General features: G+C 71.5%; 49 protein-coding genes and 1 tRNA gene. 21 read left to right on the forward strand and 29 right to left on the reverse strand.

All coding sequences use genetic code 11. The annotated features are described in order from the left end of the window. Positions 1-123: 123 nt before the first annotated feature. Positions 124-483, forward strand: a complete 360-nt coding sequence (locus ABZ725_RS25975) for a hypothetical protein (protein WP_358804986.1) — start codon at positions 124-126, stop codon at positions 481-483. Between the two features lie 7 nt (positions 484-490). On the opposite strand, the gene ABZ725_RS25980 is transcribed toward ABZ725_RS25975, so the two are convergent. Both ABZ725_RS25980 and ABZ725_RS25985 read right to left on the reverse strand, forming a co-directional pair. After that, positions 491-1687, reverse strand: a complete 1197-nt coding sequence (locus ABZ725_RS25980; protein ID WP_358805295.1) for a glycosyltransferase — start codon at positions 1685-1687, stop codon at positions 491-493. 145 nt (positions 1688-1832) lie between these two features. Then, positions 1833-2282, reverse strand: coding sequence for an NUDIX hydrolase (locus tag ABZ725_RS25985; protein WP_351906290.1), 450 nt, complete (start codon positions 2280-2282; stop codon positions 1833-1835). A 329-nt stretch (positions 2283-2611) separates the two neighbouring features. On the opposite strand from ABZ725_RS25985, the gene ABZ725_RS25990 reads away from it, so the two are divergent. Continuing rightward, positions 2612-5923 (forward strand): S8 family serine peptidase, encoded by a 3312-nt coding sequence (locus ABZ725_RS25990; protein ID WP_358804987.1) that lies wholly within the window; start codon positions 2612-2614, stop codon positions 5921-5923. A gap of 71 nt (positions 5924-5994) precedes the next feature. Here ABZ725_RS25990 and ABZ725_RS25995 read toward each other — a convergent pair whose 3' ends face one another. Then, a complete protein-coding gene (locus ABZ725_RS25995; RefSeq protein WP_358804988.1) occupies positions 5995-6738 on the reverse strand; it encodes a hypothetical protein in 744 nt (247 codons plus the stop codon). A gap of 1 nt (position 6739) precedes the next feature. Continuing rightward, positions 6740-7273, reverse strand: coding sequence for a sigma-70 family RNA polymerase sigma factor (locus ABZ725_RS26000; RefSeq protein WP_351906299.1), 534 nt, complete (start codon positions 7271-7273; stop codon positions 6740-6742). Between the two features lie 313 nt (positions 7274-7586). Here ABZ725_RS26000 and ABZ725_RS26005 point away from each other — a divergent pair, with 313 nt between their 5' ends. Next, positions 7587-8621, forward strand: a complete 1035-nt coding sequence (locus tag ABZ725_RS26005; protein WP_358804989.1) for an aspartate-semialdehyde dehydrogenase — start codon at positions 7587-7589, stop codon at positions 8619-8621. Positions 8622-8634: 13 nt separating this feature from the next. Here the strand turns inward: ABZ725_RS26005 and ABZ725_RS26010 are convergent, their stop codons facing one another. Continuing rightward, on the reverse strand, positions 8635-9153 hold the full coding sequence (locus ABZ725_RS26010) for a DUF1203 domain-containing protein (protein ID WP_358804990.1): 519 nt from the start codon (positions 9151-9153) through the stop codon (positions 8635-8637). 77 nt (positions 9154-9230) lie between these two features. Beyond that, positions 9231-10424, reverse strand: a complete 1194-nt coding sequence (locus ABZ725_RS26015) for an MFS transporter (protein WP_358804991.1) — start codon at positions 10422-10424, stop codon at positions 9231-9233. 150 nt (positions 10425-10574) lie between these two features. Here ABZ725_RS26015 and pepN point away from each other — a divergent pair, with 150 nt between their 5' ends. Next, positions 10575-13142, forward strand: a complete 2568-nt coding sequence (gene pepN / locus ABZ725_RS26020; RefSeq protein ID WP_358804992.1) for an aminopeptidase N — start codon at positions 10575-10577, stop codon at positions 13140-13142. 56 nt (positions 13143-13198) lie between these two features. On the opposite strand, the gene ABZ725_RS26025 is transcribed toward pepN, so the two are convergent. Beyond that, entirely contained in the window at positions 13199-14113 is a 915-nt protein-coding gene (locus tag ABZ725_RS26025) for an EamA family transporter (protein WP_358804993.1), read from the reverse strand. Between the two features lie 110 nt (positions 14114-14223). Between ABZ725_RS26025 and ABZ725_RS26030 the strand changes: the two genes are divergently transcribed. Beyond that, on the forward strand, positions 14224-14745 hold the full coding sequence (locus ABZ725_RS26030) for a MarR family transcriptional regulator (RefSeq protein WP_351906317.1): 522 nt from the start codon (positions 14224-14226) through the stop codon (positions 14743-14745). Positions 14746-14819: 74 nt separating this feature from the next. Here ABZ725_RS26030 and ABZ725_RS26035 read toward each other — a convergent pair whose 3' ends face one another. From ABZ725_RS26035 to ABZ725_RS26055, 5 genes are all read right to left on the reverse strand, one after another. After that, positions 14820-16661 (reverse strand): hypothetical protein, encoded by a 1842-nt coding sequence (locus ABZ725_RS26035; protein ID WP_358804994.1) that lies wholly within the window; start codon positions 16659-16661, stop codon positions 14820-14822. 119 nt (positions 16662-16780) lie between these two features. Beyond that, on the reverse strand, positions 16781-17041 hold the full coding sequence (locus tag ABZ725_RS26040; RefSeq protein ID WP_351906320.1) for a hypothetical protein: 261 nt from the start codon (positions 17039-17041) through the stop codon (positions 16781-16783). A 90-nt stretch (positions 17042-17131) separates the two neighbouring features. Then, positions 17132-19204: a 4-alpha-glucanotransferase gene (gene malQ, locus ABZ725_RS26045; RefSeq protein WP_358804995.1), complete on the reverse strand. Its 2073-nt coding sequence runs from the start codon at positions 19202-19204 to the stop codon at positions 17132-17134. Further along, positions 19205-19390 carry a hypothetical protein gene (locus ABZ725_RS26050; protein ID WP_351906819.1) on the reverse strand — a complete coding sequence of 62 codons (186 nt, stop codon included), beginning with the start codon at positions 19388-19390 and terminating at the stop codon, positions 19205-19207. 190 nt (positions 19391-19580) lie between these two features. Next, the gene (locus tag ABZ725_RS26055; protein ID WP_351906326.1) at positions 19581-20117 is read right to left on the reverse strand and encodes an HNH endonuclease; all 537 of its coding nucleotides are present in this window, start codon (positions 20115-20117) and stop codon (positions 19581-19583) included. A 324-nt stretch (positions 20118-20441) separates the two neighbouring features. Between ABZ725_RS26055 and ABZ725_RS26060 the strand changes: the two genes are divergently transcribed. From ABZ725_RS26060 to ABZ725_RS26125, 14 genes are all read left to right on the forward strand, one after another. Next, on the forward strand, positions 20442-21551 hold the full coding sequence (locus ABZ725_RS26060; RefSeq protein ID WP_358804996.1) for a mechanosensitive ion channel family protein: 1110 nt from the start codon (positions 20442-20444) through the stop codon (positions 21549-21551). Positions 21552-21795: 244 nt separating this feature from the next. Then, the gene (locus tag ABZ725_RS26065) at positions 21796-23007 is read left to right on the forward strand and encodes an ROK family transcriptional regulator (protein ID WP_358804997.1); all 1212 of its coding nucleotides are present in this window, start codon (positions 21796-21798) and stop codon (positions 23005-23007) included. A gap of 89 nt (positions 23008-23096) precedes the next feature. Next, positions 23097-24446 carry an ABC transporter substrate-binding protein gene (locus ABZ725_RS26070; RefSeq protein ID WP_351906335.1) on the forward strand — a complete coding sequence of 450 codons (1350 nt, stop codon included), beginning with the start codon at positions 23097-23099 and terminating at the stop codon, positions 24444-24446. A 2-nt stretch (positions 24447-24448) separates the two neighbouring features. Next, the gene (locus ABZ725_RS26075) at positions 24449-25393 is read left to right on the forward strand and encodes a sugar ABC transporter permease (protein ID WP_358804998.1); all 945 of its coding nucleotides are present in this window, start codon (positions 24449-24451) and stop codon (positions 25391-25393) included. A 25-nt stretch (positions 25394-25418) separates the two neighbouring features. Next, the gene (locus tag ABZ725_RS26080) at positions 25419-26312 is read left to right on the forward strand and encodes a carbohydrate ABC transporter permease (RefSeq protein WP_358805296.1); all 894 of its coding nucleotides are present in this window, start codon (positions 25419-25421) and stop codon (positions 26310-26312) included. Positions 26313-26319: 7 nt separating this feature from the next. Beyond that, positions 26320-27585, forward strand: coding sequence for a 6-phospho-beta-glucosidase (locus tag ABZ725_RS26085; protein ID WP_358804999.1), 1266 nt, complete (start codon positions 26320-26322; stop codon positions 27583-27585). Continuing rightward, positions 27576-28565, forward strand: a complete 990-nt coding sequence (locus ABZ725_RS26090) for a BadF/BadG/BcrA/BcrD ATPase family protein (protein WP_358805000.1) — start codon at positions 27576-27578, stop codon at positions 28563-28565. The genes ABZ725_RS26085 and ABZ725_RS26090 overlap by 10 nt, the downstream gene beginning before the upstream one ends. 210 nt (positions 28566-28775) lie before the next feature. Further along, positions 28776-30137 (forward strand): hypothetical protein, encoded by a 1362-nt coding sequence (locus ABZ725_RS26095; protein ID WP_358805001.1) that lies wholly within the window; start codon positions 28776-28778, stop codon positions 30135-30137. Between the two features lie 44 nt (positions 30138-30181). Next, positions 30182-31213: a glutamate ABC transporter substrate-binding protein gene (locus ABZ725_RS26100; RefSeq protein WP_358805002.1), complete on the forward strand. Its 1032-nt coding sequence runs from the start codon at positions 30182-30184 to the stop codon at positions 31211-31213. 83 nt (positions 31214-31296) lie between these two features. Further along, complete coding sequence (locus tag ABZ725_RS26105) at positions 31297-32646, forward strand: hypothetical protein (RefSeq protein ID WP_358805003.1); 1350 nt, start codon at positions 31297-31299, stop codon at positions 32644-32646. A gap of 2 nt (positions 32647-32648) precedes the next feature. Further along, complete coding sequence (locus ABZ725_RS26110) at positions 32649-35354, forward strand: tetratricopeptide repeat protein (RefSeq protein ID WP_358805004.1); 2706 nt, start codon at positions 32649-32651, stop codon at positions 35352-35354. Beyond that, a complete protein-coding gene (locus ABZ725_RS26115; RefSeq protein ID WP_358805005.1) occupies positions 35355-36728 on the forward strand; it encodes a PP2C family serine/threonine-protein phosphatase in 1374 nt (457 codons plus the stop codon). A 160-nt stretch (positions 36729-36888) separates the two neighbouring features. Then, entirely contained in the window at positions 36889-38235 is a 1347-nt protein-coding gene (locus ABZ725_RS26120; protein ID WP_351906362.1) for a VWA domain-containing protein, read from the forward strand. A gap of 48 nt (positions 38236-38283) precedes the next feature. Next, a complete protein-coding gene (locus ABZ725_RS26125) occupies positions 38284-39954 on the forward strand; it encodes an FHA domain-containing protein (RefSeq protein ID WP_358805006.1) in 1671 nt (556 codons plus the stop codon). A gap of 33 nt (positions 39955-39987) precedes the next feature. Here the strand turns inward: ABZ725_RS26125 and ABZ725_RS26130 are convergent, their stop codons facing one another. Next, a complete protein-coding gene (locus tag ABZ725_RS26130) occupies positions 39988-41040 on the reverse strand; it encodes a methyltransferase domain-containing protein (protein WP_358805007.1) in 1053 nt (350 codons plus the stop codon). 147 nt (positions 41041-41187) lie between these two features. On the opposite strand from ABZ725_RS26130, the gene ABZ725_RS26135 reads away from it, so the two are divergent. Next, positions 41188-41601, forward strand: coding sequence for a globin (locus ABZ725_RS26135; protein ID WP_358805008.1), 414 nt, complete (start codon positions 41188-41190; stop codon positions 41599-41601). A gap of 42 nt (positions 41602-41643) precedes the next feature. Here the strand turns inward: ABZ725_RS26135 and ABZ725_RS26140 are convergent, their stop codons facing one another. The 8 genes from ABZ725_RS26140 to ABZ725_RS26175 form a co-directional block, all read right to left on the reverse strand. Further along, a complete protein-coding gene (locus tag ABZ725_RS26140; protein WP_358805009.1) occupies positions 41644-42339 on the reverse strand; it encodes a hypothetical protein in 696 nt (231 codons plus the stop codon). Continuing rightward, positions 42336-42758, reverse strand: coding sequence for a thioesterase family protein (locus ABZ725_RS26145; protein ID WP_351906377.1), 423 nt, complete (start codon positions 42756-42758; stop codon positions 42336-42338). The genes ABZ725_RS26140 and ABZ725_RS26145 overlap by 4 nt, the downstream gene beginning before the upstream one ends. Before the next feature lie 6 nt (positions 42759-42764). Beyond that, the gene (gene ettA / locus ABZ725_RS26150; protein WP_351906380.1) at positions 42765-44429 is read right to left on the reverse strand and encodes an energy-dependent translational throttle protein EttA; all 1665 of its coding nucleotides are present in this window, start codon (positions 44427-44429) and stop codon (positions 42765-42767) included. Between the two features lie 309 nt (positions 44430-44738). After that, a complete protein-coding gene (locus tag ABZ725_RS26155; protein ID WP_358805010.1) occupies positions 44739-45617 on the reverse strand; it encodes a hypothetical protein in 879 nt (292 codons plus the stop codon). A 481-nt stretch (positions 45618-46098) separates the two neighbouring features. Next, positions 46099-47523 (reverse strand): TQXA domain-containing protein, encoded by a 1425-nt coding sequence (locus ABZ725_RS26160; RefSeq protein WP_358805011.1) that lies wholly within the window; start codon positions 47521-47523, stop codon positions 46099-46101. Positions 47524-47875: 352 nt separating this feature from the next. Next, positions 47876-48394, reverse strand: a complete 519-nt coding sequence (locus tag ABZ725_RS26165; protein ID WP_358805012.1) for a single-stranded DNA-binding protein — start codon at positions 48392-48394, stop codon at positions 47876-47878. Between the two features lie 383 nt (positions 48395-48777). Then, the gene (locus tag ABZ725_RS26170; RefSeq protein ID WP_358805013.1) at positions 48778-50772 is read right to left on the reverse strand and encodes a YfjP family GTPase; all 1995 of its coding nucleotides are present in this window, start codon (positions 50770-50772) and stop codon (positions 48778-48780) included. A gap of 3 nt (positions 50773-50775) precedes the next feature. Next, positions 50776-52383 (reverse strand): dynamin family protein, encoded by a 1608-nt coding sequence (locus ABZ725_RS26175; RefSeq protein WP_358805014.1) that lies wholly within the window; start codon positions 52381-52383, stop codon positions 50776-50778. A 321-nt stretch (positions 52384-52704) separates the two neighbouring features. Here ABZ725_RS26175 and ABZ725_RS26180 point away from each other — a divergent pair. Further along, a tRNA-Arg gene (locus ABZ725_RS26180) sits at positions 52705-52777 on the forward strand. A 179-nt stretch (positions 52778-52956) separates the two neighbouring features. On the opposite strand, the gene ABZ725_RS26185 is transcribed toward ABZ725_RS26180, so the two are convergent. The 8 genes from ABZ725_RS26185 to ABZ725_RS26220 all read right to left on the reverse strand — a co-directional run bounded on the left by ABZ725_RS26185 (position 52957) and on the right by ABZ725_RS26220 (position 57648). Continuing rightward, a complete protein-coding gene (locus ABZ725_RS26185; protein ID WP_358805015.1) occupies positions 52957-54351 on the reverse strand; it encodes a site-specific integrase in 1395 nt (464 codons plus the stop codon). Further along, positions 54351-54548, reverse strand: coding sequence for a helix-turn-helix domain-containing protein (locus ABZ725_RS26190; protein ID WP_358805016.1), 198 nt, complete (start codon positions 54546-54548; stop codon positions 54351-54353). Before ABZ725_RS26190 ends, ABZ725_RS26185 begins: the two co-directional genes overlap by 1 nt. Then, entirely contained in the window at positions 54545-55951 is a 1407-nt protein-coding gene (repSA, locus tag ABZ725_RS26195) for a replication initiator protein RepSA (protein ID WP_358805017.1), read from the reverse strand. Before repSA ends, ABZ725_RS26190 begins: the two co-directional genes overlap by 4 nt. Before the next feature lie 91 nt (positions 55952-56042). Further along, on the reverse strand, positions 56043-56360 hold the full coding sequence (locus ABZ725_RS26200) for a SpdD-like protein (RefSeq protein WP_358805018.1): 318 nt from the start codon (positions 56358-56360) through the stop codon (positions 56043-56045). An 11-nt stretch (positions 56361-56371) separates the two neighbouring features. Further along, positions 56372-56527, reverse strand: coding sequence for a hypothetical protein (locus ABZ725_RS26205; protein ID WP_189264482.1), 156 nt, complete (start codon positions 56525-56527; stop codon positions 56372-56374). 11 nt (positions 56528-56538) lie between these two features. Continuing rightward, the gene (locus tag ABZ725_RS26210) at positions 56539-56730 is read right to left on the reverse strand and encodes a mobile element transfer protein (protein WP_235460015.1); all 192 of its coding nucleotides are present in this window, start codon (positions 56728-56730) and stop codon (positions 56539-56541) included. 19 nt (positions 56731-56749) lie between these two features. After that, positions 56750-57442 (reverse strand): DUF2637 domain-containing protein, encoded by a 693-nt coding sequence (locus tag ABZ725_RS26215; RefSeq protein WP_358805019.1) that lies wholly within the window; start codon positions 57440-57442, stop codon positions 56750-56752. Further along, positions 57442-57648 (reverse strand): hypothetical protein, encoded by a 207-nt coding sequence (locus tag ABZ725_RS26220; protein ID WP_358805020.1) that lies wholly within the window; start codon positions 57646-57648, stop codon positions 57442-57444. The genes ABZ725_RS26215 and ABZ725_RS26220 overlap by 1 nt, the downstream gene beginning before the upstream one ends. Positions 57649-57671 lie beyond the last annotated feature (23 nt).

Here is a 57671-nt window from a genome sequence, read left to right on the forward strand (position 1 = left end):
AGGCTCTTGGGCTCTTGGGCTCTTGGGCTCTTGGGCTCTTGGGCTCTTGGGCTCTTGGGCTCTTGGGCTCTTGGGCTCTTGGGCTCTTGGGCTCTTGGGCTCTTGGGCTCTTAGGGTGAACCGATGAGATTACGCCCGGTGTTGGTCGTGCTGTTCCTGCTGCCGCTGCTGTGGGGGGCGGTGTCGCTGCTGCGAGCCGGTTCGGCCTACGGCGTCCCGGACTGCCCGGGGATCCAGCTGGGTCCGGACGGCGAGGAGCACGCCGGCCGTATGCGACGCGACTACACCTGCTCGCTCTACTACAACCACACCGAGGACTCGGCCGGCACGGCCACGTACGACCAGCTGAAGGTCGCCCGGGACCACGAACGCGGCGGCCTGTACCGCCAGGGAATCCTGCTCACCCTGTACGGACTGGCGGGCATCGGCATCGCGACAGCCGCCACCCGGAAGCGCGCACCCGCCCGCCAGGGCCTGTCCTAGCGAAGTCCTAGCCGTCCTCCCGCTGGGGGATCCGCTGGACGGAGCCCGCGTAGACCCGGTCGATGAGAGCCGCGTACGACGCGATCATGCGGGTTCTGCTGAAACGTTCCCGGGCGGCGGCCGACGCCGGGGCGAACTCGTCGCGCCGGGTGACCGCCTCCGTCCAGGCAGCCGCGATCGCCTGCGGGTCGGGCGGGGTGACGATGCCGCGGCCCGCCACGATGGCCGCGCTGTCGCCGACGTCCGTGGTCACCGGGACCGCGCCGCACATCATGCCCTCGACCAGGCACAGGGGGGCCGCCTCGCCCCAGGCGGAGGTCAGCGCGACGACGTCGGAGGCGGCGTAGACCGTCTCCATGTCGTGCCGCACGCCGAGCAGGTGGAGACGGGCCGGCAGGTCCGGCGCGCCGGCGAAGGCGTCCGCGATGTCGCCCGCGAGGCCGGGGTTGGCCGTCGTCATGCCCGCCCCGCACATCAGGACGTGCCCGTCCGGCACCGCGTCCAGCCATGCGGCGGCGGCCGCCAGGAAGAGCGGGACGTTCTTCATGCCGTCGTAGCGGGCGGCGAAGACGACGACCGGGGCCGCGGGGTCCACGCCCAGGGCCGTGCGCGCCGCCAGGCGTCGTGCGGCGTCCGGGCGGAAGCGGATCAGATCGACGCCGTTGGGGATCACATGCAGCAGGCCCGCCGGGACGCCGGCCGCCTCGTACGCGGCCCGGGTCGACTCGGCGCAGCACACGGCCGCCGCCACCGTGCCGTCGGCGATCGCGGCCTTGAGGTCGCCCAGGGCGCGGCCCTGGTTCTCGGGGTCGGAGCGGTGCAGACAGACCACGACCGGGCGGCGCGGCAGGCCCGCCCGGGCGAGGAGGGCGAGGGGCTGTTCCTTGAGGGAGAGGACCACGTCCGCGTCGGCCGTCGCCCGAGCGGTATCGGCCAGCTCGGGGCCGGTGAAGACGGCCGGATCCAGGCCCCCGGCGCCCCCGGCACCGAACGTGCGGCCGAGCGAGGTGACGCCCACGTCGGCCGCCGTCAGCTTCCGGTAGCAGGCGTCGTCCTCCATCCGCTGGCGGGTGGCCTCGCGGTGCACCTCGCCGTGGATGCTCAGTACCCGGTGGTGCTGGCCGCCTTCCCGCAGTCCCAGCACCACGTCGCTGTGCACGATCCGGGCTCCCCCGGAGAAGAAGCCCTCGTAGACCGAGAGCACCCGCAGTCCGTTTCCCCTGCGCACACGATCACCCGCCTCACACACCGATATCCAGCCATCCCCGTGAAGTGCGGGTTAGCCGATATGAGGCGGTACGGACGTTACGTACGAATGAACTGGACGCTTCGGATCCGGGTCTGCTGCATTACCGCGAACGCCCGTCCGCCGACCGCTCGCGCCAGAGCTCGAGCCCGATGTCCACCAGGCCCACCCGGACCAGGGCGGGCACCGCGTCCAGGTCGTGCCAGGCGGCCAGGTCGGTGGAGCCGTTCACCTCGTAGCGCAGCTCGCCGCCGACGACCCTGCCCTCGTAGACGATGCGGACGCCGTGGTGGTCCACGGGCCCGCGCAGGCCGTCGCGGCGGGAGACATGGCGGGAGGAGTCGATGCCGAGGAGGCCCGTCACCTCGACCCGGTAGCCGGTCTCCTCGTCCAGTTCGCGCACGACGGTGTCGAGGGGGTCCTCGCCGTGCTCCATGCCGCCACCGGGGAGCACCCACTCCGGTGTGCCGTCGGGGGCCGGCGAGCGGGCGAGCAGGACCGAGCCGTCACGGACGCAGACGGCGTAGGCCGCCACCCTCAACCTCTTGCGCATGCGAGGACGTTAGCCGGTGAGGTTCCTGCCGACACGGGATTTTCCGGGCAGCGGAGCAAGGGTCGGAGCAGGGGTCGGAGCACGGGACCGGGCCTGCGGCGGGGCGCGCGGCGGCGCACAGCGGGCGAACAGTCCTCGCACAGAGGGTTCGTAGAGGGTTTTCCCCATTCATCCATATCGATTCGGTCAACTCTCCCCAAACAGCAGTCCCTTGAGTAAAGCTTTGCGGTCATCCGGGACCATGCTCCGGACGACCGTGATCAGGACAGGAACGGCCCGATCACGTGCCGCTCGCTCCTTTACCTACAAGGTGCCTACAAGGGATGCCGATGACCCTCACCCCCCAGCGCGAACCGATATCGGGTACCAGACGCGTGGCCCGGATAGCCGTGGCCGCCGGCCTGGTGGCCGCGCTGTCCGCAGCCGGGCCGATACCCCTGGCCTTCTCCGCCGACAGCGGACAGAGCCCGGCCGCGGCCGACCCGGGCGTGAAGTCCGCCCACGACAAGCTCGGCTCCGACGACGCCGACCTCCTCGCCGAGGCCAAGGCCGCCGGCGACAAGAACGTCACGCTGATGGTCGCGACCGCCCCCGGCCAGACCGAGCAGGTCGCCAAGGAGCTGGACGCGGTCAAGGGCGGCTCCGTGGGCGAGTCCTACGACAAGGTCGGCTACGTCCGCGCCACCCTCCCGACCGGCAAGGCCGACTCGGCGATCGCCGCCGCCGCCGAGCTGACCTCGGTGCACGCCATCGACCTGCGCCAGGACATCGTCCTCGACGACCCGACGCCGGACGCGGACACCGCCAAGGACGCCAAGTCCACGGCGACGAAGACCTACCCCGCGCCGAACGCGAAGACCCCCGCCGAGAACCCGTACAACCCGTCCTTCGAGACGGGCGCCGTCGACTTCGTGAAGAAGAACCCGAAGGCGGACGGCCGCGGCGTCACCATCGGCATCCTCGACTCCGGTGTGGACCTGGCGCACCCGGCGCTGCAGAAGACCACCACCGGCGAGCGCAAGATCGTCGACTGGGTCACCTCGACCGACCCGATCCTCGACGGCGACGCCTCCTGGCGCCCGATGGTGACTGCCGTCTCCGGGCCCAGCTTCACCTTCGGCGGCCGCACCTGGACCGCGAAGCCCGGCTCGTACCAGATCAACCTCTTCCGGGAGTCCGCCACCGCGGGCGGCGACGCCAAGGGCGACGTCAACCGCGACGGCGACACCACCGACGCATGGGGCGTCCTGTACGACGCGGCCGCCGGCACGGTCACCGTCGATGTGAACAACAACGGCGACTTCACCGACGACACCGCGATGAAGCCGTACAAGGACGGCTACCAGATCGGGTACTTCGGCACCGACAACCCGGCGACCGACGTCGCCGAGCGGCAGCCGTTCGTCGTGGAGGTCCGCAAGGACGTGCCGATGGACCCGTTCGGCGGCGACTGGGTCGGCAAGACCGCCGACTTCGCCAACATCGGTCTCATCGCCAGCGAGCACGGCACGCACGTCGCCGGCATCACCGCCGCGAACAGCCTGTTCGGCGGCAAGATGAACGGCGCCGCGCCCGGCGCGAAGCTCGTCTCCTCCCGCGCCTGCGTCTTCGGCCCGGGCTGCTCCAACGTCGCGCTCACCGAGGGCATGATCGACCTGGTCGTCAACCGCGGCGTCGACATCGTCAACATGTCGATCGGCGGTCTGCCGACGCTGAACGACGGCAACAACGCGCGCGCCGAGCTGTACACGCGCCTCATCGACACCTACGGCGTGCAGCTGGTGCTCGCCGGCGGCAACGAGGGCCCCGGCGCCAACACCATCGGCGACCCCGGTCTGGCCGACAAGGTGATCTCGGTCGGCGCGGCCATCTCCAAGGAGACCTGGGCGTCCAACTACGGCTCCCAGGTGACGAAGAAGTACGGGCTGCTGAACTTCTCCTCGCGCGGCCCGCGTGAGGACGGCGGCTTCACGCCGACGCTCGTCGCGCCCGGCGCCTCGATCAACACCACGCAGACCTGGCTGGAGGGCGCCCCGGTCGCCGAGTCGGGCTACTCGCTGCCGGCCGGCTACTCCATGCTCCAGGGCACCTCGATGGCCTCCCCGCAGGCCGCGGGCGCCTCGGCGCTGCTGATCTCGGCGGCGAAGCAGCAGAAGGTCGCGCTCACCCCGGCGACCCTGCGCACGGCGCTGACCTCGACCGCCCACCACATCAAGGGCCTCCAGGCCTACGAGGAGGGCGCGGGCGCCATCGACATCGTGGACGCCTGGAAGTCCATCAAGAAGGGCGCCACCGCCCACGACTACACGGTGAAGGCCCCGGTCGACACCGCGCTCGACCAGGCGCTGAAGACGCCGGGCTTCGGCACCGGCATCTACGACCGTGAGAGCGGCCTCAAGGTCGGCCAGAAGAAGACGTACGACGTCACCATCACCCGTACGTCCGGCGCCGACAAGGCGATCCGCCACGAGCTGCACCTCGAGAACAACGCGGCCGGAACCTTCAAGATCCTCGGCTCGGACGAGGTCAAGCTGTCGCTGAACAAGCCGGTGACGGTCAGGATCCAGGCCAAGCCGAAGGCCGCGGGCATCGCCAGCGCGATCCTGGAGGTCGACGACCCGAAGACCGAGGGCCTCGACAAGCAGATCCTCAACACGGTCGTCGTCTCGACCCCGGTGAAGCACACGTTCCACGTGTCGAACACCGTGCAGCGCAACAGCTTCCAGTCCTACTTCCTGACCGTGCCCGAGGGCGCCAAGTCCTTCGAGGTCGCGATCGGCGGGCTGAAGGACAAGAGCCAGACCCGGTTCATCTCGATCCACCCGTACGGCGTCGGGGTCGAGGACAGCTCCACGATCTACTGCTACAGCAACTACCCCAACACCAACGGCTGCCGGCCCGACGCCCGCTCGTACCAGAACCCGCAGGCCGGGGTCTGGGAGATCGAGGTCGAGTCGCGCCGCACCTCGCCGCTGCTCGACAACCCGTACACGCTGGACGCCACCGTCTACGGCGCGGCCTTCGACCCGGAGACCGTGACCGTGCCCGAGGCGAAGGTCGGCACCCCGGCCGCAGCCTCCTGGAAGGTCACGAACAACTTCGCGGCCATCGACGGCAAGCTGGCCGGCGGCCCGCTCGGCTCGTCCAAGACGACCCGCCCGACCATCGCGGACCACGAGAACCAGACCACCACGGTCGAGGTCCCGGCCGGCGCCAAGTCGCTCGACGTCTCCATCGGCAACGTCTCCGACGCCTCCGCCGACCTGGACCTGACGGTCTACGACGCGGACGGCAACCAGGTCGCACAGCAGGCCGACGGCGACTCGGAGGAGGCGGTCTCCATCCCGTCGCCCGCCGCCGGCACCTACACCATCGAGGTCGCGGGCTACTCCGTCCCGGCCGGCACGACGGCGTACGACTACGTGGACGTGTTCTTCTCGTCCTCGCTCGGCACCGTCGACGTCGACGAGTCGACGCCGGTGAAGCTCGCCACGGGCGCCTCGGCGTCGGTCTCCGCGACCGTCACCGCCCTGGCCGCCGCACCCGAGGGCCGGGCCTTCTTCGGCCAGGTCCAGCTGGTGAACGCGCGGGGCACCGTCGCGGGCAGCGGCAACGTGGTGATCGAGAAGGTCACTCCGTAGCGGCTCTACGCATGACAGGGGCGGGCGTCCGTACGGGCGCCCGCCCTTCGTCTGTCACGCCATTTGTCACGTCATTCGCAGGCGACGCCCTCCGTGTCGGGCAGCGCGCGGGCGAGCGCCTCCCGCTCGACGGCGATGTCGGATTCGCCGACCGCCCACATGTCGGCGGTGGCGGACGCCTTCCCCAGGGCGACCAGGACGTGGTCGCCCTCGCCCAGCAGCGGGTCCATGTCGTCCTCGACCAGGAACTGAACCTCGGGCTGCGCCTGCTTCTCCGGTTTGTAGGAGCGGGTGACGTGCAGGGTGACCCGCTCCCGGGTGGTGCCGGGCACCCGGACGACGTCCGTGACGTCGCCCTCGACGACGAACCGGGCGCAGGCCAGGTAGCCGGGATCGTCGAGGAGAGCCCCCTTCCCGCCCGCGGACGCCTCGGCCCGTTCGTCCGACGCCGCCCCGCTGTCGTCGGCGCTCTTGCTCGACGCGATGTCGGCCGCCCCCCGGCCGATCTCGACGACGACCCACCCGCCCCCGAGCACCAGGGCGCCGGCGGCTGCGACGCCCACGACGCGCAGCGCGAGGGGACGGAGCCGGCGTACCGGGGCGGGCGCCGGTGCCTCGGCGGGCTCCGGGACCGGCTCCGTGAGGACGTCGGCGATGAGGCCGAGCTGCTCGCGCAGGAGAGCGACGTCGGCACGGGCGGAGCGGTGGTCGGGATCGGCGCGGACCTCTTCGGAGAGGTCGCCGGGGGGAACGTCCAGGATGGCGGCCATCAGCGCGTCCATGCCGTCGTGACCGTCGTCGTGTGGCTCTTCCACGTCACACCACCTCGTCCTCGTGCAGGCGGGCGCGCAGGGCCCGGACCGCCGTGTGCAGGCGGCTCTTGACCGTGCCCTCCGGGACGCCCAGCTCCCGGGCGATCGAGCGCACCGGAAGGTCGGCGTAGAAGCGCAGGACGACGACCTGGCGCTGGGCGTCGGGCAGATCGTCCAGCCCTTGCGCGACGGCCAGGGAGAGCACGCTGGTGTCCTCGCCGGAGGGGTGCTCGTGCTGGCGCAGAGAGGCCAGCCGCTCCCCCAGCCGCTCCTGACGGCGCTTGGCCCGGTGCCAGTCCATGGCGAGGTTGGACGCGACGACCGCCGCCCAGGCGGAGACGTCGCGCGGCGCCTCGTACCCCTTCGCCGCCCGCTCCAGCAGCCGCAGGCGGACCTGCTGTACCCCGTCCAGCAGGTCCGCCTGTGGTACCCCGCCCAGGGCGAGCACCGCCCGCACCCGGCGTTCCTGCGCCGCGTCCAGGGGGTCACCGTGTTCGTCCCCCTGGACGCGGCGGGCGATTCTGCGCAGCACAGACACCCCTCCCCTCGCCGCGTTGCCTCTACGACGCCGTGGCGCGCCGAAACGTTCGGCGAAACCGTGGGAATTTCTTCAGAGGCGTACGTCACACCGCGCGACGGGGCAGCACAGCTTGCGGCGAGCACTGGTCGCGGGGCGAATTTCTCCAGCTCAAGGGGTGTACGGGCGGGAGTTCCGCAACCGGGCGCCACGGCGGGGCGTCCCAGCCCTCGGGCATGCTGGCGAAAGAATTGGACAGGTGGGCCGGGGTCGGCCGCATGATGGAAAAGCCACGGCCAGGCAATACGTACGTAACGAGACAGAGGGAGTCGTCGTGAGGGTCGGAATCGTCGGAGCCACCGGTCAGGTCGGCACGGTCATGCGCAGGATCCTCGTCGAGCGGAACTTCCCGGTCACGGAGCTGCGTCTGTTCGCGTCGGCCCGCTCCGCCGGGTCCGTGCTGGACGGCGTGACGGTGGAGGACGCGGCGACAGCCGACTACTCGGGCCTGGACATCGTGCTGTTCTCGGCGGGCGGCGCGACGTCGAAGGCGCTGGCCGAGAAGGTCGCCGCGCAGGGCCCGGTCGTGATCGACAACTCGTCGGCCTGGCGCAAGGACCCCGAGGTCCCCCTCGTCGTCTCCGAGGTGAACCCGCACGCGATCGCGAACCGCCCCAAGGGCATCATCGCCAACCCGAACTGCACGACGATGGCCGCGATGCCGGTCCTGAAGCCGCTGCACGCGGAGGCGGGCCTGGAGGCGCTGGTCGTGGCGACGTACCAGGCGGTGTCCGGCTCGGGCGTCGCGGGCGTGGCCGAGCTGCACGGTCAGGCGCAGAAGGTCGTCGCCGACGCGGACAAGCTCACCCACGACGGCGAGTCGGTCGACTACCCCGAGCCGCAGGTCTACAAGCGCCCGATCGCCTTCAACGTCATCCCGCTCGCGGGCTCGATCGTCGACGACGGGCTGAACGAGACCGACGAGGAGCAGAAGCTCCGCAACGAGTCCCGCAAGATCCTGGAGATCCCGGGCCTGAAGGTCTCCGGCACCTGCGTCCGCGTCCCGGTCTTCTCCGGCCACTCGCTCCAGGTCAACGCCCGCTTCGCGCGCCCCCTGTCGGCGGAGCGCGCGACGGAGCTTCTGTCCGCCGCGGAGGGCGTCGTCCTCACCGACATCCCGACCCCCCTCCAGGCGGCCGGCAAGGACCCGTCGTTCGTGGGCCGCATCCGCGAGGACGAGACGGTCGAGCACGGCATCGCCCTCTTCATCTCCAACGACAACCTCCGCAAGGGCGCGGCGCTGAACGCGGTCCAGATCGCGGAGCTGGTGGCGGCCGAGCTGAACGGCCAGGCCAGGCCCAGGGCCTGACCCAGCGCCTGACCTAACGCCTGACCTCGTAGAGGAAGCAGCCGTACTCGACGGCCCGGACGTGCACGAACACGACGTCCGGGCCGTCGAACGCTTCCCGGAAGGCCGCGTCGAGCTCCCCGGCGTCGACGAGCGCGCCCCCGAGGATGCGCCCGTCGCCCGAGTACCGCCGAACGGTCCGATGGGCATCGCCGAACGGATACCCGCCCCCGGCCGCACCGGGACCCGGCCCCGTACAACCCTCGCCCTCGGCATGGACGAACACGGGCCCCTGCTCGTCGTAGGCCCCGGGCTCGACCCCCGTCTCGGCCGCCCATCGCCGCAGGGGCGCGTAGGAGACGAGCGCGATCCTCTCCCCCACGGCGCTGCGCCGCAGACAGCAGCGCAGCGGCGCACCGCCCTCGTGATCGACGAAGGGCGTCACCGGACATCCGGCGTCATCGCGGACCCGCAACCCGTCGAGAACGGCGGCGGGGATGGCCCGCACGGTGTGGTCCCGGGACGTTGTCGTAGTGGTCGCAGCAGTAGCCATACCCCCACCCTCCGGCCGACCGCCCACCGGCACCGGCGGATTCCGGACGTCGAGCTCCGGTGGAAGGGGTGGTGGGGTCAGTCCGGGCCGGCCTCCGCCGATATCAGCAGCGGTACCGCCGATACGCCCAGCGCCGCCGCAACGTACAGCGCCGCTGTCAGTCCGAAGGCGTCCGAGACGCGGCCGCCGGTGAACGCGCCCAGTGCTATCGCCGTGTTGAAGACTCCGGCGAACATCGCGGACACCGCCTCGCGGGCGTGCGGCGCAGCCGTCGACAGCCAGGTCTGGGCGGAGACGGACACACCGCCGTAGACCAGGCCCCAGAGGATGAGCAGCGTCGTGGAGAGGGTCGGTGAGGCGGCGGCGGGGACCAGGAGGGCGATCACCGTACCCAGGGCCGCCGCGATGACGCAGAGCAGTCTTCGGGGGCTGCGGGCGGCGAACACGCCCGCCGCGAAGGTGCCCACGACGCCGGCCAGGCCGTAGCAGAGGAGCAGTGTGCCGATCTGGCCGGTGTCCCAGCCGCGTACGCGCTCCAGGACCGGGCGGACATAGGTGTACGCGGCGAAGTGACCGACGATCAGCAGTGCCACCGCCGACATCCCGCGCCGTATGCGGGGAACTCCGGCGAGACGTGCCAACTGCCGCAGTCTCACCGGCTGCTCGGCGGGGAGCGGCGGCAACACGAGGGCCAGGGTCAGCGAGGCTCCCGCCGCGAGGGCGGCCAGGGCGGCGAAGGACCAGCGCCAGCCGACGGCCGTGGCGAGGAGGGTGCCGGCCGGGACGCCCAGCACCGACGCCACGGCCACTCCGCTGAAGACGACCGACGTGGCCCGGCCGACCGACGGCGCCGGGACCAGTCGTACCGCGAGGCCCGCCGCGAGCGCCCACACCCCGCCGATGCAGACCCCTACCAGTGCGCGGGCGGCGAGCAGGATCCGCACGTCGGGCGCCAGGGCGGAGAGGAGGTCGGCCGCGGCGAGAACGAGAAGCAACGCGCACAGGACCTGGCGGCGGTCGGCACGGCGTACCGCGACCGGGAGGAGGGGCGCGGCGACCGCGGCGACCAGCCCGGGCAGGGTGAGGGTGAGGCCGGCCGTGCCTGCCGAGACATGCAGTCCGTCGCGCAGGGGGGTCAGCAGACCGACGGGCAGCATCTCGGTGGTGACGACGCAGAAGGTGGCGGCGCCGAGGGCGAGCACGGCGGCCCAGGGGCGGGCGGCGGCCGCAGGGGCGTCCGAGGACACGCTGGTGGGGGAGGTGGAAGCCATGCCTCCACCATTCAGCGCCGACCCCACGCTTCCCAGCCCGTCCCGCAGGCCGGACACCCCACGGCCGCCGCCTCGCCAGGAACGTCGTCGCCCCACGCACCCCTCCCGTGGAAGGATGGCGCAACCCACACATATCGAGGAGATGACCGCGTGCCTGGCACAAACCTGACTCGCGAAGAGGCGCAGCAGCGGGCGAAGCTGCTCACCGTTGACTCGTACGAGATCGATCTCGACCTCTCCGGCGCGCAGGAGGGCGGCACCTACCGGTCCGTGACCACGGTGCGCTTCGACGTCACCGAAGGGGGCGCGGAGTCCTTCATCGACCTCGTCGCCCCGACCGTCCACGAGGTGACCCTCAACGGTGACCCGCTGGACGCCGCCGCGGTGTTCAAGGACTCCCGGATCGCGCTGCCGGGGCTGCTGGAGGGCCGTAACGTCCTGCGCGTCGTCGCCGACTGCGCGTACACCAACACCGGTGAGGGGCTGCACCGGTTCGTCGACCCGGTCGACGAACAGGCCTATCTGTACACGCAGTTCGAGGTGCCGGACGCGCGTCGCGTCTTCGCCAGCTTCGAACAGCCGGATCTGAAGGCGACCTTCCGGTTCACCGTGAAGGCCCCGAGCGGCTGGACCGTCGTCTCCAACTCGCCGACCCCCGAACCCAAGGACGACGTCTGGGAGTTCGAGCCGACGCCGCGGATCTCGTCGTACATCACCGCGCTCGTCGTCGGACCGTACACGTCCGTCCACAGCGTGTACGAGAAGGACGGGCAGAGCGTCCCGCTCGGCATCTACTGCCGGCCCTCCCTCGCCGAGTTCCTCGACTCGGACGCGATCTTCGAGGTCACGCGGCAGGGCTTCGCCTGGTTCCAGGAGAAGTTCGACTACGACTACCCGTTCAAGAAGTACGACCAGCTGTTCGTGCCGGAGTTCAACGCGGGCGCGATGGAGAACGCGGGCGCGGTCACCATCCGCGACCAGTACGTCTTCCGGTCGAAGGTGACGGACGCGGCGTACGAGATGCGCGCCGAGACCATCCTGCACGAGCTGGCCCACATGTGGTTCGGCGACCTGGTCACCATGGAGTGGTGGAACGACCTGTGGCTGAACGAGTCGTTCGCCACGTACACGTCGATCGCCTGCCAGGCGTACGCCCCCGACTCGCGCTGGCCGCACTCGTGGACGACGTTCGCCAACTCGATGAAGACCTGGGCGTACCGGCAGGACCAGCTGCCCTCGACCCACCCGATCATGGCCGAGATCCGGGATCTCGACGACGTGCTCGTCAACTTCGACGGGATCACCTACGCCAAGGGCGCCAGCGTCCTGAAGCAGCTCGTGGCGTACGTCGGCATGGACGAGTTCTTCGCGGGCGTGCAGGCCTACTTCAAGCGGCACGCGTTCGGCAACACCCAGCTGTCCGACCTGCTCGGCGCGCTGGAGGAGACCTCCGGCCGTGACCTGGGCACCTGGTCGCAGAAGTGGCTGCAGACCGCCGGCATCAACGTCCTGCGTCCGGACATCGAGACGGACGCCGACGGTGTCGTCACCGCCTTCGCCATCCGTCAGGAGGCCCCGGCGCTCCCGGCGGGCGCGAAGGGCGAGCCGACGCTGCGTCCGCACCGCATCGCGGTCGGCCTGTACGACCTCGACGGCGACAGCGGCAAGCTGGTGCGCCACGAGCGCCTGGAGCTGGACGTCGACGGCGAGCTGACGGTCGTCCCGCAGCTGGTCGGCAAGCGCCGTCCGGACGTCGTGCTGCTCAACGACGACGACCTGTCGTACGCCAAGGTCCGTCTGGACGAGCAGTCGCTGGCGTTCGTCACCGAGCACCTGGGCGACTTCGACGCCTCGCTCCCGCGCGCCCTGTGCTGGGCGTCGGCCTGGGACATGACCCGGGACGGCGAACTGCCCACCCACGACTACCTGTCCCTGGTGCTGTCCGGCATCGGCAAGGAGTCGGACATCGGTGTGGTGCAGTCGCTGCACCGCCAGGTCAAGCTCGCCATCGACCTGTACGGCGCCCCGGCCACCCGCGAGGCCCTGCTGACCCGCTGGACGGACGCCACGCTGGCCCATCTGCGGGCGGCCGACGCGAGCAGCGACCACCAGCTGGCGTGGGCGCGGGCGTTCGCCGCGACGGCCCGTACGCCGGAGCAGCTGGACCTCCTGGAGGCCCTGCTGGACGGTACGCAGACGATCGAGGGCCTGGCCGTCGACACCGAGCTGCGCTGGGCGTTCGTGCTGCGCCTCGCGGCGGTCGGCCGGTTCGACGAGGCGGAGATCGCCGGGGAGTACGAGCGCGACAAGACGGCGGCCGGCGAGCGTCACGCGGCGAGCGCGCGGGCCGCGCGTCCGACGCCGGAGGCCAAGGCGGAGGCGTGGGCGTCGGTCGTGGAGTCCGACAAGCTGCCCAACGCGCTCCAGGAGGCGGTCATCGGCGGCTTCGTCCAGACCGACCAGCGTGAGCTGCTCGCGTCGTACACGGAGCGGTACTTCGAGGCCGTCAAGGGCGTCTGGGACTCCCGTTCGCACGAGATCGCCCAGCAGATCGCGGTCGGTCTCTACCCGACGATCCAGGTCTCCCGGGAGACCCTGGACCGGACGGACGCCTGGCTGGCCTCGGCCGAGCCGAACGCGGCCCTGCGCCGCCTCGTCTCCGAGGCCCGCTCGGGCGTGGAGCGCGCGCTGCGGGCCCAGGCGGCCGACGCGCAGTAGTCTCCGCGCAGGTGACGGCAGAGGGCGCCCGGTGTCGCATCGGGCGCCCTCTGCTGTCACCCGGACGCCGTCTCGCGCAGCGGCTTGCGGACGGTGTGCGGTGGGCGTGGTGCGGCCGGTCGTCCCGCCCACAGTTGCCCCGCCACCGTCGCGCCGAACGCCAGCACCATGCCCGTCAGCTGGAGCGGCGTCAGGGACTGCCCGAGGGCGGCCCAGCCGACGACGGCCGCGGTCAGCGGGGAGAGCGGGCCGAGGAAGGTGACCCGGGTCGCGCCGAGACGGCCGATGCCGCGGAACCAGAGCCAGTACGAGACGGCCGTGTTCCCCAGGGCGAGGTAGAGATAGCCGCCGATCGCGCGGCCGTCCAGGGCGGGCGGGGCGCCCTCGACCAGGAAGGCGAGCGGGGCGATGAGCAGGCCGCCCGCGGTGAGCTGCCAGCCGGTGAGCGCGAGCGGGCCGACGCCTTCGGGGCTGCCCCACTTCCTGGTGAGCACCGTGCCGGCCGACATCGAGGCGGTGGAGGCGATCGCGGCGAGCACGCCGAGCCCGTCCAGCGCCCCGGCCGCCTTCAGCACGACCAGGCTGACGCCGAACACGGCCACGATCCCGGCGAGGAGGGTCCGTGCGGTCGGCCGCTGCCCGAGCAGCAGCGCCGAGAGGCCCACGACGAACAGCGGGCCGGCCGAGCTGACGACCGCGGCCGTGCCGCCGGGCAGCCGGTAGGCGGCGAGGAAGAGGAGCGGGAAGAAGGCGCCGATGTTCAGCGCGCCGAGTATCGCGGCCTTCCCCCACCAGACGCCCCGGGGCAGCACCCGGCCGAGCGCGAGCAGCAGCAGCCCGGCGGGCAGGGCCCGCAGCAGGCCGGTGAACAGGGGGCGGTCGGCGGGGAGGAACTCGGTGGTGACGGCGTAGGTGGTGCCCCAGGAGATCGGGGCGAGGGCGGTGAGCAGGACGGTCGCTGACCTCTTCATGAGTGGATAGCTTAGCGCTAAGCAACTTAGCGTCAACCCGCTTAACGTCGATCCACTTAGCGCAGAGCCACTTTCTTGCGGGCGACCGAACCCGGCGGGATACTCACCGCATGAGCAGTCAGCACCCCCCGCGCGAGGACCCCGTCGACGCGATCATCGGGCAGTGGGCGACGGTCCGGCCCGACCTCGACACCGCCGCCATGGAGGTCTTCGGCCGGATCTCCCGGCTCGCGCGCGCGATGACCGACCGCATGGAGAAGGCGTACGGCGCCCTCGGCATCGGACGCGGCGAGTTCGACGTCCTCGCCACCCTGCGCCGCTCCGGCGAGCCCTACACCCTCTCGCCCCGCCAGCTCTCGGCCACGCTGATGCTCACCACCGGCGGGATGACCGGCCGCCTCGACAAGCTGGAACGGGCCGCCCTGCTGCGCCGCTCCCCGGACCCGCACGACCGCCGCGGCCTCCAGGTCACGCTGACGGAGAAGGGGCTGGACCTGGTGGACCGCGCGGTCGGCGCGGGCCTCGCCGTCCAGACGGAGGCCCTGAACGCCGCCCTGAACGCCGAACAGGCCGGCCAACTGGCCGACCTGTTGCGAGAGTTGCTGGTGGTCACGGAGACCCCGGGCCGCTGAGCGGGGACGGACGCGGGGAGTTGACGGACCCGCGCGGAATTGACGGACCCGGGGGATGGACCCGGGGGGGGTGATCAGCCGTCCTCGGGCGGCCAGGGGAATCCGAGCTCCGCGGCGCGCTCGCGGCTGCCGCCGCAGAGCTGTGCGTAGGTCTTCGGGTCCTCCCCGGCCAGTCGGCGCAGGGCGGCGGCGGCCTGCGCCTCGGGTGGGGCGCCGTCGTCCGGGACGGTCCAGCGGAACTGGAGCGGATCGCCGTCCGCCGCCCCGGCCCCGAGTCCCGGCGCGTACAAGAACGTCACCACGATCGTGTCCTGGTCCTCGTGGCCGGTGCTGATCCAGCCCCGCCGCGCGTCCCACCGGGTGAGCAGCTCCGGCCGTTCGACCAGCCCCGCCTTGATCAGACGGGCCGTCGTACGGGCCCGCCAGGACCAGGAGTCGTCGGCCTCCGCCCGGGCGATCTCCGCGTCGTAGGCGGCGGCGTCGAACCGGAGGGCGGGGAGTTCGGGCGCGGACTCCTGGGAGCCGGTGAAGTCCGGCCGCTGCCACTCCTCCCACACGACCTCCGCGCCGTCGCGGCGGATCGTGACGTAGAGCGCGCCGCAGCATCCCTCGGTGCACCAGGCCTCGGCGAGCTGCACCCGGCGGGGCTCGGGACCGGCCCGCAGCAGCCGGTCGTCCAGCAGGCGTTCGGGGCTGTGCACGGGACCGGGCGGGAAGACGTCCGGGACGAGCGGACGCCCGTCGACGAGGATGCGGGCCTCGACGGGCTCCCGGTCCACGGGGTCGCCGGCCACGACCTCGATGCGCAGCCGGCCGGCGCCGGTCGTGAACGGACGCCGTCCGGTGCGGCGGATCCACCGGGCGCGGGCGTCGTCCGGATCCGTCTCGGCCAGGGCTGCCCAGGACGGCTCCGCGAGGAGTCGGTCGAGAGCGTCGAGGAGCGCCTCGCGGCAGCCGGAGGGCCAGTCCAGCAGCGCTCCGGCGCCACTGCTCAGATCCTGGGCGAGCGAGAGAAGGGTCGCGTGGTGTTCGAGGGTCGGGGGCAGCAGGCCCGCCCGGTCGACGACCGTCTCGTACACGCTGCGCGCGTCGTGGTAGGCGAGGAGCTTGGTCGGGTCGTCGGACGAGCACGCCATCCGGACGAGGAGGCGGCCCGCCCGGGAGAGCAGGGCCGGGTCGGCGGGCTGCTCGGCGAGCAGGTCGGGCAGTCGGACGGCTTCCGCGATCCGGCGGGCGGTCGCGGTGCCGATGAAGCGGGCGTCGGCGGGGAAGGCCACCAGCTCGCCGGGGACGGCCCGGCCGTCCCCCGTCCCCAGCGCGCGGACGAGCGGCAGCAGTTCGGCTCGGCGGATCGAGGAGACGAGCCAGACGACGGCGGCGGCCTGCCGGTCGAGGGCGTCGAGCGCCTGGACGGCCGGGCCGGTGAGCGATCGCAGCAGACCGAGGGCGGCCAGACACGGGACGTCCTCGGGTTCGCCGACGCGGGCGAGAAGTGCGAGACCCGCGATGACGGCGGGCACGGCGGTGCCGGTGCGGGTCAGTCCCCTGGCCAGGGCGCGGGCCGCGGCGTGCTGCTCGGCCGGGAGCGGCAGCGCGGCGACGGCGGACAGGATCAGGTGGCGATGGCGGCCCCGGACGCCGAGTTCGGCGAAGCGGCGATGCAGGGCGGCCGGATCCTCCGGCAACGGCTGCAGCGCTTCCGGGATGACGGCCGCGGCGGTCCGGTAGGGCAGCCGGGTCTCGCTGTCGTCGGATTCGGCCGCTGAGGCCGCTGAGGCCGACGGGCCGGGGAGGTCGAAGCCGCGGCCGGGCGGGAGCCCGTCGGGGGACTCCCGCAGCAGGCGCTGCACATGGTCGTACAGGGCAAGGTCGTGCGGGGCGGGAGGGAGCGCGGTGCGCTCTTCCGGGGCGCTCACCGAGCGCAGGGGAACTCGATTCCGTGGGTCATGCGCGGAAGCGTGTCAGCCCGGCCGCGGCCTGTCGACGGAATTACCGGCCGACAGGCGATGCGGCTGCGGTGCGGCTCAGTCGGTGATCAGGCCTTCGCCTTGGCGGGCTTCGCGACGCGGTGCTCGGTCTTGGACTTGTCGAGGACCATCACCAGCCCGGTGATCACCCCGAACAGCGCGAGCGGCGCCAGGACATAGAGGCCCAGCGTGTCGATGACACTCAGGCCCTGGCCGGGGTCGTCGCCGTCGTCGCGGGTCAGCGCGAGCGCGGGGGACGACATGAGCAGCATCATCAGCGTCGTACCGGCAGCCAGGGCGCCGGCGCGCAGGGCGTTCTTCTTGTCCACGGTGCAAAGTTAGCGAACGACGTCGGGGAGCGCGCGCCCGGGGGTGCGTAAGGGGCGCCCCAGGTGCCTTGCTCGCCCGAGGGGCGCTCGCTATCGCTCTCTGAACGCCTCCGCGAACACCTCCGCCAACGCATGCAGCCGGGGCGAGCTCGCCAGCTGTTCCAGGGTCACCGGAAGGCCCTGCGCGTCCGCGACGGGAAGGCGCCAGTTCGGATACTGGTCCCAGGTGCCGGGCAGGTTCTGCGGGCGGCGGTCGCCGACGCCGTCCGGCAGCCAGACGCCGATCATGCGGGCCGGGGTGCGCAGCAGGAAGCGGTGGACGGCCTGGATCTCGGCCTCCTCCGAGGAGCGGTCGCTGCCGCCGCCGGTGCCGGCCAGCAGCCCGAGGCGGGTGAGCTGGGCCAGCCACTCCCCGATGTCGCCTGCCGCCTCCGCCCGTTCCTCCTCCAGCGGGCGGGTCAACAGGCCCAGCCGGTCGCGGAGTTCGACGTGTTCGCCGGTGAGCCGGGCGGCGGTGGAGGGCAGGTCGTGGGTGGTGGCGGTGGCCAGGCAGTCGGCGCGCCAGCGTTCGGGGGGCAGGGGGCGTCCGTCGCCGTCCCAGTCCCGTTCGAACCACAGGACGGACGTGCCGAGCACGCCCCGTTCGCGCAGCGCCTCCCGGACGCCCGGCTCGACGGTGCCGAGGTCCTCGCCGATCACCACCGAGCCCGCCCGGGAGGCCTCCAGGACCAGCACGGCGAGCATGGCCTCGGCGTCGTACCGGACGTACGCGCCCTGCGTCGGCGGTTCGCCCTGTGGGACCCACCAGAGGCGGAACAGGCCCATGACGTGGTCGATGCGCAGGGCGCCGGCGTAGCGGAAGAGGGCCCGCAGCAGGCGTCGGTAGGGCTCGTAGCCGGACGCGGCCAGCCGGTCCGGACGCCAGGGCGGCAGGCCCCAGTCCTGGCCGCGGGCGTTGAAGGCGTCCGGCGGGGCGCCGACCGACATCCCGGCGGCGAAGTACTCCTGCTGGGCCCAGGCGTCGGCGCCCTCGGGGTGCACGCCGACCGCGAGGTCGTGCACGATCCCGACCGGCATGCCCGCCTCGCGCGCGGCGCGCTGGGCGTCGGTGAGCTGGGTGTCGGTGAGCCAGGCGAGACGGGAGTGGAAGTCGACGCGGTCCATCAACTCGCCGCGGGCGCGGGCGGTTTCGGCGGACCGCGGGTCGCGCAGCGCCTCGGGCCACCGCTGCCACTGCGACCCGTGCACCTCGGCGAGCGCGCACCAGGTGGCGTGGTCCTCCAGCGCCTGGCCCTGCTCGGCGAGGAAGTCGCAGTAGGCGGCGCGCCGGCCGGGCCCGAGCGGCACCTCGGCGACCAGCTCCAGCGCCTGTCGCTTGAGCTCCCAGACGGCGTCCCGGTCGATCAACTCCCCTTTTTCCAGGACGGCTTCGCGCAGCCGTCCGGCGCGCTCGAACACCGAACGCGGAGCGTCCGGCCGGACGTACGCGAACTCGGGGACGTTCTCGACCCGCAGATGCACCGGATCGGGGAAGCGGCGCGAGGAGGGCCGGTACGGGGACGGATCCGTCGGCGCCCCCGGTACGGCCGCGTGCAACGGGTTGACCTGCACGAACCCGGCCCCGAGCACCCGCCCCGCCCAGCCGGCCAGCTCGCCGAGGTCCCCGAGGTCGCCCATGCCCCAGGAGCGCTGGGAGAGCAGGGAGTAGAGCTGGACGAGGAATCCGTACGAGCGCCCCTCGGGCGTGGGCAGGCGGGGCGGGGCGACGACGAGATGGGCGCGACCGGTGCGCCCGTCGGGTGCGACGACCGTCAACCGGTGCACCCCGGCCGGAAGTCGCTCGACGGAGTCCCGGCTCTCGCCCTGCTCGGTCCCGATGTGCAGCCGGGTGCCCTCGGGGAGGCCGGCGAGCGCCTCGCACGGGCTGCCGCTCCAGCACACGACCGTCGGCGGCAGCAGCCGCTCGCGCAGTTCCCGTTCCCGGACGGCGAGGGCGGCGCGCACGGCCTGCGGGGTGTCCGCGTCGACGTCGAGGGCGGCCAGGGCGCGGGTGACGGCGGCGGCCGAGGCCGTGACCGTACGGTCCGGGGAGGGCTGGTAGGAGGTGGCGACGCCGTACAGCGCGGCGAGTCGGGCGAGCTCCTCTCCGGGGGGCGCCGTCATCTACGGCCTCGTGGAGTCTGGGTCCGCGGCGAACGGCGGCTCGCTGGTCAGGGGCTCGGCGTCGGGCAGCGGCGGCTCGCTGGTCAGCGGGGGCTCGGCGGCGGGGCTCTCCGCGATCAGGGCACGGGTCTCTTCGAGCCGGGTGGAATGGTCCACCGGGCGTTTGCAGCGGGCCGGCGCGATCACGGTGGCCTCCTCGTGGGGTACGGATCGGATACCGCAGCCCTACCCAGTGGACGCGAGGACAGACGTCCTCACCACATCACATCCCCACGCGGCACACCGACGACCCGGCCCTGCCGTGCGCCCCGAAGGGCCCCGTGGCCTTGCCCTGCCGACTGCGCGGCGCCACGGGGCATGAAGAAGCCCGGATCCGTCAGGCGGAGATGCCGTCGATCCGGGCCAGGGCGTCGTCCGCGCCGTACGGCTGCAAGTACGGCAGCCAGCGCGGGTCCCTATGGCCCGTGCCGATGATGCGCCAGGCGAGGCCGGAGGGAGGAGCGGGTTTATGGCGCAGCCGCCAGCCGATCTCGACGAGGTGCCGGTCGGCCTTGACATGGTTGCAGCGACGGCAGGACGCCACGACGTTGTCCCACACGTGCTTGCCCCCACGGCTGCGTGGGATGACGTGGTCGACGCTGGTTGCGACGCCACCGCAGTACATGCACCGGCCCCCGTCTCGCGCGAAGAGCGCCCTGCGGGTAAGAGGAACGGGCCCCCGATAGGGAACCCGGACGAATCGCTTGAGCCGGACCACGCTGGGTGCGGGGACTGTGACGGTCGAGCTGTGCATAAAGGCGCCGGATTCCTCCAGGGAGATTGCCTTGTTCTCCAGGACGAGGACGAGCGCGCGGCGGAGCGGTACGACGCCGAGCGGCTCGTACGACGCGTTGAGGACCAGGACATGCGGCACGGATGCCTCCTTGGGCGTCGGCGGCGCGTGGCTCGCGCCGGGACGATCTGCAGCCAGTCTCTCCTCTTGCCTGGTGGACGCGCCACCATGTCCCGGTAACGGGCTGGGAGTGTTTTCGACCACAACCTGTCTTCTCCCCAGGATCATGGCTGGTTCATGCGCAGGTGAGGACCGTCTCTCCTTCACGCATCTGGCCGAACCACGCACAATGCCCCGTTAGTGTGGTGGTTCTGTCCGTCCGGTGACCTTTCCGTGACCTTGCAGCGCGTGTCGCCCTTGACCGCCGCACCGGACGGAGCAGTGCAGCACCTGGAGGTACCTGCCGTGTCCTTGCCCGCCGTCCTACTGGCCGCCGACGCGTCGCCCACGCCGACTCCCTCGGAGTCGCCGACCGCGGTGACCGTCCCGTCCCTCCAGGACGCCCAGGAGAGCGCGACGAACGCTGCCAGCTGGGTCGAGGAGAACTGGTCGACCTGGCTGGCGATCGGGCTGCGGGTGCTGCTGATCCTGGTGATCGCGGTGGTGCTGAGAGTGGTGGTGAAGCGGTCGATCACCAAGCTGATCGACCGGATGAACCGGACCGTGGAGTCGGTGGACGGCACGGCACTGGGCGGGCTGCTGGTCAACAACGAGCGACGCCGTCAGCGCTCGCAGGCGATCGGCTCGGTGCTGCGCTCGGTGGCCAGCTTCCTGATCCTCGGCACGGCCGCCCTGATGGTGCTGGCCACCTTCGAGATCAACCTGGCCCCGCTGCTGGCCTCCGCCGGTGTCGCGGGCGTCGCGATCGGTTTCGGCGCGCGCAACCTGGTCACGGACTTCCTCTCCGGCGTGTTCATGATCCTGGAGGACCAGTACGGCGTCGGCGACCAGATCGACGCGGGCGTGGCCTCCGGCGAGGTCATCGAGGTGGGACTGCGGGTGACCAAGCTGCGCGGCGACAACGGTGAGATCTGGTACGTCCGCAACGGCGAGGTCAAGCGGATCGGCAACCTCTCGCAGGGCTGGGCGACGGCCGGCGTCGACGTGACCGTCAAGTCGTCCGAGGATCTGGACCGGGTCAAGGCCACGCTGGACGAGGTCGCCGAGAAGATGAGCAAGGAAGAGCCCTGGAACGAGCTCCTGTGGAGCCCGATCGAGGTCCTCGGCCTGGACAGCGTCCTGCTCGACTCGATGGTGGTCCGCGTCTCCGCGAAGACGATGCCGGGCAAGGCGCTGTCGGTCGAGCGCGAGCTGCGCTGGCGCGTCAAGCGCGCCTTCGACGCGGCCGACATCCGCATCGTCGGCGGCGAGACCGCCACCGCCACCCAGGACCTGGTCGACCCGACGGCCTCGGTCGCAGCTCCGTCCGTCTTCTCCAACGCGGACTCCCCGCAGGCGGCGGCCGCCGCCCCGATCACTCCGCAGCGCGCGGCGGCCACGCCTCCCGCGAAGTAGGCCCGCGAAGGCCCGCGAAGGCCTGCCGAGCCCCCTGTGTAACGCCCGCCGCCCCCGTACCGCCCCCGAGGTAACGACTCTGTTGCCTCGGGGGCGGTTTCCGTTTTCGTGTCTTGACGCCCTCTTCGTGGCGGGTTTACCTTCCCTTCCACCGATAGGAAACTTTCCTAACAGTAGCCCGATGTGGACTTGCACACGGCGTCACTGAAAAGCTGGGCAGTTCAGAAAGGCAGGTGTCGATCCCATGGCAGGAACCGCCGGTACGCCGGGCACCCCGCGCGTCCTGCGCGCCATGAACGACCGCGCCGCGCTCGACCTCCTGCTGGCGCACGGCCCCCTGTCCCGCACCCGCATCGGCAAGCTCACCGGCCTGTCGAAGCCCACCGCCTCCCAGCTCCTGGCCCGCCTCGAAGCAGCCGGGCTGGTCCTGGCCACCGGCACCACCGAGGGGCGACCCGGCCCCAACGCCCAGCTCTACGAGGTCAACCCGGCCGCCGCCTACGCCGCCGGACTCGACGTCACCCCCGAACGCGTCCTCGCCGCCGTCGCCGACGTCACCGGCCGGACCCTGGGCACGTACGAGGTGCCCACCCCCGGCAGAAAGACCGCCGAGGCCGTCGTACGGCAGGTCACCGGCGCCCTCGACGGCGCGGTGAAGGCCGCCGGCCTCACCCGGGACGACGTGCGGCGGCTCGTCGTCGCCACCCCCGGCGCCTTCGACCCCACCACCGGCCGACTGCGCTACGCCTCCCACCTGCCCGGCTGGCACTCCCCCGCGCTGCTCGACGAACTCGCCGCAGCCCTGCCGATGCCGGTGGAGTACGAGAACGACGTCAACCTCGCCGCCGTCGCCGAACAACGGCTGGGCGCGGCCCGCGACCACGAGGACTTCGTCCTGCTGTGGAACGAAGGCGGCCTCGGCGCCGCCCTCGTCCTCGGCGGCCGGCTGCACCGCGGCTGGACCGGCGGCGCGGGAGAGGTAGGTTTCCTGCCGGTTCCGGGCGCGCCCCTGGTCCGACAGGTGACGAAGGCCAACAGTGGCGGCTACCAGGAGCTCGCGGGCTCCCAGGCCGTCCCCCGGCTCGCCCGGGAACTCGGCATCAGCCAGATCCCCTCGGGACCGTACGCCGAGGTCGCCGCCGCGCTCGTGGCGCGGGCCGCCGCCGAGGACACCGTCCTGAACCGGCTGCTGCTCCAGACGTACGCGACCCGGCTCGCGACCGGTCTCGCCTCGCTCGTCTCCGTGCTCGACCCCGAACTCGTCGTCCTCAGCGGCGCCTCCCTGACGGCCGGCGGCGAGGTGCTGCGCACCCTCGTCCAGGCCGAACTGGAGGAGCTGGCCGCGTCCCGGCCGAAGCTGGTCATGGGCGACGTCACCGAACGGCCCGTGCTGCGCGGCGCGCTGGAGAGCGCGCTGGCGGCCACCCGCGACGAGGTCTTCGACACCTCGCGCTAGCCCGCGCCCCTCCGCAGACCTCTTCTCCTGCTCATAGACCCCTTCACCTCACCTCACCTCTCCCTGCCCTGTTCATGGAAGGCTCCGCCATGCCCACACGCATTCCCGAAGTCGTCCGAAAGGCGGCTTTCGCCCTCACCGCCTCCACCGCTCTCCTGCTCAGCACCACCGCCTGTACCGGCCAGTCCGCGACCGGGACGGACGACGACGCGTCGAAGGAGCAGACGATCACCTTCTGGCACGCCTGGAGCGCGCCGAACGAGGTGAAGGCCGTCAAGGCCCTGGTCGCCGGCTTCGAGAAGGCGCACCCCAACATCCATGTGAACGTCGTCGGCAACATGACCGACGACAAGATGAACCAGGCGCTGCGCGCGGGCGGCAGCAAGGCGCCCGACGTGATCTCGTCGTTCACCACCAACGGCGTCGGGAAGTTCTGCTCGTCGGGCGCGCTGGTCGACCTGGGCCCGCTCTTCGAGAAGTCGGGCATCGACCCGGCGACCACCTTCCCGAAGGCGATGAGCGAGTACACCCAGTACGACGGCACCCGCTGCGCCGCCCCGCTCCTCGGCGACGCCTACGGCCTCTACTACAACAAGACCGCCTTCGAGAAGGCCGGCATCACCAGTCCGCCCAAGACCTGGTCCGAGTTCGCGGCCGATGCCAAGAAGCTGACCGTCGCCAAGGGCGACACCTACTCCCAGCTCGGCTTCATGCCGAACTACCACGGCTGGGAGACGACCACCGAGCACTACATGGGCCAGTTCGGGCCGACGTACTTCGACAAGAGCGGCAAGTCGACGATCGCCACCGACCCGGCCGTCGCCGACGCCATGACCCTGCAGAAGAAGCTTGTCGACGACCTCGGCGGCTTCCAGAAGCTGGAGAAGTTCCGCTCCGGCCTCGGTGACGAGTGGGGCCCCAAGCACCCCTTCCAGACCGGCCAGGTGGCCATGCAGCTGGACGGCGAGTGGCGCCTGGGCATGGCCGAGGAGGCGAAGCCCGACTTCGAGATCGGCGTCGCCCCGCTGCCCGTCCCCGACGACCAGGCCGACCAGTACGGCAAGGGCTACATCACCGGCACCATCACGGGCATCGCCGCCACCAGCCAGAAGCAGAACGCGGCCTGGGAACTGGTCAAGTACATCACCACGGACACGGACGCGGTGGTCGGCTTCTCCAACGCGATCCACAACGTGCCCTCGACGCTCGCGGCGCTGAAGTCCCCGAAGCTGAAGTACGACCCGCGCTTCAAGACGTTCCTCGACATCGCCGCGGACCCCAACTCGACCACCTCGCCGGCCTCGGTCAACGGCGGCGTCTACCTCACCACCATCCAGGAGCTCGGCTACGACTACGAGAGCGGCAAGGTCACCGACCTGCAGGCGGGCCTGAAGAAGGCGGCGGCGCAGATCGACACGGACATCGCGCAGGCGAAGTAGCCATGGCCGCCACCCACACACTGCGGGCGAAGCACCGGCGTTCGAGGCTGCGCACCCTCGCCTTCCTCTCGCCCTGGCTGATCGGTTTCTCGGTCTTCTTCGCGTACCCGATGATCTCGACGGTCTACTTCTCGTTCATGCACTACGACGGCTTCAAGCCGCCGACCTGGGTCGGGACGAAGAACTGGACGTACGTCTTCGAGTCCTACCCCTTCTTCTGGCCCGCGCTGCGCAACACGCTCTGGCTGGTCGTGATCATGGTGACCCTGCGTGTCCTGTTCGGACTCGGGATCGGCATGCTCATCACGAAGATCAAGACGGGTACGGGTGTCTTCCGCACCCTCTTCTACCTGCCCTACCTCGCCCCGCCGGTGGCCGCGACGATGGCGTTCGCGTTCCTCCTCAACCCCGGTACGGGACCGGTCAACTCGATCCTGGAGAAGATCGGCATCCCGGCCCCGGGCTGGTTCAACGACCCGAACTGGTCCAAGCCGGCCCTCACCCTGATGTTCCTGTGGGGCGTCGGCGACCTGATGGTCATCTTCATGGCCGCGCTGCTCGACGTACCGAGGGAGCAGTACGAGGCGGCGGAGCTGGACGGCGCGTCGGCGTGGCAGCGGTTCCGGTTCGTCACCCTGCCCAACATCTCGCCGATCATCATGTTCGCCGTCGTCACCGGCGTGATCGCGGCCATGCAGTGCTACACACAGCCCCTGGTCGCCGGAAAGGTCGCCTCGGGCGTGATCCAGGGCGCGGGCACCATGTTCCAGCCCGGCTACCCCGAGCACTCCACGCTCACCCTCCCCCAACTCGTCTACAACCTCGGCTTCCAGCGCTTCGACTACGGCTCCGCCTGTGTCGTCGCCCTGGTCCTGTTCGCCCTGTCGATGGCGTTCACCGCGCTGTTGATGCGGCGCCGGGGCGGTCTCATCCAGGCAGGTGACTGACATGGCTCAGGACGTGGCCCAAGACATGGCCCAAGTACTGGAACGGCCGGTGGAGTCGAAGGTCCCCGCCTCGCCCGCCGAGCGCACGGCCCGCCGCAAGGCGCTCCTGGAATGGATCGCGGTCCACTCCCTCGGTGTGGCGGCGGCCCTGTTCTTCACGCTCCCGTTCGTCTTCGTGTTCCTCACCTCGCTGATGAGCGACTCCCAGGCCCTCAGCCGGGATCTGATCCCGCACACCTGGGAATGGGCCAACTACAAGAAGGTCTTCGACACCCCGGGCTTCCTCACCTGGTGGAAGAACACGCTCGTCTACGCCGGCCTCGGCACCGTCCTGGTGGTCGTGTCGTCGATGCCCGTGGCGTACGCCCTCGCCAAGTTCCGCTTCCGGGGCCGCAACCTCACCCTGATGCTGGTGATCTCGATGATGATGCTGCCCCCCCAGGTGGTCGTCATCCCGATGTACCTGTTCTGGGCGAAGCAGCTGGACCTCTCGGGCACCCTGTGGCCAATGATCATCCCGCTGGCGTTCGGCGATGCGTTCTCGATCTTCCTCCTGCGCCAGTTCCTGATGACGATCCCGAACGAATACCTGGACGCGGCGAAGGTGGACGGTTGCGGCGACCTGCGCACCCTCCTGAAGGTCGTACTCCCGATGGCGAAGCCGGGCATCGCCGCAGTGGCCCTCTTCCAGTTCTTCAACGCCTGGAACGACTACTTCGGCCCCCAGATCTACACCTCGGAGAACCCGGCCGCCTGGACGCTGTCCTACGGCCTGGAGTCCTTCAAGGGCGCGCACCACACCGACTGGAATCTCACCATGGCGGCCACCGTTCTCGTCATGGCCCCGGTGATCCTCGTGTTCTTCTTCGCTCAGAAGGCGTTCGTCGAGGGCGTCACCCTGACCGGAGTGAAGGGTTGAACCTCGTATGAAACTCACCGTGGTAGGCGGAGGCTCGACCTACACCCCCGAACTCGTCGACGGCTTCGCACGTCTGAGGGACACCCTCCCCGTGGAGGAGCTGGTCCTCGTCGACCCGGCGGCCGAACGCCTGGAGCTGGTCGGCGGTCTGGCCCGCCGCATCCTCGCCCGGCAGGGCCACCCCGGCCGGGTCGTCACCACCTCCGACCTGGACGCGGGGGTGGAGGGCGCCGACGCCGTCCTGCTCCAGCTGCGGGTCGGCGGCCAGGCGGCGCGCGAGCAGGACGAGACCTGGCCGCTGGAGTGCGGCTGCGTCGGACAGGAGACAACCGGCGCGGGCGGCCTGGCGAAGGCGCTGCGCACGGTCCCGCTGGTCCTGGACATCGCCGAACGCGTGCGCCGCACCAACCCGCACGCCTGGATCATCGACTTCACCAACCCGGTCGGCATCGTCACCCGCGCCCTGCTGAAGGAGGGCCACAAGGCGGTCGGCCTGTGCAACGTGGCGATCGGGCTGCAACGCAAGTTCGCCGCGCTGCTCGACGTCGACCCGGCCGACCTGCACCTGGACCACGTGGGCCTCAACCACCTCACCTGGGAGACAGGGGTGCGGCTGGGCGGCCCCGAGGGCGACGACGTCCTGCCGGGCCTCCTGACCGACCACGCCGACGCGATCGCCGCCGACCTGCGCCTGCCCCGCCCGCTCCTGGAGCGCCTGGGCGTGGTCCCGTCCTACTACCTGCGCTACTACTACGCGCACGACGAGGTCGTACGGGAACTGCGCGCCAAGCCGTCCAGGGCGGCCGAAGTGGCGGCGATGGAACGCGAGTTGCTGGCGCTCTACGCCGACCCGGCGCTCGACGAGAAGCCGGAGCTGCTCGCCAAGCGCGGCGGCGCGTTCTACTCGGAGGCCGCGGTGGACCTGGCGGCGGCGCTGCTGACCGGCTCGGGCAGCCCGTACCAGGTGGTGAACACCCTCAACAACGGCACGCTCCCCTTCCTCCCGGACGACGCGGTGATCGAGGTCCAGGCGGCGGTGGGCCAGAAGGGCCCGTCCCCGCTGCCCGTACCGTCCCTCGACCCCCTCTACCAGGGCCTGATGGCGAACGTGACGGCCTACGAGGACCTGGCCCTCTCGGCTGCCCTGCACGGCGGCCGCGACCGGGTGTTCAAGGCCCTCCTCGCGCACCCCCTGATCGGCCAGTACGAGTACGCCGAACAGCTGACCGACCGACTGATCGCACACAACCGGGAGCATCTCGCGTGGGCCTGACGGCAAGCGTTCTCGCCATCGACGCGGGCAACAGCAAGACGGACGTCGCCGTCGTGGCGGCCGACGGAGAGGTCCTCGGCACGGCCCGCGGCGGCGGCTTCCGCCCGCCCGTGGTGGGCGTGGAGACGGCGGTGGACGCGCTGGCGGACACCGTCACGCGCGCGTACCGGGCAGCCGGGGTCACCGCCGCGACCCATGTCTCGGCGTGCCTGGCCAACGCGGACCTGCCGGTGGAGGAGGAACAGCTGGCGGCCGCCCTGCACGCACGCGCGTGGGGCACGTCCGTGGACGTCCGCAACGACACCTTCGCGATCCTGCGGGCCGGCGTGGCCGAACCCCGGGGCGTGGCCGTCGTCTGCGGCGCCGGCATCAACTGCGTGGGCATGCGCCCCGACGGCCGCACCGCCCGCTTCCCGGCCCTCGGCCGCCTCTCCGGTGACTGGGGAGGCGGCTGGGGCCTGGCCGAGGAGGCGATCTGGCACGCGGCACGCGCGGAGGACGGCAGGGGCGACGCCACGACCCTGGCCCACACGCTCCCGGCCCACTTCGGCCTCCCGACCATGTACTCCCTGATCGAGTCACTGCACCTGGAGGACATCGAGCCGGGCCGCCGCCACGAACTGGCCCCGGTCCTCTTCAGAACGGCGGCCGACGGCGACCGCATCGCGCGCGGGATCGTCGACCGCCTGGCGCAGGAGGTGGTCACGATGGCGGTGGTCGCCCTGACCCGCCTGGAACTCCTGGAGGAGGAGACACCGGTCCTCCTGGGCGGAGGCGTCCTGGCAGCGGGCCACGACCAACTGGACGACGGCGTACGAGAGCTGCTCGCCGCACGAGCGCCGAAGGCGGTGCCTCAGGTGGTACGGGCGCGCCCCGTGCTGGGAGCGGCGTTGCTGGGCCTGGACAGACTGGGGGCGCGAGCGGGGGTGCACGACCGAGTGCGGGCTCACTTCGAGAGCCCCGGTCCGTCCGGCGATTGAGGACGAGGCCCGTCCGGGGCCGAAGCGGGGGGCTGGGGCCGAAGCAGGGGTCCGGGGGTGGCCGCCCCCAGGGAACCGAACACCCCCTCACGGCGTATTCATGAACAGGGGTGACTGCGATCTGATCAAGATCCAGTGAAGGCCGGTGCGCATTGTCACTCCCGCCAGCGATACTTGCGGCGAGAGATGACCATGGGGGAGGTCAACAACGTGGCAAACCCGGCAACAACGACACGACCGCCGACGCGCCGTACGGCATTCGCCGAGGGCGTGGATCTGGCGCGTGCCGCGGCGAACACCGAGCCCGGACGGCTGCGCATCATCGGCGCCGTCCTCGCCCTCCTCGTGGTCGCCTTCGGCGCCGTGACGGCCTGGCAGACGAGCGACCGCGCGGCCGCCGCGGACGACGTGCTGCACAAGAGCCAGCCGCTCAGCTCGGCCGCGGCCGAGATCTACCGCTCGCTGGCCGACGCCAACACGGCCGCCTCCAGCGGCTTCCTCGCGGGGGGCGAGGAGACGGCGGAGTCCCGGCAGCGGTACGAGGAGGACATCGACACGGCCGCCGCCAAGCTCGTCACCGCGGCCAACAACGCCGACCCCGGCTCGTCCTCCACGGCGTCCATCACCAAGCTGAACAAGCTGCTGCCCGAGTACCAGGGCCTGGTGGAGCGCGCGCGGACGTACAACCGGCAGGGTTTCCCGGTCGGCGGCGCCTACCTGCGGTACGCGAACGAGAAGATGCAGGGCGAGATGCTCCCGGCGGCCGTGGATCTCTACAAGATGGAGAACAAGCGCCTTCAGGCGGACTACGGCGACGCCACGCCCTACCCGTGGGCGGCGATCGCGCTGGGCGTCCTCGCGCTGGCCTCGCTGGCCTGGGCGCAGGCCCGCAACTACCGCCGTACGAACCGCGTCCTGAACCACGGTCTGGTCGCGGCGACGGCGGCCTCCACCGTCGTCCTGCTCTGGCTGGTCGTCGGCCACACCGTGGCCCGCGCGGGTCTCGAGGACTCCTACGAGCACGGCGTCCGCTCGCTGAACGTCCTGCACGACGCCCGGATCGCCTCCCTCAAGGCGCGCGGCAACGAGAACCTCACGCTGGTGGCGCGCGGCGCCGAGACGGTGAAGGTGACGGCCGACGGCGACGAGGTCACGCTCGACAAGTACGACCACGAGTTCGACACCGAGATGACCACCCTCGGCAAGGGCCTCGCGCAGGCGGCGAAGCTGGCCGACGACCAGTCGGGCGAGAAGCCGGTCGCGTCGGCCGAGAGCAACATGGCGGAGTGGGAGAAGCGCCACACCACCGCTCGCGCGCAGGACGACAACGGCAACTACGAGCAGGCGCTGGCCCTGGTGATCGGCGGCAAGGACGCGACCGGCGCGTGCTTCGACAACGTCGACAAGAACCTCGCGGACGCGCTGGCGCATGAGCAGACCGAGTTCAAGCAGGCGGCCGGGGACGGTCTGGACGCGATGACCGGCCTGTCGATCGGCGCCGCCGTGCTCGCCGTGCTGGGCGCCGCCGGAGCGGTCCTCGGCATCGGCCGCAGGCTGTCGGAGTACCGGTGAACGGGCGGGCACCGGGTAACGGACCGGTGGGAGGAGGCGTGACGATGCGTGTGCGACGGGTGCGGGCCGGCCTGAAGGGCTGGGGCGGAGTGGGCGCGATGGCGGCCGTGTGCGCCCTCGCGCTGGCGTTCGTGCTGCTGCTGCCGTGGACGCAGTCCCACGGCGAGGGGAGCACGGGCCAGGGCGGCCAGGGCGCCGCCGAGGGCAGCCCGGCGGCCGACGCCACCTGCACGGCCCCGGAGAAGCAGACGCTGGCGCCGTCGACCGCGGACGGCACGACGATCGCCGCGATCAAGGCCCGGCAGGGCGAGAAGCGCAAGCTGATCGTCGGCGTCGACCAGAACAGCTACCGCTGGGGCTACCGCGACCCCAACAACACCGGCGCGGAGCTGGAGGGCTTCGACATCGACCTGGTCCACCGGATCGCCCAGGACATCCTCGGCGACCCGAACGCGGTCCAGTTCAAGGCCATCCCGACCAACCAGCGCATCCCGGCCGTCCAGGAGGGCCGGGTCGACATGATCGTGCGCACGATGACGATCTCGTGCACCCGTCTGAACGAAGTCGCGTTCTCCGCGCCGTACTTCAAGACGGGCCAGCAGGTCCTCGCCCCCAAGTCCTCGACGATCACGGGCTACAACGACACGCTGGCGAAGAAGAAGGTCTGCACGGCGACCGGTTCGACGGCCAACACCCAGCTGGCCGACGACAAGAAGGCGAACAAGCTCGCCTCCACCGTCGACATCTCCACCACCGTCCCCAACCAGCTCGACTGTCTGGTCCGGTTGCAGCTCGGCGAGGTCGACGCGGTGGTCACCGACGGCGCGCTCGCGGCCAGCCAGGCCGCCCAGGACCCCACGGTCGAGCTCAAGGGCGCCCCGTTCACGACCGAGTACTACGGCGTGGCGATGAAGAAGGACGCAAGCGATCTGGTACGCCGGGTCAACCAGATCCTGGTGGAGTACCGCGCGAGCGGCTGGCAGGCGTCGTACAACAAGTGGCTGTCCGCGACACTGGGCACGGACGCGGCGAAGTCGCAGCCGCCCACGCCGCCGCAGTACCTGCGCACGAGCTGACGGACAGCACACCGGGCGGACCGCCGGGCCGGGCAGGGCAGCAGACAACCGACACAGGACGACACGGCAGCGAGAGGTGATCGATGGGCGTCACGGGACCTCCCGGGCCGGTGATGGACCGGGACGAGGTCGACCGTGCGCTGGCGCGGCTCGGCGCGGAGCACGAGGCGATCGAGACCTCGCTCCTCGCCCTGCAGGACCACGCGGGCCGCAGGCTCCTCGAAGGCGCCGAGCTCACCGGCGTCACCAAGGAGCGCTGGGCGTCCGCAGAGGCGTCGATCACGCTGCTGTGGGCGTACTTCGACGCGTACGCCGACGCGCTGCGCGGCGCCCGCGAGATCCGCTCGCGCCGCCGCTGGTCCAGTCGCGAGGACCTGGTGGAGCTGACGGAACTGCTGCGCGGCGAGTCCGTCACGGTCGCGGGATCGGTCACGGGATCGATCGCCGGCTCGGCCGCGGCGACCGCCCACGCGCCGACGCTGCACGGCACGGGCAAGCTCAGCCACAGCTTCTCCCTCAGCACCCTCGTCGACCGCATGAACGAGCTGTACGCGTCGTCGCTGGACATGGTCGTCGCCGCCGACGCGGTGTGGTCGGCGCTGCCCGCGCGGATAGATTTACTGGCCGCGGAGCTCCAGCGCACGCGCCGGCTCGCGCACTCGGTCGGCGTCCGCCCTGGCGAGCATCCGGCGGGCGACGACCTGGAGCGCATCACCCACACCCTGACCGCCCTGCGCGAGCAGGTCGTGTCGGACCCGCTCGCCTACTGGTCGCCCACGCAGGGCAGTTCGGCTCCGGGCGGCGGCCGTCCGGACACCACGGTGTACGACCGTGAGGCGCGCGCCCTGGAGGACGTACGCCGGGAGATCGACGCCGTCCTGACGGTCCGCCAGGACGCCGAGCAGCGGCTGGTGAAGCTGCGGGACATCCTCAGCCGCGCCGACCGCACCCTGGCCGAGGCGCGCACCGCGCGCGGCGAGGTGCTCGCGAAGATCGCCGCGACCGAGGTGCCGGTGGTCAGCGGCCCGCCGACCGTGCTGCAGGAGCAGCTCGCGACGGCCGCCGAGTACCGCAGACACGCCCAGTGGCACCGGCTGTCGCCGCTCCTGGAGTCCCTGGAGGAGAAGGCGGAGGACGAACTGCTGCGGGCCCGCGAGTCGTTGACCGAGGTCACCCAGCCGCTGGCGGTCCGCGCGGAGCTGCGCGGCCGCCTCGACGCGTACAAGGCGAAGGTCGCCCGGCACGGGCTCGCCGAGGACCCGTTCCTCATCGAGCGCTACGACGCGGCACGCCGCATGCTGTGGAGCGCGCCGTGCGATCTGCGCGTCGCCGAACAGGCCGTCCTGCGCTACCAGCAGGCGGCCGCCGAACTGCTCACGGCGCCGCGCGTGCCGGACCAGGGCGGACCTCAGGACCGTAGGGGGGAGCAGTAACCATGAGTCAGGCGGGACAGTCGTGTCAGCGGCCGGGCTGCGAGGGTTCGTACGAGGACGTGGGCGGCGGCGAGCTGTACTGCGACACCTGCGGTCTGGCCCCGGTCGTGTCGTCGAAAGGCATGGTCGGCTCCCCGCCGACCGGGGTGACCCGCGGCGGCAAGGGCTCGTCGGGCAGCGCGAGTTCACGCTCCAGCGGACAGAGCGCGCGCAGCTCCCGGACGTCGTCGCAGTCGTCGAAGTCGCGCCGCTCGGTGTCCGGGCGGCTGTCGCGCTCCCTCTCGGGCAGGTCGACGGGCCGCTCGGTGTCGGTGCGCAGCTCCGGCTCGACGGCCGGCTCCTCCGGACGCGCCCGGCTCGGCGTCGGTCTGGTCTCGGTGCCGCAGGTGCCGCGTCCCGACCCGCGCGCGATGGTGCTGGAGAACCCCGAGGTGCCCGAGCGCAAGCGGTTCTGCTCGCGCTCCGACTGCGGTGCGCCGGTGGGCCGTTCGCGCGGCGAGCGCGAGGGCCGTACGGAGGGCTTCTGCACCAAGTGCGGCAACCCGTACTCCTTCGTCCCGAAGCTGAAGTCCGGCGATGTCGTGCACGGCCAGTACGAGGTCGCGGGCTGCCTGGCGCACGGCGGCCTGGGCTGGGTCTACCTTGCGGTGGACCGCGCGGTCTCCGACCGGTGGGTGGTCCTCAAGGGCCTCCTCGACACCGGCGACCAGGACGCGATGGCCGCCGCGATCTCCGAGCGGCGCTTCCTCGCGGAGATCGAGCACTCCAACATCGTGCGGATCTATAACTTCGTCGAGCACCTCGACCAGCGCACCGGCTCGCTCGACGGCTACATCGTCATGGAGTACGTCGGCGGCAAGTCCCTCAAGGAGATCGCCAACGACCGCCGCACCACCGCGGGCAAGCGGGATCCGCTGCCGGTGGAGCAGGCGTGCGCGTACGGCATCGAGGCCCTGGAGGCGCTCGGCCATCTGCACAGCCGCAACCTGCTGTACTGCGACTTCAAGGTCGACAACGCGATCCAGACCGAGGACCAGCTCAAGCTGATCGACATGGGCGCGGTCCGCAGAATGGACGACGACGAGTCGGCCATCTACGGCACGGTCGGCTACCAGGGGCCGGAGGTCGCCGAGGTCGGCCCCTCGGTCGCCTCCGACCTCTACACGGTGGGCCGTACGCTCGCCGTCCTGACGTTCGACTTCCAGGGCTACACGACCGTCTTCGTCGACTCCCTGCCCGACCCCGACAACATCGAGGTCTTCCGCCAGTACGAGTCCTTCTACCGGCTCCTCGTCCGTGCCACCGACCCCGATCCGGCCCGCAGATTCGCCTCCGCGCAGGAGATGGCGGAGCAGCTGACGGGCGTGCTGCGCGAGGTCGTCTCGCTGCAGAGCGGCCGGGCGCGGCCCGCGCTGTCGACCCTGTTCGGGCCTGAGGTCAAGGTCACCGACAGCGAGCTGTTCCCGAAGCTGGACGGCGAGGTGTCGCGGCTGGGCTCCCGGGTCGCCGCGGTCAAGTCCCGGCGACTGTTCGGGAGTTCGGGGACGGCGCCGGCCCTCGCCGGTACGGGCGGCGGCAGCGGTACGGGCGTATCGGCCACGCCGTCGCTCGGCGCCGCTCCCCTCCCTGCCGTGGCCACCGCGTTCGCGGGCGGCGCCTCGCTGCCGAGCACGGGCGCCGGTGCGGCCACCGTCCCGTCACTGCCGAGTGCCGGTGGCGGCGTCGCGTCGGCCGGCTCCTCGCCGACCGTCGTGCCCGGCGCCACCCCCGGCATCGTCAAGACCGTGCCCGCGCCCGCCGCGGCCCTCGCGCTGCCCGTGCCGCACGTCGACCCCGCCGACCCCAACGCGGGTTTCCTCGCGGGCCTGTTGACGTCCGGTCCCGGCGAGCTGATCACGGCCCTCACGGCCGCGCCGGCGCCGTCCGTCGAGACCCGGCTGCGGCAGATCCGCGCCTGGCTGGAGAACGGCGACCACCAGGCCGCTCTCACCTCCCTCCAGACCCTGGAGGACGAACGCCCCGACGACTGGCGGGTGGTCTGGTACCGGGGCGTGGCCTCGCTGGTCACCGGCGACCACGAGGGCGCCGCGCTCTCCTTCGACGCGATCTACGACGCCTTCCCGGGCGAACCCGCGCCCAAGCTGGCGCTCGGCCTGTGCGCGGAGGTGCTGGGGCAGCTCGACAACGCCGCCGAGTACTACCGCCTGGTGTGGTCGACCGACCCGAGCTATGTGAGCTCCGCGTTCGGCCTCGCGCGCGTGCAGCTCGCCGCGGGGGACCGCCGGAGCGCCGTCCGGACCCTGGAGTCGGTGCCGGAGTCCTCCATCCACTACACGGCGGCCCGGGTGGCGGCCGTGCGCGCCCGGCTCCGGCAGCGGACCGCCCTCGCCACCGACGTACCCTTCCTGGAGGACCTCACCGCCGCCGCGGCCCAGGTCGAGGCGTTGGACGCCTACGGTCTGGATCCGACGCGGCGCGAGCAGTTGTCCGCGGAAGTCCTCGGCAGCGCCCTCGACTGGATACTCTCCGGTGGCCAGGGCGTCGGCCCGGCCGCCCGGGTGCTGCTCGGCAGCGAACTGGACGAGCGGGGGCTGCGCTTCGGCCTGGAGCGCTCGTACCGCACGCTGGCCCGGCTGGCGACCGGCGGCGAGGAGAGGATCGACCTGGTGGAACGTGCCAATCGTTACCGCCCCCGGACGTGGGTGTAGTTGATGTCGCAGATGCCCCGGCAGGCCGCCCTGCCGACGTGTCCGAGCTGCGCGGAGCCGCTCGACGCGGGTGACCGTTTCTGCGGCGCCTGCGGATACGACCTGTCCGCCGTGCCACCGCGCCCGGACGACCACCCGACCCTCACGATGAACGGCTCGACGCAGCCGGCTCCTCCGGAGGGGCTGGGAATGAACACGGGGGTGGGCGTGGGGATGACCGGTACGCCCGTACCGGGCGCCGGCCCGGGCCTGCCGGGCGCCACCGGCGCGGCCCTGCCGCCGCCGGACGGCCCCGGTGCGCCGCCCCCGCCGCCCCCCGGAGCCCCGGTGCCGTCCGCCGTCTCCCCCGCCGCCCCCGCCACCGGTGTCCGGTTCGATCGCCCCCCGGAGCCCGACGAGTACGCGCTGCAGGCGCCGGACCCGCGCGTGGCCGCCGAGGCCGCCGCGGGGGCCGAGCCCGCCAAGATGTGCGTGGCCTGCCGTGCGGGCCGGGTGGACGACGACGGGTACTGCGAGAACTGCGGGCACGCCCAGCCGCGCGAACGGGACCATATGGAACTGGAGTCGGGCCCGCTGGCCGCCGTCAGCGACCGCGGCCTGCGCCACCACCGCAACGAGGACGCCTTCGGCCTCGGCTGCACCGCCCTGCCCGACGGCTCGCCGGCCCTCGTGGCGATCGTCTGCGACGGCGTGTCCTCCGCGACCCGCCCCGACGACGCCTCGCTCGCCGCGTCGAGGGCGGCGAGCGCGGCGCTGCTGGCGGCCCTGCCGCAGGGCACGCATCCACAGGCGGCCATGCACGAGGCGATCGTCGCCGCGTCGCACGCGGTCAACGCGCTGGCCGCCGAGCCCGCCACGGCCCGTGAGCACGCCCCGCACCAGAACGCTCCCGCCTGCACCCTGGTGGGGGCGGTCGTCACAGCGGGGCTGCTGGTCGTCGGCTGGGTGGGCGACAGCCGTGCCTACTGGGTCCCGACGGACCGCAGCTCGCCCGCGGCCCGGCTCACCGAGGACGACTCGTGGGCCGCGCAGATGGTCGCCGCGGGACTGATGAACGAGGCGGAGGCCTACGCCGACGAGCGCGCCCACGCGATCACCGGCTGGCTCGGCGCCGACGCCTACGAACTGGAGCCGCACACCGCGTCCTTCAAACCCGACCGGCCGGGTGTGGTGGTGGTGTGCACGGACGGCCTGTGGAACTACGCGGAGGCGGCCGAGGAGATGGCCGAGGTCGTCCCGCCGGACGCCGCCGTCCGGCCCCTGCACAGCGCACGCGTCCTGGTCGGTCACGCCCTGGACGGCGGGGGCCACGACAACGTAACAGTGGCCGTCGTGCCGTTCCCCGCCCCCGTACAGGGGGCAGGATCGGCCTGAGGCCGCAAAACGGGGAAACACGGGTAACGCGGGGTAACGCGGAGCAACACGGCGTAACACGCGGAAGCACGGGGAAGCACGCGTACGGGCCGGTGGGGACCGGCCCGTATCCAGACATCGCCCTGCGAACGTAGGGTTTTCGAGGGGGATTTGAGTAGGCATGGCCAATTTCTCGAAGTCGAACGTGCCGCAGTTCTCGGTGGACGTCTACCAGAACGAGTACCTCCCGGAGGGCGGCCGCGAGGTCAGCGCGATCGTCACGGTGACCTCCACCGGCGGCGGCACGGTGGGCAGCGCGGTCGCCGCGCCGCACCTCTACTCGCCGGGCGAGGGCCCGTCCGCCGCGGTGGCGGTCATGGTGGACTGCTCCGGCTCGATGGACTACCCGCCGACCAAGATGCGCAACGCCCGCGACGCCACCGCCGCCGCCGTCGACACCCTGCGCGACGGCGTGCACTTCGCGGTGATCGGCGGCACGCACGTCGCCAAGGAGGTGTACCCGGGCGGGGGCCGGCTCGCGGTCGCCGACGCGACCACCCGCGAGCAGGCCAAGCAGGCGCTGCGCCGGCTGAGCGCGGGCGGCGGCACGGCGATCGGCACCTGGCTGCGGCTGGCCGACCGACTGCTGTCCACGGCGGACGTCGCCATCCGGCACGGCATCCTGCTCACCGACGGCCGCAACGAGCACGAGGCCCCGGAGGACCTGAAGGCCGCCCTGGACTCCTGCGCCGGACGTTTCACCTGTGACGCCCGCGGCGTGGGCACCGACTGGGAAGTGAAAGAAGTCACAGGGATCGCCTCCGCCATGCTCGGCACCGCCGACATCGTCGCCGACCCGGCCGGCCTCGCCGCCGACTTCACGCAGATGATGGAGACGGCGATGGGCAAGGAGGTCGCGGACGTCGCCCTGCGGCTGTGGACCCCGGTCGGCACCACCGTCAAGTTCGTCAAGCAGGTCGCGCCGACGGTCGAGGAGCTGACCGGACGCCGCACCGAGGCGGGCCCGCGCGCGGGCGACTACCCCACCGGTTCCTGGGGCGACGAGTCCCGCGACTACCACGTGTGCGTCGAGGTCCCGGCCGCGAGCCTCGGCCAGGAGATGCTGGCCGCACGGGTCTCGCTGGTCATCCCGCAGCCCGAGGGCAGCGTCCAGAACCTGGGCGCGCAGGGTCTCGTCCGGGCCGTGTGGACCGACGACATGGCCGCCTCGACGTCGATCAACCCCCAGGTCGCGCACTACACGGGCCAGGCCGAACTGGCACAGGTCATCCAACAAGGGCTGGATCTGCGCAAAGCGGGCGATATGGATGGAGCAACGGCCAAACTGGGCCGGGCTGTTCAGCTCGCGAGCGTCTCGGGGAACGCGGATACTGCGAAACTGCTTGCGAAGGTGGTGGACGTGGTCGATGCCACGACAGGTACTGTGCGACTGAAGGCGAAGGTCGCGGACGCCGACGAGATGACGCTCGAGACCCGGTCCACAAAGACTGTTCGTGTAAAGAAGTGACCTGAACGAGCTTTTGGGACACCGAAGCAGAGAGGGGGACGCGCCGACATGCCGACCTGCCCGAACGGACACCAGTCGGGTTCCGACGACTGGTGCGAGGTCTGCGGTCACCGCATGGCCGGTGCCGTACCTCCGCCCCCGCCGCCGCCCACCGCCGGCTACGGCTTCCCGCCGCCCCCGCCCGGCCAGGGCCAGCCCGGTCAGCCCGGTGGAGGACGGCATCTGTCCTCCGTACCGGACCACGAGCCGGAGCTCTGCCCGCAGTGCCGTACGCCCCGTGAGGGCGGCGCGCCGTTCTGCGAGGAGTGCCGGTGGAACTTCCTGACCAACACGGCGACCTCGTACATGCCGGCCGCCCCGCGCCCCCCGGCCCCCGGCCCCGGCGGACCTGGTGGTCCCGGCGGCCCCGGTGGTCCTGGCGGTCCCGGCGGTCCCGGTGGGCAGTTCCCGCCGGCGCCTCCGTCCTACGGGGGCAGCGATTCGTTCGATTACCAGAGCTCGCGCCCGTCGCAGGTGAACCGTCCCGCCGAACCGCTCCAGCCCTTCGGCGGCGAGCCGGGAGGTCCCTCGGGACGGGCAGGCGGCCCCCCGCCGTTCGGCCGCGAGCCTTCGGGTCCGGGCGGACCCGGTGGACAGGGCGGACCCGGCAGGCCCGGCGGTCCGTCCGGTCCCGGCGGCGGCCGTCCCCCCGGCCCGCCCGGGGACCCCTTCGCAGGTCCGCCGTCGGGTCCCCCGCAGGACCCCTACCGGCGGGAGCAGACCGGACAGTCCTCCGACCCGTTCGGCCGCGAGCCTTCGGCCGACCCCTTCGGCCGTGAGCCGTCCGCGGATCCCTTCAACCGCGAGCCTTCCGCAGACCCCTTCGGACGCCTGCCCTCCGGTCCCGGCGGTCGTCCGCCCGGCCCGCCCGGCTCCGGCCAGGGTGGTCCGTCCGGCTTCGGCGGCGACCCCTCGCGGCCGGTTCCGCCGCCGCCCGGGCCCACGCCCACGGCCGGCCCCGGCATGCCGGGTCAGGGCAGCCACGGTCGCCATGGCGGCGGCCAGGGCGGTCCGGGAGGCTCCGGAGGTCCGGGGGCTCCGCAGGCCTTCCAGCCGTCCGGTCCACCGGCCCAGCCGGGCTACCCGCAGGAGACGGGCCGACCGCAGGGCGGCCAGCCCTTCGGCGGCGGTGACGACGACTGGGTGCTCTCCCCGCCGTCGAACACCGGCCCCGGCGGTCCCGGTGGGCCCCAGGGCGGCGGTGGCTACGGCTACCCGCAGCCCGGCACCACACAGGCGCCGCCCCCGCCCGGCCCGGCGTTCCCGCAGCAGCCGACGACCTGGTCCGCGACGATCGGCCCGGACCGCGCGTACTTCATGGCGATGATGCACCGCTCGGGCCCCGAGGCCGCGGGACTGAACCTGCCCGCGTACTCGCCCGAGCAGCAGCGTGCGCTCACCGGCAACCAGATCACCATCGGCCGCCGCCGTCACTCCACGGGCGAGACCCCCGACATCGACCTGTCGGTGCCGCCGGAGGACCCGGGCGTCTCGCACCAGCACGCGGTGCTGGTCCAGCAGCCGGACGGCAGCTGGGCGGTCGTCGACCAGAACTCGACGAACGGCACGACGGTCAACGGCTCGGAAGAACCGATCCAGCCGTTCGTCCCGGTACCGCTGCAGGACGGCGACCAGGTGCACGTCGGCGCCTGGACGACGATCACGGTCCGCCGCGGCTAGGGCCTGACAGGGCGGCCCTAGTGCTCTCGGGCTCTAGGGCTCTACCAGGCCGGTGTCGAACGAACCGGGCAGGGGCCATGCGTACGGTCCCTCCGGTTCGTCGAGCCAGGCCCACGCGTGCTCGGCGCCGACCGTGATGCCGAAGCGCTCCCGCCCCGGTCTGCCCTCGCGCTCCCACAGGGCGAACGCCTCCTGCGGTTCGAGGGTGTCCCGGGTCAGCGCCAGCAGGAAGTGGAACAGCTCGCTCTCCCTGGCCCGGCGCGGCACCCCGGCGAGCGCCACCGGCTCCGGCTCGGCCCGCTCCGACCCGCACGGCGGCGACCCCCGCAGCGGCACGAAGTAGGCCGCGGTGTGCAGAAAGCGCCCCTCGGCCTGTCCGGCGTCCCGGACGGTCAGCGCGATCAGCCCGGTGGCCAGCGGCGCCAGGATCAGGGCGCCGGGGACGCACTGGGTCAGCCAGACCCGGGGGATCGACGTCAGCGTGCAGGTCGCGATGATCCGGTCGAAGGGGGCGCGTTCGGGGACTCCGCGCGACCCGTCCCCGGTGACGACGGTGGGCCGGTACCCGGCGGCGGCGAGATGCCGGCGGGCGGACTCGGTGATCTCCGCATCCAGATCGACGGTGGTGACGTTCCCGTCGCCGAGCCGGTACGACAGCAGCGCCGCGTTGTAGCCCGTGCCCGCGCCGATCTCCAGGACCCGGCTCCCGTCCTCGACCCGCAGCTCGGCCAGCATCAGCGCCATCAGCGAGGGCTGGCTGCTGGAGGAGACCAGCACACCGTCGCGCAGCCGGGTGGCCAGCGGGACGTCCTCGTACGCGCCGCGCACCCAGCGTTCCCGGGTGCGCGGGTCGGGGCTCTCGCCCCAGCGCCGTTCGTAGCCGCCGGAGCCGCTTGCGCCGCCCACGCCTCCGACGTAGTAGTACGGCACGAAGAGATGCCGCGGGACGTTCGCGAAGGCCTCTCGCCACCGCGGGTCGGCGTCGAAGGCCCCGCTCGCCTCGATCACGCGTACCAGCGAGGCACGCGCGGAGACGGCGAGGCCCGCGAGCGGCTCGCCGCCCCGGTCGACTTCATGGGCGCCCATGACTCCACTGTGCGGCGCGCGGCCCCGGGAAGCGAGCCCCACGGTGACCCTTGGGACGAGCCCCAGGGCTCACCCCAGGGGTAAGCCCTGGGGTGAGCCCTGGCGGTGGTCCTAAGCCTCGGGTCCTCCGTCTCCCCGTCTGAGACCATGGGGGATGTGAAAGAGATTCGGCGCGGCACGCTTCAGGAGCAGACCTTCTACGAGCAGGTCGGTGGGGAGGAGACCTTCCGCCGACTGGTCCACCGTTTCTACCAGGGAGTCGCCGAGGACCCGATCCTGCGGCCCATGTACCCCGAGGCGGATCTGGGCCCGGCCGAGGAGCGTTTCGCGCTCTTCCTCATGCAGTACTGGGGCGGCCCGACGACCTACAGCGACAACCGCGGCCACCCGCGCCTGCGGATGCGCCACGCGCCCTTCGCCGTGGACCGAGCCGCGCACGACGCCTGGCTGAAGCACATGCGCGACGCGGTCGACGAGCTCGCCCTGCCCGAGGAGCACGAGCAGACGCTGTGGAACTACCTGACGTACGCGGCGGCGTCGATGGTGAACACCCCTCAGTGACCCTCGGGGCTGCCTCTCAGCTGTGACCCTCGGGGTCGGCTCTCAGGGGTGCTGTCGACGGACGCTGAGGGACGGCATCCCGAGCCCCGCGCCCGCGCGCCGTACGGCGATCGACCCGTACGGGGTGCGCAGCCGCAGCCACCCGCCGAGCGAGAGCAGCGCCAGGTCCCCCGAACCCGCCGAGGGGCGGAGGAAGCCGAGCGACTGGGCCGCGTGCACGGCCCGCACGGGAAGTCCGGTCTCCCCGACCGTCCGGGACCAGATCTCCCGCCCGATCCGGTCGAGCTCGGCCCGGGTCCGCAGTTCGGCCGCCAACTCCTCACTACGGGACCGGAATTCGGCGACGGCCGCACCGACCATCGCCCGCAGCGCGTCCGGCGCGGGCAGCCCCGCCTCGGGCCGCCAGCCACCGCGCGGCGGCAGCACACCGGCCCATGGCGGCCCGGTGACGGCCGCGGGAACGGCGGCGGTGGCAGCGCCCTCGTCGACGGACTCCAGCAGCTCGCCCGCCGAGACGGTCACGTCCAGCATGGCGTCGAGGCCGTTCTCGTACGGCTTGGCCAGCCGGACCGCGCGGATCGCGAGCACCTCGAAGGACGGCGGCCGGCCGAAGACGGCGAGCGCGGTGCCGGCTGCCTGCAGCCGTACCGCGGCTCCACGGTCGTAGTGGAGCAGCCTGGAGAGGAAGGCCGCGAGATCCGCCGCCTCCCCCTCGTCGGCGAGGTGGAGCACCGTCATGCGGCGACGGCCTCCTTGTCGGCGACCTGGTCGTCGTCCCGGTACTCGTTCAGGAACTCACGCTCGTCCGCGGTGATCCGGCGCGGCGCTTGAGTCTCGAAGTCGAACGGAACCACGACAGTGGAGGCCTGGACATAGACGACGTCCCCGTCCTTCACCTCGTAGGTGATGGTGAAGGACGCCGCCCTTATCTCCGTGACCCACAGCTCGATGTCCACGGGCGTGTGCCGGTGGACGAGCTGCCGCTTGTAGTCGATCTCGTGGCGCGCTACCACGGACCCCTGCTTGAAGTCCTTCTCCGGACGGAACAGGAAGTCGATACGGGCTTCCTCCAGGTAGCGGAGGAAGACCACGTTGTTGACGTGGCCGTACGCGTCCATGTCCGCCCAGCGCAGCGGGCAGCGGTAGATGTGCCGCAAGATCGATCAGCCCCGGGTCAGCTTCTTGTAGGTGGCGCGGTGCGGACGAGCCGCGTCCGCACCGAGACGCTCGATCTTGTTCTTCTCGTACGACTCGAAGTTGCCCTCGAACCAGAACCACTTGGAGTCACCCTCGTAGGCGAGGATGTGCGTGGCCACTCGGTCCAGGAACCACCGGTCGTGGGAGACGACCACGGCCGCACCGGGGAACTCCAGCAGCGCGTTCTCCAGGCTGCTGAGGGTCTCGACGTCGAGGTCGTTGGTCGGCTCGTCGAGGAGGAGCAGGTTGCCGCCCTGCTTGAGGGTGAGCGCGAGGTTGAGACGGTTGCGCTCACCGCCGGAGAGCACACCGGCGGGCTTCTGCTGGTCCGGCCCCTTGAACCCGAAGGCGGAGACGTACGCGCGGCTCGGCATCTCGACCTGACCGACGTTGATGTAGTCGAGCTCGTCGCTGACCACGGCCCACAGCGACTTCTTGGGGTCGATGTTCTCGCGGCTCTGGTCGACGTACGAGATCTTGACGGTCTCGCCGACCTTGATGCTGCCGGAGTCCGGCGTCTCGAGCCCCTGGATCATCTTGAAGAGCGTGGTCTTGCCGGCGCCGTTGGGGCCGATGACCCCGACGATCCCGTTACGCGGCAGGGTGAAGGAGAGATCGTCGATGAGCACCTTCTCCCCGAAGGCCTTGGAGAGGTTGTTGACCTCGACGACGATGGAGCCGAGCCGCGGGCCCGGCGGGATCTGGATCTCCTCGAAGTCCAGCTTCCGCATCTTGTCGGCCTCGGCCGCCATCTCCTCGTACCGGGCGAGACGGGCCTTGGACTTGGCCTGACGCCCCTTGGCGTTGGACCGCACCCAGTCGAGCTCTTCCTTCAGCCGCTTGGCGCGCTTGGCGTCCTTCTGCCCCTCGACCTTGAGGCGGGTCGCCTTGGTCTCCAGGTAGGTGGAGTAGTTGCCCTCGTAGGGGTGGGCGCGACCGCGGTCGAGCTCCAGGATCCACTCGGCGACGTTGTCCAGGAAGTACCGGTCGTGGGTGACGGCGACGACGGTGCCCGGGTACTTCGCGAGGTGCTGCTCCAGCCACTGCACGGACTCGGCGTCCAGGTGGTTGGTGGGCTCGTCGAGCAGCAGCAGGTCGGGGGCCTCGAGCAGCAGCTTGCAGAGCGCGACCCGGCGGCGCTCACCACCGGACAGGTTGGTGACGGGCCAGTCGCCGGGCGGGCAGCCCAGGGCGTCCATGGCCTGCTCGAGCTGGGTGTCCAGGTCCCACGCGTTGGCGTGGTCCAGGTCCTCCTGCAGCTTGCCCATCTCGTCGAGCAGCGCGTCCGAGTAGTCGGTCGCCATCAGCTCGGCGACCTCGTTGAAGCGCTTGAGCTTGCCCATGATCTCGGCGGCGCCGTCCTGCACGTTCTCCAGGACCGTCTTGGCCTCGTCGAGCGGCGGCTCCTGCAGCAGCATGCCGACGGAGTAGCCCGGCGACAGGAAGGCATCGCCGTTGGAGGGGTGCTCGAGCCCCGCCATGATCTTCAGAACGGTGGACTTACCGGCACCGTTCGGCCCGACCACACCGATCTTCGCGCCGGGGAGGAAGCTCAGCGTCACGTCGTCAAGGATGACCTTGTCGCCGTGCGCCTTGCGCGTCTTGCGCATGGTGTAGATGTACTCAGCCAAGAGAAACCGTCCGGCAGCTTGAAATCAGGCAGTGGGCAGATACACCCCATCTTGCCTGAGGTCCACCCCCGGGTGGTAACCCATATGGTCGGGGACGGCTGACCTGGGAGTTCGGGGTCGACGGCCGGGGCTCGTCTGTCGTTGTCGGTCGTCGTCGAGCGGCCTCGGGGGACGTCGGACGGCCCAGGGACGGCCCAGGGACGGCCCAGGGACGGCCCAGCGGTGATCGTTTCGGGAGTGTGTGAGTGCACCACGTCAGCCACGCGGTCAGGGCGTGGTCGGGGCGCCGTCGGCCGCAGATTTCACCGTTCATTCTCGATAGACCACTACCTTGTCGCCAGTGATCTCCAGGTCGACACGAATGCGATGGGCTGCCGCTCCGGAATCTGCCGCTCCGGAATCTGCCGCAGCGCTTCCGTGCGGCAGAATGATATTCACCGTCCAGGGCCCGATGTAGTCACCGCCGGACCACTGGAACTCCGAGGGCAACTCGAGATTGATTCGGGTGAACTTGCGAGGCGGTAGAGCCACGGAGACCGGGATGGAGAATTCGACCTCGGAGCCCCCGCCGCAATGTGCGATCAGGGTCGCGTCGAAGTCGACCCGCTTCCCGGGGTCCGATTCCTCGAATGTACCGATCCAGTCGATGCGCTTCGCGGTCTTGCTGCGCACAACGGTGGCCTCGCTGTCGAGCGTGACCGAGTGATCGCCGCTTGCCGCACATTGGGTGGAGTAATCAGAGGGGACCGTCAGGTGAACAGTCTTCACCAATTCATCGGTATCGCCGCCGTTGTGCACGGTCAGTTCGATCACGTGTCCGTTTTTCGCTTCATCGAGCCCACTCTCTCTCGCGGATTCCTCGCCCCCCGTTTCCCCTGTTCGCAAGGAGGCGATCGTCACCGGCTCCGATGGGGTCGAGAACCCAATCAGGTCATGGGCGATGAAACTTCTCGTCGTCGGTACCGCGATCAGCGTTGCCAACATTCCAGCCGTACCTGCTGCCGCATACGAAATGATCGCGAGCCTTCGCCTTGCCTGGGCGGCGTCGCCGCTCGCCCTGGAGCGGGAAATGGATCTATGGATCCAGATGCCGACGAGGAAGGCCCCGGCGATTACTACTCCGATGCTTGACGCCGGGCGATCGGCGACGATCACAACTGGCGCCGAGATGAGGGAAAGCGTCAGCATGAGCGGGAGTTCGAAGGCGGCAAATCTGCCGCCCCCGGCCCCGTCTCGGCTTGACGGCTCACCGCTTCCGGCTGACACGAATGACGCGGACGGCGTAGACGGCGCAGATGACGTGGACGGCGCAGACGGCGTAGATGGCTCGGCTAAGTGTTCGGGCGTCGCATCTGCGGAATTTCCGGATTGATCATTTCCCTGGGTCATGGAGTGCCTGCCGTGCTCGCGGAAATCAGCATGTATCCCGCCGAGTGGTGGGTCGATCGATGCCGGGCAGAGAGGGTGTGGCGTCAGGCGCGGCTGAGCCGCATGGTGACGAAGTCCATCGTGGCAGAGAAGCACGATGGGCACGGCGTTTTCTTCTCGAGCCGCCGGGCGAGATCGGCGTACGCGCCCCGTCAGTGCTCGGGGAGGCCACACGGCGAGCGGGAAGCAGTCCGGGGCGTTCATGGCGTCGACGGCGTCGACGCCATGAAAAGACAAACGATCAGTCCTGCGCCCTGTTCTCCTTGCGGCCGGTGAGGATCAGTGCCGCTCCGCCGATGACCACCAGGCCGATGGCCGTGCCCGCGATGAGGGGGGTGGCGCTGGTGCCGCCTGTTACGGCGAGGTTGGTGTCGTTCGTGACGGAGGTGCCGCCCACCGTGGCCGGGCTCGGTTCGCTGAGGGTCTGGGTGGTCAGGCCGGCGGTCTCGGCGGCCTGGGTCTGGCAGTCCAGGACGCCGGTGAAGCGGTTCTCGACGCCCTGAGGCCCGTTGATCGTGAAGTCGTAGGCCTGGTCCTCCTGCAGCGGGATCGTCACCGTCTGGGACCCGCCCGCGGGGATGGCGTGCTCGGCGCCCATCAGCTCGTAGACGAAAGCCGCGTCGCCCTGGTTGGTGGCGGTGATGTCCACGCCCGTCTTCGCGCAGTTCTTCGCCGCCGACAGCGCCGGAATGGCGCCCTGCTTCGCCCAGGTCGCGCTCGCCGTCGCCGACACCGTCGACTCGCTGGAGCCGGCCAGGATCTGGGTCTGGCTGCGGCTGTCGGAGGTGAAGGCGCGGCCGACGGGAACGGTGGTCGAGGCCTGGACGGTCAGCTCGGCCGAGCCGTCGGCCGAGTCGAGGGGCACGTCGAAGAACAGCTGGCTGCCGTTCGTCACCGACGTGACCTCCTTGCCGTCCTTCCCGACGATCCGTACCCCGCTGGTGGCGGCGTCCAGCGGGGGCGTCACCATTACGCCGCTCGCGTTGGTGTGCACCGTCACCGGGCCGAGCAGTTCGCCGGGGTGGCCGGAGACGGCGGGTGCGTCGAGGGTGAGCGAGGCCTTGGGCTCGGCCAGGACTCGGGCGGCCTTCTGGAGGTAGTCCGCCAGCCGCTCGGCCTGCGGGTCGACGGCGTCGACGGCCGCGCCGTCCGAGTAGCGCCAGATGGCGACCTGGGTGCCGGCGGCCGCGTCCTGCTCGGTGAGACCGCCGTCGATGCCCGCCTTGTCCGCGAGCGCGGCAAGGTCGTTCACCTGGGGGTAGGAGTTCTGCAGGATCCAACGGATGCGGCCCGCGTCCTGGTTGGCGCCGAGCGAGGTGCCGCTCCACGGCGTCTCGTGGTACTTGGCGTCCCGCTGCGTGGGGTTGAAGAGGTCGACGCAGTAGGTCTGCAGAGTGCCGCCGCCCTCGACGGACATCTCGAACAGGCCGGCCGAGACCTCCTGGTCCCCGCTCTCGGCGTGGATCACGGCGGCGCCGAAGGTCTTGAGGCCGCCTATGGTCGCGGTGGCTCCGCCCTGACTCTGTGTCATCTCGGCGGCCGCGGCCGGGCCGGCGCCCGCGAGCACGCCGAAGGCGGCGACAACGAAGCCGGACACCAGCGTCGCCACCGTGAGGCGGACCGCCCCCCGTCCACGCACGAACGGCGCGGAGAACGAAGAAATCACGCAATTCCCCTTCGAGCAGGACCCGTTGATGTGGGCGGTACGGTCCCACCAGCAGAATCAGAAGCCCCGTGAGCCACGTCCGGCATCCTAGAGACGCCGCGCACCACGCCTACCGGTCATCTCATCGGATCGCCGATCCGACTCGGAATCGTTATCCCCAAGATCGTCCACCGGCCCGGCTTATCGACAAATCCATTCGGCTGCTTGGAACGCATTCGCCGATAAGCCGCAGTTCGACCTCGGGGGCCCGGTCACGGCCGTTGACACTCCGTCACCACTACGCACCCTGCGCGCCTCCGCGCACCCCGCCCGTCAGCTCAACTCATCTCAACTCACGTCGACTCACCGGACCTCACGGCACCGCCACCGGCTCGCGTGGGCGCGAGGTATCGGGCTCCGGCTGCGTGGAGTCCGTGGCATCCATGGAGTCCGTGGCACCCATGGAATTCACGGCCGGCGTCTCCCAGTTGGGCTCGGGCTGCGTGGGCGCTCCGACGCCCGTCGGCTCGGGGCGACCCGAGCGCCGGAAGGCCGATGTGCCCCGCGAGATGTCGTGGCCGATCGCCACCGCGTCGATGTCCACCGACGTCCGGCCCTGCTGTCCGTCGCGCAGCTCCGTGCGCACCTTCAGCCTGCCCTGGACGATCACCGGGTCGCCGACGTTGAGCGAGGCCGTCGCGTTCGTGGCCAGTTGGCGGTTGGCCCACACCGTGAAGAAGTTGGTGTGCCCGTCCGTCCAGGCGCTCTTCTCGCGGTCCCAGTAGCGCGAGGTCACCGCCAGCCGGAACCTCGCCGATCCGCCCGCCGCAAGGTCCCGGTAGACCGGCTGCGTCGCCACGTTGCCCACCGCGCAGATGATCGTGTCGTTCACTTCGACCCCTCCCTCGCCGGACGGTCGCGCCGCCCGGATACGCGTACGGGCCCGTCCCGTACGGTTGCGTCCGCCTCGGCGGTCACGGTCGCCGCGTTCACCGCGTACCGTCACCGCCCTCGCTGCGACCGCGTCCGTCGCGATCGCCGCGAAGCCAGACTGCCTCCGTCGGGCCGGGCCCGCCGAGCGCTGTGGATCACCGTCCGCCTGTGGAAAACTCCACCACCCGGACGAGTGATCTACGCCCCGCTCCCCATGATCACCCGGTCCCACGCGCCCGCAACGGGCGTGCTCACCGTGCGCCCACACCGTGTGTGCTCACTGTGCGTCGTCACCGCGCGCCCGCGGCGTGCGTGCTCACCGTGCGCCCACACCGTGCGTAGTCACCGTGAGCCCGCCCCCACGCCCGTGACCCGCGCGTACTGCTCCCGGACCTCCCGGTACCGCAGCAGCTCCGCGGCCACGGGATCCAGGACGCGCGCCCGGCCGCAGCCGGCCGCCGCCTCCCGCAACCGGCGCTCCGCGTCCTGTCCGTACCGCCGGGCCGGTCCCCGGGCCGCCAGCCGGCAGCTCCACTCGACCAGCGGGCCGCCGATGATGCCGGCCACCATCAGCAGCACCGGAACCCCGAGGTTCGGCGCCATGACCCCGACGATCTGGCCGACCAGCCACAGCCCGCCGACGGCCTGGAGGAGGGTCATGGACGCCTGCGCCAGCACGGCCACCGGCCACCAGCCGGGCCGCGGCGGCCGCCCCGGCGGCAGTCCGGCGCGCTCCGCCAGCTCGTCCAGCGCCTCGGGCAGCCCCTGCGCACCGCGTACGGCCGCCTCCCGCACGGCCTGCGCCCACGGCGTCGGCAGCCCCGCCGAGGCCCGCTCGGACACCGTGCGCACCGCCTGCTCGACCCGTTGCCGTGCCGTGGCCTCCTCGTCGGCCTGGGCGCGCACGGGGAGTCGTCCGGTGGGAGGGTCGCGCCGGTCCTGGTGCCACCGCCACAGCCGCAGCCACGGCGTCCCGCACGCGCGGCCCGCGTGGCGCAGCCAGGCGCGTTCGGCGGCCTCGCCCGCCGCGGTGGCGCCCACGGCGTCCGCGAGCAGGGCCGCGAACTCGTCGCGCGCCTCCTCGCTGAGCCCGGTCCGCCGCCCGGTGGCATAGACGGACCGCAGCCGCCACGCGGCGACGTCCACGTCGGCGGAGATGCGCCGGGCCGCGGCGCCGCGCTCCGCGACGAACTGGCCGAGCAGCTCGCGCAGTTCCCCGATGCCGTCCCCGGTGAGCGCGGACAGGGCGAGCACGGTGGTGCCCGGTTCGCCGTACTCGCCGAGGGCGACGCCGTCCTCGTCGAGCAGCCGCCGCAGGTCGTCGAGGACCAGATGGGCGGCCTCGCCGGGCAGCCGGTCGACCTGGTTGAGGACGACGAACATGACCTCCGCGTGGCCCGCCATGGGCCGCAGATAGCGCTCGTGGAGGACGGCGTCGGCGTACTTCTCCGGGTCGACGACCCAGATGACGGCGTCGACGAGCCCCAGGACGCGGTCGACCTGCTCACGGTGCTGCACGGCCGCCGAGTCGTGGTCGGGCAGGTCGACCAGGACGAGCCCGCGCAACTGGGCCTCCGCGTCCGCGCTCTGCACCGGCCGTCGGCGCAGCCGACCCGGGATGCCGAGCCGGTCGATGAGACTCGACGCGCCGTCGCTCCAGGTGCACACGATGGGCGCCGAGGTGGTCGGCCGACGTACGCCCGTCTCCGAGATGGTCACCCCGGCGAGGGCGTTGAACAGCTGCGACTTGCCGCTCCCGGTGGCGCCCGCGATGGCGACGACGGTGTGCTGCCCGGAGAGCCTGCGCCGGGCCGCCGCCTCGTCGAGGACCCGGCCGGCCTGGGCGAGCGTCCGGCTGTCGAGGCGCGTGCGGGAGAGCCCCACGAGTTCGCGCAGCGCGTCGAGGCGGGAGCGCAGGGCTCCGTCGTACGCGAGCGGGGTCGAGGGCAGGGGGGCGGCGACACCGCCGCCGGGCCGCTTGTCCATGACGGCGGCCTGCTCGGCGGCGGAGGCCTCGCTCACGCGACGGGCGATGAGACCGTCGTCCCAGGCTCCGGCGGAGTCCGTGCGGGAGTCCGGATGCGAGGGGGCGTCTTCGCCGGCTTCGGGTACGCGCGCGGGGTTCGCATGGCTCGCGTGGTTCTCCGCCATGCCGACCTCCTCCATGCCGACTTCCTCGGGACCCATGCGGTCCTGCGCCTGATCCCCGCCTTCCACGTTCAGCTCCGCGCCCGCACCCGCACCCGCGCCATCGCCTTCCCCCTCCCCCTCCGCGTGATCGGTGTGGCTGGTGTGATCGGTGTGGTCCGTGTGGTCCTGGTCAGTGACGGCGGTCACCGGTCACCTCTCCTTCTGCAGTACGGACAGCGCGGCGATGAGCTCGGCCTGGGGTTCGGGGTGGACTTCGAGCGCGTCGAGCGGGGCGAGGCGGCGCTCGCGTTCGGTGTGCATCACGCGGTCGAGATGCTCGGTGAGCAGCCGTCCGGCCCGGTCGCGCAGCCGCAGCGCGCCGTGGGCGCCGATCCGTTCGGCGAGTCCCTCGCCCGCGGAACGCGCCCTGCGGCCGCCCAGCAGGGCGGTGGCGACGAGGGCGGCGACGGCGTCCGGATCGGGTGCGAGACCGCGCTCCAGGCCACGTACCTCGTCCTCGGCGTACTCCTCGAGCTCGCGCCGCCACCGTCGTACCGCCAGGCCGATCCGGTGTTCGGCGTTCTCCTGCGAGGTGTCCCGGTCCGTCAGCGTCGGCGCGCTCGCCGCCGGTTCGCGCCGCCAGGCCTCGTCGATGCGCTCGTCGGCGGCGGTGACGGCGCACAGCAGGAGCGCGCCGAGGCTTTCCACCAGGGCGTCCAGGAGTTCGCCGGCGGTGCAGTCCAGCGGGAAGGCCCGCCAGCGTTTGAGCGCGTCGCCGGCGAGCACCGCGCCGCTCTGCAGACGCCCCCGCACGCGCGTGTACTCGCTGTCGTAGGCCCCGTCGACGGCCGAGGTGAGCCGCAGCGCGGCCGCGTACTGCGCGGCGGCGGCGCCGGCCAGTTCGGGCATCCGGGCCTTGAGCGAGGCGAGGACGCCTTGGGCCGTGCGCGCCAACGCGTGGCGGCGGGCGCCGGGGTCCTGGGTGTGATGGACCAGCCAGGTCCGCAGCGACGCGACGGCGGTGGCCGGGAGGAGCCCGCCGCCCCAGGCGGACTCGGGCAGTTCGGGCACGGTGAAGCGCGGTACGTCGCCGAGCCCGGCCTTGGTGAGCAGGGCGCCGTATTGCCGGGACACCTCGGAGACGACCTGGTGGGGCACCCGGTCGAGGACGGTCACGAGCATGGCGTCGTACTCCTTGGCGGTGCGCAGCAGATGCCAGGGCACGGCGTCGGCGTAACGGGCGGCCGTCGTGACCATCACCCAGACGTCGGCGGCGCAGATCAGTTCCGCGGCGAGGACGCGGTTGTCGGCGACGAGGGAGTCGATGTCGGGCGCGTCGAGGAGGGCGAGGCCGGGCGGGAGGGTGTCGGCGGTCTCGATCCGCAGCACCCGCCTGCCGTCCTCGCCGGGGAGCAACAGGTCGTCCGCCGACTCCTGATGGGGCGCCCACACGCGTGTGAGGCCGGGCAGCACCCGCATGCCGCTGAACCAGTGATGGTCTTCTGGGTGGCACACGAGCACCGGAGTCCGTGTCGTGGGCCGCAACACGCCCGCCTCGCTGACCCGCCGCCCCACCAGGGAGTTGACGAGCGTCGACTTGCCGGCGCCGGTGGACCCGCCCACGACGGCCAGAAGCGGCGCTTCAGGCTGCCTGAGCCGGGGAACCAGGTAGTCGTCGAGCTGGGCGAGCAGTTCGTCGCGGTTGGCACGTGCGCGTGGGGCCCCCGCCAGGGGGAGCGGAAAGCGCGCGGCGGCGACACGGTCGCGCAGGGCGGAGAGTGCGTCGAGCAGCTGAGGCCGTACGTCCAAGGTCACCACACGCGAAGAATGCCCAATTTTAGGGGATTTATGAAGCATATAGGCATGTCTGCGCGCCGATAGGACACAAGGGACGGAAGGTACGACTGGGACAGAGGCACAGCGCAGGCATAACGAGTGCACAACACCCGTAGCCCTGGAGGGCAAAAGCGATGCACGATTCGCACCTGCCTGCGATTATCAGGACCGCTTCACCGAACCTCCACATTGAGCCACGGAGGCGAAGCAACCAGGACAAGGAACCGGGAGCCCTATCCTTGTCCCCGGCAACGTCACGGATCAGCCCACACCCGGGCAGCACGTACGAGGCCACCACACCCGGCCCCCGTAGCTCAGTGGATAGAGCAGGCGCCTTCTAAGCGCTTGGCCGCAGGTTCGAGTCCTGCCGGGGGCGCAAGTCTCCGCCCTCCCTTTGGGAGGGCATTTTTGCTGTTCAGAGCACGTTTCACGCGCCACGACGAGGCCCCGGACACTCCCCCGACGATCATGGGGAGGCTCCGGGGCCGTCCGGCTGTCACCGGGTTTTCGCGGGTGGCCCTGTCGAATACGTGTCGAAATTCTTGACGAGAAGCGTCAGTCTCCGTCGGCCGGCTCGGGGAGATCTCCCGCGGCCTCCAGGCGTCGTTTCAAGTCAGGCAGCTGCCCCTCGACGCACCGTGCATAAGTGGCCAGCAACACCGGCACGCTGTTCCCCGCCCATTCAGCCACCTGGGCGGGCGGGATCCCGTCGTTGAGCCACTTCGTGAGGCGCGTGTGCCGGTTGTCGTACACCCGCCTCCCCGTGGGCGACTCGAAGACATGCGGGGGCAGGACAGCCTTGCGCGCACTGCGCCACGCCCGGCGGACGACCGATCCGGCGAGAATGCCGCCCGTCTCCCCCTGGAACAGCAGGTCACCGGGCTTGAGCTCCTCGTCCTCGATGTGCTGCCGCAGGATGCGCGTCAGGGCGGGATGTCCCGGCACGATGCGCGTCTCGCCCTCGGCACGGCCCTTCAGGTCACGCTCCTCGTGGATCTCTCCGGTGTCGGTCCACTGCTTGCCGATCTCCGGAGTCGCCGTATGGATCAGCAGCTCACACCACTGGTCCCCGGCGTCGGGGCCGGGAAGCGTCACGTCCTGCACTCGCATGGCTACGGCTTCCTCCGGCCGCAGAGCGCAGTAGTACAGCGTGGCGAAGAACGCGTGCAGCCGCCTCCCTCCACGCGGCCGGCGCCGGATCCAGTCGAGGAGTGCCGCCGCCTGTTCCGCGTTCATCAGGGATCGCTTGTCCACGGCGTTGCTGGTCTTGGTGACAGCCGTCGACTCCTTCCCCTTGGGGAGCGGGTTGGTCCGCAGGACGCGCCGCCGGACCGCGTGCTTCATGACGACATTGAGGATCCGACGGTGGCGCTTCCTGGACCAGGCCGCCGCCTGCTTACCGTCAAGGCGCGTGTCGACGGCTCGCAGGACCTCATCGACCTTCTCTGCCTCCTCCCAGACGGAGACCGGCAGGGAGTTGCGCTCCACCCACCGGAGGATGGACACCACGTCTCGCGGGGCGTCCGCACGGCGGGTCGCGTTGAACGCCCATTCGCGCAGTGCGGTCCGCACGGCCACCGGGGCGAACTGGGTCGGCTGGACACGCAGCAGCGTGATGGTGACCGCCGTCAGGGCCTTGGCCGTGTTCTTACGGCTGTTGCCGCCGAGCTCCGGCCAACGGGCATCCACGTACCCGACGGCGAACGTGTACCAGCTCATAGAAGCCGACTTGGAACGGTGGGACACCGGCAGCCCGGTGGCGATGACGAAGGCCTCGCCCTTCCCCGTGGCCCGGATCAGTTCGGAACGGAAGCCCTCAGCGAGTGCGACGGTGCCGAAGGGTTCACGCCAGCGCTTGTCCGCGACCACCCAGCGCACGGTGTACGTGGTCTTCCGGGCGCCCTTGTACGTGAGGATCTTGTAGACCTTTACGTCGTACGTGGTCTCCATCAGACGGCGTCCTCACGGTCGTCGAGCCAGTGGTCGAGATCGCTCCGCCGGATCCTCAGGTCGCCGTTCGGGAGCTTGATGCAACGCGGCGCACGCCGCTTCGCCCGCCAGTCGTAGAAGGTCGACCGCGAGACGCTCAGCTCTTCGCAGACTTCGGCGAGAGTGAGCATGTTGCGTGACCAGGCGGCCGTGATCATGCCGCGCTCCCTTCGCTGAGCAGGGCATCGCGGGCGGTCTCGCGGTTGGTCTGGAGGTCTCTTGCGATGGTCGCGGCGAGAGCGGCTTCACCAGGGGTGTGGCCGTGGCCGGCGTACTGCCAGTCGGTAAGGACTAGGACGGAGTCCGGCTCACGATCGTCGAGACCGAGGACGGAAGCCTCTTGCGCGGCGCGGTAGTCGGCGCGTTCCTGGCGAAGGGCGCCGAGGGTGGTGGAGTAGGTGCGCGACTTGGACGAGAAGTGCCCGCGGAAGCCGAGCATGTGCGCCCAGGCCCACAAGCGTCGGTCCGGATAGTGGCTGTCCAAGTCGCGGCACGCGGTGATGAGCCGCCGGGTGTGATCGGGGACCTTGTGCCGGTCGAGTTCGGAGAGTTCGCCGATTCGGCGGTCAAGGGTGCCGGTGTTCTCGGCGGCTTTGGTGGCGTACTTGGCCACGTACGAGGCAACGGCCTGTTCGGTGATGTCGGAGCCGTCACCGAAGGCCTTCACCGGGCGGACGTCGAGCTGTCGGCCCCATCGGAACGTCCGGGCCGGCTGGTCGTCGGCAGCCGGGACCGAGACGGACGTGTACGAGTGCGCGGCGGCGGCACGTATCGCGTCCGTGAGCACGTCGACCGTGGCCCAGGTGGGCGGCAGTGCCCCGGGCCCCTCGGGGCCGTCGAGGCGCACGACGGCATGGAAGTGCAGGGCCCCGCGCTTCTGGAACTCAGCCACCTTGCCGTACGAGACGCGCAGATGGTCGGCGAGTTCCCGGCGGGCCAGGCCGCCGCGGGCGGCGAGTTCGCGGCGGAGCCGGGTGGTGAAGCGCTGCCAGAGCTGTCCGGCGTGGTTGTTGAACAGGACTGCGCCCGCGTAGTCGTACGTGTCCGGGTCAAGGGCAGTGCCGAGGGTGGGGGCGTCGGCCGGGTGGCGGGTGCCGCAGCGGCAGACACCGGAGTCGGGGCGGTTGTGGACCGGGCCGAACGAGGGGGCCGTGAGGGTGGCGAAGACTCGCGGGTGGTCGCGGACGGCTGGGGGGATGTCTCGGCGGTCGTCCCCGGCGAGGCCCGCGCGGATGAGGTGGTAGGTGTCGCCCGCGTACGTCCAGGCGCAGGAGGGGCAGCGGGACGCGCGCCGGTTGCCACAGGCGAGGCGCAGGCGTCCGCCCGGCTCGTTCTCGGTGGAGTAGTGGTGCAGCGTCTCGCCGGTGGTCTTGTCCTTGTGAAGGGTCCAGCCGGTCAGGTGGATCGGGTCGGAGCAGCCGCCCGTGCGGCGGATCTGGTCTTCCCAGCGGGTGTAGTCGGAGGCCGAGGCCACCCGGAGGATGTCTCCGAGGGTGATCGGGTCGAGCGATTGGGCGGGCGTGGGCGTCTTCAGTGCCGCGGGTGAGGCCCGGTGGGCCATGCTGGGGGTTCCTTCCGGTTGCGAGATCGATCGGTGGGGACGGCTCCCGGGCGGCGGATGCTTGGCGGTATCAGGGCCGCCCGGGGGCCGGTCAGCGGCGTTTGGCGTCGGAGGCGAGCAGGGAGCGCAGGACGACGGCGCAGACGGCGACGGACGCGCCGGTGATGGCGACCGCCAGGAGCAGCGAGACGAGGACGGCACCGAGCACCAGGACCACGGCCGTGCCGGCCCCGACGAGCGCGAGCGCGGTTCCGGGGGTGAGCTGGACGACCGGGCGGGACGGGGCCGGGGCGACGGGCGTCGACGGCGGGACCGGGGTGCCCGGGGTGATGATGCTCGGCTCGATGACGGCGGGCGGGGAGACGAGTCCGGTCGGGGTGGGCATGGTCGGGATCTTCGGGCGGAGCATGGCGGATCTCCCTACTTGATGGCGGTGTCGATGACGGGGGCGAGCAGGGTGTCGGCGATGAGGTAGCCGCCGAGGAGCAGCACCAGGACCAGCCAGAGCGGCGGGCGGATGAGCTTGCAGCCGAGGTAGCCGACGACGGCGAGAGCGAACCAGAGCGGGACCTGCATGGCGGTGTCTCCTAGCGGACGCGGCAGCGGTGGGTGCGGGCGGCGAGCTGGGCGGCGCTCTGGCTGGAGTAGTCGGCGGACCAGCCACAGCGGTCGGCGGTGCAGACAGCGGCGTGCACGGTCCGGCCGTTGCGGTCGCGGTGGGTGCCGATCTGCACGGGACCGATCCGCATCACGGAATGGAAGTTGTCGCGGGCGGGCATTGGGGTGTCTCCTTCCTGGTCAGGCGAGTTGAGCGGCGATGGCGTCGGCGAGGTGGGGCGGGACGCCGAGGCGGGAGCGCAGGGTGTCGGTGTCGATCGGAGCCCCGGTGCGGGCGCGGTACTCGTCGGCGATCTTGCGGGCGTGGTCGACCAGAACGGCGGGGACCGGCGTTGCAGGCGTCGAGGTGGGAGCCGGGGCCGGGACCAGGGCTGGGACCGCGTCAGGCTCGGGCACGGCTGCTGCCGGTGGCTGGGGCTCGGCGTCCGGGGTGCCCGGGGTGTCCGGGGTGTCCGGGACAGGTGCCGGCAGAACCGGCTCAGGCTCCGACTCCGACTCCGACTCCGCGGCCGACGAGTGAGCGAGAAGCGTTCCGCCGAGGAAGGCGAGCGCGGGCCAACCTGCGATGCCGAGACGGAGCGGGGCGGGCGGATCGGCCAGGTCGAGGAAGCCGGCGGTGGCGACGTTCGCCCCGAGCGAGGCAAACAGGGCGATGAGGAACCAGCACCAGGCCAGCCGGGACGGGCCCTCACTGCGCAGGCGCCGCCAGGCCGCGACCAGGAGCAGGTCGACACTGACCGGGTAGGCCCACGCCTTCCAGCCGTCCTGTCCGGCAGCGGCAGCCAGGTCGTGCAGGTGAGCGAAGGACAGGGCACCGGCGATCACGGCCTGAATCAGCACCGCGTCGACACGAAGGCCGTGACGAGCGCCCATCAGCCGTCCTCGCCGGGGTAGGTGGGGCCGCCGTCGAGGTCGTCGCCGGACGGGAACATGCCGGGCGGCGGCTCGGGCAACGAGACGGCGAGAGACGCGCTGACCGCTTCCACGAAGTCGAGGTCTGCGCCGCCCATGTCGGCGTACAAGGCGAGTTGACCGAGGAGGAGCACGGTCCGGGCGAAGTCCTCGCAGTTCGGGCACATGCCGAGTTCTCCCTTCAGCAGGC

Source organism: Streptomyces sp. NPDC006872 (assembly GCF_040635845.1).
In the GTDB taxonomy this organism is placed as follows: domain Bacteria; phylum Actinomycetota; class Actinomycetes; order Streptomycetales; family Streptomycetaceae; genus Streptomyces.

Bases quoted from the DNA above. Each gene is read 5' to 3' on its own strand.
- ABZ725_RS26030 (WP_351906317.1), top strand. From the start codon at position 14,224: ATGAGCAGTCAGCACCCCCCGCGCGAGGACCCCGTCGACGCGATCATC.
- ABZ725_RS26110 (WP_358805004.1), top strand. From the start codon at position 32,649: ATGAGTCAGGCGGGACAGTCGTGTCAGCGGCCGGGCTGCGAGGGTTCG.
- ABZ725_RS26125 (WP_358805006.1), top strand. From the start codon at position 38,284: ATGCCGACCTGCCCGAACGGACACCAGTCGGGTTCCGACGACTGGTGC.
- ABZ725_RS26100 (WP_358805002.1), top strand. From the start codon at position 30,182: ATGCGTGTGCGACGGGTGCGGGCCGGCCTGAAGGGCTGGGGCGGAGTG.
- ABZ725_RS26135 (WP_358805008.1), top strand. From the start codon at position 41,188: ATGGGGGATGTGAAAGAGATTCGGCGCGGCACGCTTCAGGAGCAGACC.
- ABZ725_RS26155 (WP_358805010.1), bottom strand. From the start codon at position 45,617: ATGCTGACGCTTTCCCTCATCTCGGCGCCAGTTGTGATCGTCGCCGAT.
- ABZ725_RS26025 (WP_358804993.1), bottom strand. From the start codon at position 14,113: ATGAAGAGGTCAGCGACCGTCCTGCTCACCGCCCTCGCCCCGATCTCC.
- ABZ725_RS26210 (WP_235460015.1), bottom strand. From the start codon at position 56,730: ATGCCCGCCCGCGACAACTTCCATTCCGTGATGCGGATCGGTCCCGTG.
- ABZ725_RS26085 (WP_358804999.1), top strand. From the start codon at position 26,320: ATGAAACTCACCGTGGTAGGCGGAGGCTCGACCTACACCCCCGAACTC.
- ABZ725_RS25985 (WP_351906290.1), bottom strand. From the start codon at position 2,282: ATGCGCAAGAGGTTGAGGGTGGCGGCCTACGCCGTCTGCGTCCGTGAC.
- ABZ725_RS26120 (WP_351906362.1), top strand. From the start codon at position 36,889: ATGGCCAATTTCTCGAAGTCGAACGTGCCGCAGTTCTCGGTGGACGTC.
- ABZ725_RS26015 (WP_358804991.1), bottom strand. From the start codon at position 10,424: ATGGCTTCCACCTCCCCCACCAGCGTGTCCTCGGACGCCCCTGCGGCC.
- ABZ725_RS26070 (WP_351906335.1), top strand. From the start codon at position 23,097: ATGCCCACACGCATTCCCGAAGTCGTCCGAAAGGCGGCTTTCGCCCTC.
- ABZ725_RS26140 (WP_358805009.1), bottom strand. From the start codon at position 42,339: ATGACGGTGCTCCACCTCGCCGACGAGGGGGAGGCGGCGGATCTCGCG.
- ABZ725_RS26200 (WP_358805018.1), bottom strand. From the start codon at position 56,360: ATGCTCCGCCCGAAGATCCCGACCATGCCCACCCCGACCGGACTCGTC.
- ABZ725_RS26185 (WP_358805015.1), bottom strand. From the start codon at position 54,351: ATGGAGACCACGTACGACGTAAAGGTCTACAAGATCCTCACGTACAAG.
- ABZ725_RS26130 (WP_358805007.1), bottom strand. From the start codon at position 41,040: ATGGGCGCCCATGAAGTCGACCGGGGCGGCGAGCCGCTCGCGGGCCTC.
- ABZ725_RS26205 (WP_189264482.1), bottom strand. From the start codon at position 56,527: ATGCAGGTCCCGCTCTGGTTCGCTCTCGCCGTCGTCGGCTACCTCGGC.
- ABZ725_RS26010 (WP_358804990.1), bottom strand. From the start codon at position 9,153: ATGGCTACTGCTGCGACCACTACGACAACGTCCCGGGACCACACCGTG.
- ABZ725_RS26190 (WP_358805016.1), bottom strand. From the start codon at position 54,548: ATGATCACGGCCGCCTGGTCACGCAACATGCTCACTCTCGCCGAAGTC.
- ABZ725_RS26080 (WP_358805296.1), top strand. From the start codon at position 25,419: ATGGCCCAAGTACTGGAACGGCCGGTGGAGTCGAAGGTCCCCGCCTCG.
- ABZ725_RS25990 (WP_358804987.1), top strand. From the start codon at position 2,612: ATGACCCTCACCCCCCAGCGCGAACCGATATCGGGTACCAGACGCGTG.
- repSA (WP_358805017.1), bottom strand. From the start codon at position 55,951: ATGGCCCACCGGGCCTCACCCGCGGCACTGAAGACGCCCACGCCCGCC.
- ABZ725_RS26075 (WP_358804998.1), top strand. From the start codon at position 24,449: ATGGCCGCCACCCACACACTGCGGGCGAAGCACCGGCGTTCGAGGCTG.
- ABZ725_RS25975 (WP_358804986.1), top strand. From the start codon at position 124: ATGAGATTACGCCCGGTGTTGGTCGTGCTGTTCCTGCTGCCGCTGCTG.
- ABZ725_RS26105 (WP_358805003.1), top strand. From the start codon at position 31,297: ATGGGCGTCACGGGACCTCCCGGGCCGGTGATGGACCGGGACGAGGTC.
- ABZ725_RS26215 (WP_358805019.1), bottom strand. From the start codon at position 57,442: ATGGGCGCTCGTCACGGCCTTCGTGTCGACGCGGTGCTGATTCAGGCC.
- ABZ725_RS26220 (WP_358805020.1), bottom strand. From the start codon at position 57,648: ATGTGCCCGAACTGCGAGGACTTCGCCCGGACCGTGCTCCTCCTCGGT.
- ABZ725_RS26065 (WP_358804997.1), top strand. From the start codon at position 21,796: ATGGCAGGAACCGCCGGTACGCCGGGCACCCCGCGCGTCCTGCGCGCC.
- malQ (WP_358804995.1), bottom strand. From the start codon at position 19,204: ATGACGGCGCCCCCCGGAGAGGAGCTCGCCCGACTCGCCGCGCTGTAC.